Here is a 54,615-nt window from a genome sequence, read left to right on the forward strand (position 1 = left end):
TGCTTCCCGAAGGAAGCACGTCATCGCTCGACTTGCATGTGTTAGGCACGCCGCCAGCGTTCGTCCTGAGCCAGGATCAAACTCTCAATTTAAAAGTTTACACTTTTAGTTTGAAATGATTAATCTGAGACAACTGTTAAGTTGCTTAATCAACAATTAAGTTGATTCCTCAAGCTCATTACATACTATTTAGTCTTACGACTAAAAATTTACTTTTTTCTAAAGTAATTAACTGGTTTAGCAAAATATTATTTTGCTATTCTTTACCTATTTCTCTGTTTAATTTTCAAAGACCAATTCCATTTGTCATCATAAGACGACTTCTACAATTTTATCAGTTTAGTGTACTTTTGTCAACTGATTTTCTAATGTTTTTCAATAGAATCTTATAAAGCTTCACAACTTAATTTTAAATGTATCGGTTCTTGTAAGAAGCGACATGCAATATCTTATCATATAAATTTCCTAGCATAATTTAATTTAACGTAATTAAAATAAAACAGGTCGCGTATTCTTGGATTTTTAAACTTTATCTCTATATACCTTATATTGATACACCAGGATAGTTATCCCTCATATTGTAAATATCACACAATAACTGTATCTTTCTATAATGCAAGTATTTTCCTTAACGGTCTACAAATATACTAATACTAAAACTTTTATTTAGTCAAAAAAATAGAGTAACATACTTCTAACTAGTTAAAAGTCATATTACTCTATTTTTATTTTTACTATTACCAAATATTACTATAATAACATTACATTACCAAATTATAGATTATTAAAAATATTACTCCAGGCACCCCTAGAAATCCAGAAATAAGTGCCGTGACAGCATTGATTTCAATAAATATTTCCTTAAACCCTGTATACTGGCTTATAAAATTAACAAGTAACAAAAGTAAGACACCAAAAACACCGTTCATTATTAGCTTCCCTAGCATTTTTAGTGGCCACGAAAATAGCTTGACCACAATTACCATTGCAACTATTGCAATTAAAAAATATAATGCATACTCCATATCTAAGTCCCCCTAATTAGAATTTAATATATTATGTTTATGTTTTATTACTAATATATATTAATACATTAATAATAAAACCAGAAAATTATTCGTTAATAGCACCAATTTCTTCTATCATATAACTAGCATCAATGGTAACACCTTTTCTTTTAGCTTCTAATAAAAAATATATATATTTAGCTTTGGACTGATCTTCTCTATAAATTGCATAGTCTATTAGTTTAGGATCATCTGCAACTTCAAAATATTTTTTAGAATTTTCCCATTCAAGCTTAGCTGCTTCTAACCCAATAATAATATCCTTCTGATCGTCAGTATATTTTAAAGTTGCAAATAATATTTCAATTATTTTTTTTCTATTCATAATAAAAACCTCCCATTTTATGTCCTTTCTAAATTCTTGACATAAAACAGGAGTAATATTCTATATTTCTTTTCTTCCTTCTAAAGCTTTAGAAAGAGTTACTTCATCTATGTACTCTAAATCTCCACCAACTGGGATACCATGTGCAATCCTTGTAACTTTTGCACCCAGTGGTTTTAATATCTTAGATATATACATAGCTGTAGCTTCACCCTCTATGTTTGGATTAGTTGCTACTATTACTTCACGCACGTCTCCATTAATTCTTCTTATAAGTTCCCTGAGCTTTATGTCTTCAGGACCTCTACCTGCCATAGGGGATATTGTTCCATGAAGAACATGGTAAACCCCATTAAATTCCCTTACTTTTTCCATAGTCATAATATCTTTTGGGTTTTCAACAACGCATATGATACTCTTATCCCTATTTGGATTAGAGCAAATTGCGCAAGGGTCTGCATCTGCAAAACTTCCACATATAGAGCAAAATTTTAAAGTTCCTCTTGCTTTAACCAGTGCACCAGCAAATTCCTCTACTTCTTCCTTAGGAAGATTTAGAACAAATAATGCAAGCCTCTGAGCAGTTTTTTTCCCTATACCAGGGAGTTTAGCAAATTCTTCTATAAGTTTTTCTATTGCTACTGGATAAAACTCCAATTTAGTCACCTCTTAACTGTGCAGCTGTTAAACTACTGTTTACTAGAACATTCCTGGCATATTTAATCCACCTGTTAGTTTACCCATTTCACTACTTGTTTCATCTTCCGCCTTTTTTAACGCCTCATTACAAGCACTCATAATTAAATCCTGAAGCATTTCAACATCATCTGGATCTACTACTTCTGGTTTTATCTTTACATCAATAAGTTGTCTCTTTCCATTAGCTATTGCAGTTACTGCTCCACCACCAACAGATGCTACGTATTCCTTAGTTTCTAAACCCTTTTGCATCTCTTCCATTTGCTTTTGAAATTTTTGAGCTTGCTTCATTAAACTATTCATATTTCCACCCATACCTGGTAATCCACCCTTAGCCATAATTGTTACCTCCTATTTATTATTTATTAAAGTTAATATCATTATATTTATGATTTAATAGATTCATGAATCTATTAAACCCTTTCTATATTATTATATACTAATAAGTATAATTATTTCCATAATTTTTTTTTATAATTTATTTTACTTATTAATCTATAACATGTATTTATTCATCTAATATCTCAACAAGATCTTCTCCAAATGTTTCTCTTAATATATCCTCAGGTGATCTAACCTGTTTTTCTTCATCAGATTCTACAGTATATTTTATTTTTACTTCCTCCTTTAGTACTTCCGAAAATATTTCTTCAATCAAATTTCTATTTTCTTCTTTTTCAAGTCTAATTTTATTAAATGAAAATTGTTTTTCATAACCTAACTCTATTACACCTCCATCACATGCCACAATTTTTCCTGTCATTAAGGAAGCATATATAACCATATGTCTTCTTGCCTTGAACATATCTAATATATCTTTAAACGATTTTTTTACTATATCTACGGTTAAATTAGAATTATCATTATGCTTTTTAACAGTTCTTATTTCTGTTTTTTTATTAGGCTTATTTTCTTTTTTCCCATCATTCCCTTCAGAAATCCTAGGTGCTCCGTTTTCAGAAACTACAGTTATCTTTCCTTGCTTTATTATTTCTTCTATTTTATTTATTCTTGCAAGTAGCACTTCTTTTGACGTGTCATATTCTATTTTACACATTTTAATAACTGCAAGTTCTAAATAAATTCTATTTTGCTTGCTCCACTTAGCTTGTTCCTCTGCATCTTGAAGTATCTTTATATTCCTCATAATTTCTTCTACTCTAATTTTAGACGCTTGCTGCTTTAAAATATCTATATTTTCACTGGACATATCTAAAATATCTTCTACATTGTCACTTACCTTAACCATCATAAGGTTTCTCATATGAATAGTCATGTCTTTTATAAATACATATATATCCTTACCACTGTATACTATTTCATTTACTGACTTTATTGCCCCTTCAATATCTCTATTTATCACATTGTCTGAGATCATTATAAGACTCTCAGACGTAACAAGTCCTAGCATATCTATAACATCATTATACTCTACCGTACCATCATTCATTGATATGGCTTGGTCTAGAATACTTAGTGCATCTCTCATAGCTCCATCAGAAATTCTTGATATTAATCTCAAACTATCATCGCCAATAAGAACGCCTTGCTCAGTAACAATTCTTTTAAGTCTTTCAAATATATCCGAACTCTTTATTCTTTTAAAGTCAAATCTTTGACATCTGGAAAGTATTGTTATTGGAAGTTTTTGGGGATCAGTAGTTGCCAATATAAATATTATGTTACTTGGTGGTTCCTCAAGTGTTTTTAAGAACGCATTAACCGCTCCTATGGATAACATATGAACCTCATCTATAATATAAACTTTATACTTAGCTTCTTGTGGAGGATACTGAACATCTTCAATTATGTCCCTAATATTATCTACCCCATTATGTGATGCCGCATCTATCTCAGTAACATCTATTGCTGTTCCTGAATTTATCTTTTTACACATTTCACATTGGTTGCAAGGCTCTCCATTATCTGAGTTCAAACAATTTACTGCTTTGGCTAATATTTTAGCAGTTGAGGTTTTTCCTGTTCCTCTGGTACCACATAAAAGATATGCATGAGCTATCCGCTGACCTTTAATTTGATTTTTTAATGTTATTGTCACATGGTCCTGACCTACTACATCTTCAAAAGTTCTTGGTCTCCATTCTCTATATAATGCCTTATATGCCAAAAGTTTCACCTCTTTTAAATAATTATATCATTTAAATGCAAAAATTAGTTAGTATTTATAAAGGTTATCCATTTACCTTAAAAATTAATAGTTAGTATAAAAAAAGATGCCTATTAGGCATCTTATAATTCTTTTGTAGACCGTACACCTCACTTCGATAAATAAACTATATGCGTTACCTATACAGTTAACTCAAACCAGGTTGATCCACGGCACACGGAAGATTTCACTTACCGCTGCTTCCTTCCGGATCTGACGGGGTTCATGAATTTCCATTGCGTGGAGCCCAATTATCAACGCCACTTATATAGGTCAGACCACACAGCTTATAACCTAGGTGAGGAATTCACCCCTGCTGTAGCGGGTTGCAAGTTACAGGGCACCGCTAACTCCCCAGCTAGTACGGAAATATAAACTGGCGGAAAGAGAGGGATTCGAACCCTCGGTAGAGTTTCCCCTACACACGCTTTCCAGGCGTGCTCCTTAAGCCACTCGGACATCTCTCCATAAATCATTCTAATGTTTGCGCACACTCAAGTAGTGCAACAAAAACAATTATACTATTAATAAGTAGTAATTTCAACTGTTATTTTATAAATGTTTTTGTAAATTTAAATAATAAATTAGTACCGTAAATCTTTTTTCTTATAATTTATCACAAGAAATATAATCCATAATGCTACTCCTGCTAAACTTATTAATTGCGCTACCCTTAAACCTGCAAACATTAAACTGTCAGTTCTGAGTCCCTCTATAAAGAACCTTCCTATGGAATATAGGCCTATATAAGTAAAAAACACAGTTCCTCTTTTAAATGTTTTTGTTAATAAATAAATCAGCACTAAACATATTATCACATTCCATATCGATTCATAAAGAAATGTTGGATGATAATACACTCCGTCTATTAGCATTCCCTTTTGTATAAAGTCTGGGAATTTACTTATAAACCCCTGCGTAACCATTCCACCATGTGCCTCACTATTAAAGAAATTTCCCCATCTCCCTATAGCCTGACCTATAATTATAGATGGTGCTGCCACATCGGCAAATTTTAAAAGACTCTCTTTTTTATACCTTGTATAAAGTAATGCTGCTATCATACCAAATATAACTCCACCATGTATAGCAAGACCACCTTGACGGATATTGAATACTTGTATTAAATCATCCTTATATTGATTAAATTCAAATGCTACATAATATGCTCTAGCCCCAATAATAGCTATAGGAAAAGATATTAGTGTAATATTTAAAAGTTCATCATAATTAACATTTTTTAATTTAGCAGTAAATTGGGCGAGTAAAATCCCAACCATCATTCCTGTTGCAATAAAAATACCATACCATGCAACGGATAATCCAAATATATTAAAAGCTATTGGATTCATACGTAACCTCTCCTTTTGTATTACATTTTTTATTAAGCTACAAATAAAAGAATCAAGTTTATAAGTTAAACTTGATTCTTTATAATTATTGTGGCTTACTATGGTGAAAAAGTAAAGATAAATATTTAAAATTTATTTCTTTCTTTATACTCAGTATGCAATAACTTATGACTTAAATGACCATTAGGTTCTCCTAAAAACTCTTCATATATTTTGATTATATGTGAATTTTTATGCGATTTTCTAAAAGGTAAAGATTTATCTTCATCATATATAGCTTTTGCTCTTTCCTCTGAAATATCAATTTTTTCTTTTATTTGTGAATTAACTATTGGTTGACCTCCACCATTTACACATCCACCAGGGCATGCCATAGCTTCAATAAAGTCATAATGTTTTTCACCGCTTCTAACTAAATCTAACAATTTTCTAGCATTATAAAGTCCATGAACCACAGCTGCAGTTATATTTCTTCCATCTGGTAATTCTATAGTCGCTTCTTTAATACCCGTAAGGCCTCTAACAGCTAAAAATTCTATTTGATCTAGTGCTTTTCCAGCTAAGAGTTCAAATACTGTTCTTAACGCAGCTTCTGCAACTCCTCCAGTTGCACCAAAGATTACTGAAGCGCCAGTAGATTCTCCAAAAGGATCATCAAACTCTTCATCATTTAGATCAACAAAATCTATATTTGCCTCTTTTATCATTTGAGCCAGTTCCCTAGTAGTTAAAACATAATCTACATCCTGCATACCATCATTAGATAATTCTTCACGTTCACCTTCAAACTTTTTAGCAACACAAGGCATAATTGAAACAACTACAATATCCTTAGGGTCAACACCAATCTTTTCTGCAAAATAACTCTTAATTAAAGCACCTTCCATCTCACTAGGTGATTTGCAAGTTGATAAATTAGGAATTAAATCAGCAAAATTGTGTTCAACGAATTTTACCCATCCAGAACAGCAGGATGTCATTAGTGGAAGATTTTTGCCATTATCTAATCTAGTTAATAGCTCAGTTCCCTCTTCCATAATAGTAAGATCTGCCGCAAAGTCAGTATCAAAGACTTTATCAAAACCCATTCTCCTTAAAGCTGAAGTCATTTTGCCTGTAACGCGACTACCGATCGGCATACCAAATTCTTCGCCTAATGCTACTCTTACCGCTGGCGCTGTTTGAACTACCACATATTTATTGGGATTCTCTATTGCCTTCCAAACAGGCACTATACTTTCTTTTTCATGTAAGGCTCCTACTGGGCACGCTAAAATACATTGACCGCAATTTATGCATAGTGATTCCCCTAAAGGCCTCTCATAACTAGTGGTAACCTTAGTGTCAAATCCTCTTCCCGAAAAGTTTATTGCGTGGACAGTTTGAATGTTGCCACAAGTTGAAATACATCTCCCACAAAGTATACACTTTTCAGTATCCCTTACTACCGAACATGAAGAATCATCCAAAATTCCACCGCTTTTTTCCCCACTATATCTTATATCTCTTATATTTAATTCCTTTGCTACTGTTTGTAAATCACAATTTTCATTTCTTATACAAGTTGTACATTCTCTTTTATGATTTGATAATAATAACTCAACTACCATCTTTCTTGCTTCGCGCACTTCAGCGGTGTTAGTTTTTATATCCATTCCATTCTCAGCTGGAAGTGTGCAAGATGCCAATAATTTTTTTCCTACTTGTACCACACACATTCTACAATCAGCTACCTCATTTACATCTTTTAAAAAACATAATGTAGGTATTTTAGCTCCAACTAATTTTGATGCCTCAAGTACTGTGGTTCCTTTAGTAACTTCTACTTTTATTCCATCTATAATCAAGTTTACCATTTCCATTTTTTTCACCTCCCGAAATTATATTTTAACAATAGCTTTAAATCTGCATATGGTTACGCACATACCACACTTAACACATATATCTTGGTCAATTACATGAAGTTCTTGTAACTTGCCACTAATAGCACCGACATTACAATTACGAGTACATAACCCACAACCTTTGCACTTGTCCTCTAAAATCACATATTGCACTAGAGCTCTACAAACTTTAGCTGGACATTTTTTATCTTGCACATGAGCAATATATTCATCTCTAAAATGATGTATAGTTGAAAGCACCGGATTAGGAGCCGTTTGCCCAAGCCCACATAATGCAACCTTTTTTATTCCAAGGGCTAGTTGTTCAAGTTTATCTATATCCTCCATATCCGCATTTCCCTTTGTAATATTTTCAAGCATTTCAAGTAATCTTTTAGTTCCAATTCTGCAGGGAGTACATTTACCACAAGATTCGTCCTTTGTGAAATCAAGGAAAAATCTAGCTACATCCACCATACAGTTATCCTCATCTAAAACTATCATGCCGCCAGATCCCATCATAGAGCCAAGAGCAACTAAGTTATCATATCCAATTGGAGTATCAAGTTCTGATTCCGGAATACATCCCCCTGAAGGCCCTCCTGTTTGAACTGCTTTAAACTCCTTTGCATTTGGTATACCGCCACCTATTTTAAAAATAGTCTCCCTAAGTGTTGTTCCCATAGGAATTTCTATAAGGCCAGTGTTTGTAATCTTTCCTCCTAATGCAAATACCTTTGTACCCTTGCTTTTCTCTGTACCTATGCTGCTAAACCACTCAGCTCCCTTTAATATAATAGGAACTATATTAGCAAAAGTTTCAACATTATTTATAATTGTAGGCTTGCCCCAAAGTCCACTAACAGCTGGGAATGGCGGTTTAGGCATAGGCATACCTCTTTTACCTTCAATTGACTGCATAAGAGCAGTTTCTTCTCCACAAACAAAAGCACCAGCTCCAAGTCTTATTTCTATATCAAAATTAAAACCTACACCTAAAATATTTTCTCCTAGTAGTCCATATTCTCTAGCCTGATTAATAGCTATTTCCAGTCTTTCAACGGCTAGTGGATATTCTGCTCTAACATATATAAAACCTTTACTTGACCCTATAGCGTACCCGCCTATAGTCATAGCTTCAAGCACTGAATGAGGATCTCCTTCCAGAACAGATCTATCCATAAAAGCACCTGGATCTCCTTCATCTGCATTACAAATTATATATTTTTCATCTCTTTCCTGCTTAGCTGCAAATTGCCATTTAAGCCCAGTAGGAAAACCTCCACCACCGCGTCCTCTGAGTCCCGAATTCTTAACAATTTCAATTACTTCTAATTGAGACATAGATGTAAGTACCTTTTCTAAAGCCTTGTACCCATCAAGGGCTATATATTCATCAATATTTTCCGGGTCTATAATCCCACAATTTCTAAGAGCTATTCTTAATTGTTTTTTAAAAAAATCTAATTTATTAAGATTTCTTACATTTCCTTCTCCCTCTTTGATTTTATACTCAAGACGCTCTAGTACCCTATTTTGAATAAAATGTGATTCTACAAGTTCTGCTATATCCTCAGTTTTTACTTTGGTATATAAAACTCCCTCTGGATAAACTACTACAACAGGGCCCAATTCGCAAAGCCCTAAACAACCTGTTTTTAATACTTCAATTTCATGATTTAATTTATGTTTCCTTACTTCTGACTTTAAACTTCTAAAAAGGTCTGCTGCTTCTGGAGAAACACATCCTTTTCCCCCACAAACAAGTACCTGAGAGTGGTAAACCTCCATTAAAATTCCCCCTTTCTATTCCTTTGGGATAGACAATAATTCTTAATCGTTATCTAATATATAATCATTAAGAATTCTCCCCTGAATTACATGCATTGTATATTCATTTCTAACCGTTCCAACTAATACGTGACTAGCTACAACCCTTCTAGCTTTATAAGGAGACATCTTAACATAAGTTACTTTTTCTTCTCCAGGTCTTATAATTTCTACAATAGGTTCTAATCTACACACACCTATACAACCCGTCTTAGCTACTATTACATTAGCTAATCCAAGTTTATCAATTTCATCTACTATTGCATCATAAACATCATCTGCTCCTGCCGCTATTCCACAAGTAGCCATACCAACAACAATTCTTGTGCTTTTTCTATTTGTTCCTTGGTTAACTCTATTAAAAGTATTTTTTCTTATCTCTTCAAGGTCCTGTACCGTCTTCATTGACATCCCTCCATAAGTAAGTTTACTAATTTACTTTTTTACTTGTATTCTTCAATTATCCTTATTACATCAGCAGGAATTAATCTTCCATACACTTTATCATCTACCATAAGGACTGGAGCGAGTCCACATGCACCAAGACATCTAGCAGCTTCTAAAGTAAACTTACCATCCTTCGTTGTCTTACCTACCTCTACTTCTAAAACACTAGATAATCTTTCTATAATATCCTGTGCTCCCTTTACATAGCAGGCAGTACCAAGACATACCTTAATTATATGCTCTCCTTTTGGTTCTAATGTGAATTGTGAATAAAATGTCGATACTCCATAAATTTCTGACATGGGTATATTAAGCTCTTCTGATACTACTTGTAACGCTTCTTCTGGCAGATAACCGAATAATTTTTGCACTTCATGAAGTGCCGGAATTAAAGCGCCTTTCATTTCTTTGAATTTTTCAGTGATTTCTTTTACCTTTTCTAATCTAATGTCAATTTCTCCACATTTTAAGCAACATTTTTCCTCATCCATTAAAATCATCCCCTTACATTAAATTGAAAAAATATCTTTTATTTTATTATATTATTCAAGTGTTAATATAATATCAATTATATAAGTTATATAATACAACTTTTCACCCCCTATGTAAACGATTTTGTTAGAATATTAACAATATTCTGATTTTTTAAAGTAAAAATTATATTTTATATTATAAAAAATAGGTAACCCTAGTAAACTAGGGTTACCTATTTTTAAAAAGCTTTACTTTTTTATGAGTAAAACTTTTTTAAACCATTAATATTTTGCTACATTATTGTTAATATACTCTTTCTCTTTAACAGTAACATCTTTTTTTAATACTGAAACCATAAGACCAGTTACTATTGTACCAGCTACTATTGCAATTATATATCCAGCTAAATTAGTAACTGCATGAGGAATTAATAATATAAATATACCACCATGTGGAGCTACTATTGCTGATTTAAATACCATAGATAATGCGCCTGCAACTGCAGCACCTGCCATTGTTGAAGGTATTATTTTAAGTGGATCCGCAGCAGCAAATGGTATTGCACCCTCTGTTATAAATGCAAACCCTAATGCCCAAGCGGATTTTCCTGATTCTCTTTCTTCTGGCGAGAATTTCTTTTTTGCTATAACTGTTGCAAGCGCTATTCCTAATGGAGGGGTCATTCCTGCTGCCATTACCGCAGCCATAATCATAGAAGTATGACCCACTACCAAAGTTGAAACTCCAAATGTATATGCAGCTTTATTAAATGGTCCACCCATATCAGATGCCATCATTAAACCAATAATAATTCCGAGTAGTCCTGCGTTTGCTCCGCTTAAATTAGTTAACCACTCTGACATTGCTACATTTATAGCAGTTACAGGTTTTCCTATAATAAATACCATTACAAGACCAACTACTAATGTAGATAAAACTGGTAATATTATAACTGGCATTAAACCTTGTAATGATTTTGGTAGTTTTATTGTTTTCTTTAAGAAAAGTACAGTATAACCAGCTAAAAAACCTGCTGCCATTCCACCTAAAAAGCCAGCACCTACCGTTGCCGCAAGCATACCACCAATCATACCTGGTATAAGACCAGGTCTATCTGCTATAGAGAATGCTATAAACCCTGCCAATATTGGATACATAAGGCCCATAGCAGCGCCCCCAATGCTCTTTAATGCAGCGGCTATAGATCCATCTACTTCAAAAGCATGTATTCCAAAAGCAAAAGAAAGTGCAATTAAAATACCACCAGCTGCTACAAAAGGAATCATATAAGAAACTCCGGTCATAAGGTGTTTATAAATGCCTTTTTTCTCTGGCCTTTTCTCTTCTTCAACGTTACTGCTTTGCTTGGAACTGTTTTTAACTTCAACTTTCATATCAATTGCTCTTTGTATAAGGCCCTTTGCATCTTTAATTGCATCTTTTACTCCAACCTCAATTATTGTCTTTCCTGCAAAACGTTCCTTTGAAACATTGGTATCCGCTGCAATTATTACCACTCTAGCTTCCTTTATATCACTCTCTGTCAATTGATTTTCTGCCCCTACAGAACCTTGCGTCTCTACTTTAATTTCTACACCCATTTCTTTTGCTGCCATTTCAAAAGCCTCAGCTGCCATATAAGTATGAGCTATTCCCGTTGGACATGAAGTTATTGCTACAAATTTCATAAATCTTCCCCCTTTTAATTTTATTTTTAGAAATCTTCTATAGTTAACATGTAATGTCTATTGGTCTAATAAAGTAATTATTTCCTCAGGACTATTAGCATTCATTAAGCTATCTCTTAGCTCTTTATGCATTAGCTTTCTAGATATCTGGCTTAATATTTTTAAATGCTCATTACTTGATTCTTCTGGTACAGCTATTAAAAAGAATATATGAGCTAGCTCATCATCCATAGACTGGTAATCAATTCCTTCTTCGCTTCGTCCAAATACTAATGCTGCTTCTTTAACCCCACTACTTTTTCCATGAGGAATTGCTATTCCCATACCTATACCTGTTGAAAATTCTTTTTCTCTATCTGTTACAGCTTTTATATATTTATTTTTATCTAACAATTTACCATTCTCATCTAACATTGTTGCCATCTCTATAATTACATCTTCTTTTGTTTTACTAGTCAGTTCAAGTTTAATTGTATTCACACTTAATAATTCAGTAATATTCATTAATAATCACCCTTTCTATAAATATTTTATAATTATTTGCTTTTTAAGCCTCTCTATGTCTTCAAACTTCCCTGTTTGAGTTCCTTCAGTCATTACATTGGCTGTGCTTGTTGCACAGGCAAGCCTTATAGCTTCTTCAAAAGGATATCCGGACTCCACTGCTACTGCCAGAGCCGCAACCATAGAGTCGCCTGCCCCTACTGTACTTTTAACTTCCACTTTTATACCCTTTACTTTTGCAACTTTATCTCGACTAATGAATAATGATCCTTCTGATCCTTGTGATATCACTACATATTTCACTCCATATTCCAATACCTTTTTAGCAGTTTCTATAACTTCATTTTCGTTATGGATCGTTATGCCAAAAGCCTTTTGAAGTTCGAAAATATTGGGTTTTACCATATAGGGACCGGCCTTAATGCCCTGCATTAGCATTTCACCATCTGCATCTAATATAACCTTACCACCTTTTATTTTTACCGCCTTAATTATGTCTCCATATATACCGCTACCAATACCCCCTGGCACACTGCCTGAAAGAACTACTAAAGATTTTAACGTGCAATGTTCCATTATTTTTTCTTTTATACTGTTAACATATCGCTCATCTAAAGTAGGTCCACTTTCATTTATATCTGTGTGCGTATTGTTAACCTTATCAATTATTTTTAAATTAGTCCTAGTTTCACCTTCAAAAGGTAAAAAATCATTAGCAATCTCTAAACGGTCCAAGTAATTTTTTATTAGACTTCCACTGCTTCCACCTAGAAAACCTAAAGCTATGCTTTTATGCTTTAACTCCTTAACAACTTTGGATACATTAATACCCTTACCTCCAGCATCAAATCTTGTAGATACAATTCTATTAACGTTACCAATCATAAATTCATCTATCTCAACTGTTTTATCTAGTGCAGGGTTTAACGTCACTGTTATTACCACTTAAATCACCTCCGTTTATTTTGCCATCATAATTACTACATCTTCTTTTTCAAAGTTCTCTAATAATTCATTATCTAATTTATTATCCGTAATAATAATATCAATGCTATCTAAATCAGTAATTTTAGCAAAACAAACCGTATTAAATTTAGTATGGTCACATACTACTATAGTTTGCTTTGCAATTTTTATCATTTCCTTTTTTGTATTAGCTTCTGTAATATTAGGTGTAGTTAATCCATTAATAACACATACAGCATTTGTTCCGATAAACGCTTTATCTACTTTGAAATTTTTAATCATATTATCTGCCACCGGTCCTACCATGGCTCTAGTTTCCCATCGTAGTGCTCCTCCAATAACAATTACCTCTACGTCCTTCTTCTTAGCAAGTTCATAGGCTATATCGATAGAGTTTGTTAAAACTGTTATATTTACAGCTGTCATATGCCTAGCAATACAAAGAGTGGTCGTTCCTGCATCTAATGCAATTGTATCTCCATCTACTATCATTGATGCGCCAAACTTTCCAATTGCTTCTTTTTCATCATAAAACTTATCTATTTTTTCTAAAAAAGTAGGTTCAAATTTAGTATTATCATTTAATACCGCTCCTCCATGTACTCTTTTTATAAGTTCATCCTCTTCCAATTCTTGAAGGTCGCGTCTAATTGTAACTTCCGACACATCATATCGCTTAGATAAATCGCATACTTTTACTTTCCCGTGTTTATTTAAAGATTTTAATATGTTTGATTTTCTTTCCTCAGGAAACATAATTTTTAAGCCCCTTTTATCATATTTCAAATGCTAATGTTCGTTTATATTTTATTTGTTTCGTTTACCTTCATTTGTGTTCATTTTAATACATTATGGTATCGTTGTCAACAGCTATATTTTACTTTTTACACCAATTTGTACTTTTATTTTAGACTAAAAAATTCTCTAAAAACAAAAACGAAGCCCTCAGGCTTCGTTTTTGTTTTTTAACCATGTATTTAAAGTATAATACCCATTACTACTTTTCTAATTCTTGTTTTAGAAGCTCCTCAATCTTAGGAGTACATCTGCGGCCTTTGCATCCTCCCGAACCTGCTCCCGTAGCCTTTTGAACATCTTCTACAGTTTTTGCCCCATTTTGTATAGCTTTTTTTATTGTAGCCTTTGGTATAGCTTTACACAAACATACCTTTGTAATTTTATCCATTATTTCTCTATTTATATTCTGCTCCATAATATTCTTCTCCTTATTATCTTTTATATTTAAAAAAATCAGTAAGTAAATTACCACATTCTTCGTTGTATAACCAATTAATTTCTATCCATTGATTTAGTGCATCATTTTGAATCAAATTTATAACTGAACCACAAGCTCCAACACTAGGATCAAAAGCACCTATATATAATTTTCTTATTCTAGATTGTAATATTGCTCCTGCGCACATGGGACAGGGTTCTAAGGTTACATACATATCACATCCATTTAATCTCCAACCACCTATTACTTCACAAGCTTTTCTTATAGCTAAAACCTCTGCATGAGCGGTAACATCTTGAAGCGTCTCCCTTAGGTTGTGAGCTCTCGCAATTATTTTATTGTCCTTAACTATAACTGCACCTACAGGTACTTCATTTAATAATAACGATCTTTTAGCTTCATTTAATGCTTCATTAATAAAATATTTTTCCATGTAGACCCCTCTGCTCTATAAATTATTATTATCTAATAATAACTATTATACTTCTTTAATCTTATAAATTCAATTTATTTATTCATAAATAAAAAAACTAGTAAAGTTTTACCTTACTAGTTTGTGGTGCACACGAGAGGAGTCGAACCTCCGGCCTTCCCCTTAGGAGGGGGACGCTCTATCCAACTGAGCTACGGGTGCAAATTCAATTCTACTTAAACATTTTATTACACTTTTATAGTAATGTCAACCTATAGCTATTTAAAACAATAACTCACAAGATAAATAAAATTATTTATAAATAAATAAAGTTATAATACATTAACTATTGTATAATACTAATTGAAGGATTTCAAATGATATCTCATCACAGGTGGTGATGATTTAAGCGAGGTATAAAATGCAATTAAATTCTATCAATCGATTTAGAGAAATTATCAAAGTTCTTGGCTCCTATGGTTTTGGATATATTGTAGACTCTAAGTTCAAAAAACAAAATAAACTTCCTGAAAATTTAAGGAAAGCCTTTGAAGATTTGGGGCCAACTTTTATTAAAATCGGCCAAATACTTAGTACAAGGCCAGATTTATTATCCCCCAAATATATAGTTGAACTATCAAAACTTCAAGATAGCGTCGCTCCAGAAAGCATTGAAACTATAAATAAAATGTTTTTTGATGAATTTAACATATCAACCACTGAATGCTTTGAAAAGTTTTATGAGTCTCCACTAGCCTCTGCCTCTATTTCCCAAGTACATAAAGCTATTTTAAAGGATGGTAGAGAAGTTGTAGTTAAAATACAAAGACCAGATATTGCAGAAAAGATGAAACTCGACATTTCTATACTAGTTCGCATAATAAGACTTACAAAGGCAAGATTTTCTGACGCCCTAATTGACCCAGAAGAAGCATTACATGAAATATTACTTACCACTGAACTTGAACTTGATTTTAATAATGAAGTTAAAAATATAAATACATTTAGAAATTTCAACAAAGATGTAGCATTTATATATGTACCTTATGTAGTCGATGAGCTGTGTAGTACTAAAGTTTTAACCATGGAACAAGTTAATGGATTTAAAATAGATGATATGAAAAGACTACACCATGATAAATATGATCTTGATGATTTAGGTAAGAAATTAGCGTTATCTTACTTAAAACAAATGCTAGAAGATGGCTTTTTCCATGGCGATCCACATCCTGGAAATATATTTGTATATGAAGGTAAAATTTGTTTTATAGACTTTGGAATCATGGGAAGTCTTTCAACTTCTTTAAAATCAACACTAAACAATATGATAACAGCTGTTGCTTTTAATGATATAAATAAAATGATTTCAGCTCTTTTATCTATAGGAATAAAAAAGGGATATGTAGATAGAAATAAACTCTATGAAGATTTAGATTATCTTCTTGTAAATTACCTTTCAGTTTCTTTAAATAATATTCAAATTTCAATTTTGATTTCCGACATCTTTGATATAGCTAGGCAAAACAATTTACGTTTACCTCGCGATTTGACGCTTCTAATAAGAGGACTTGTGATTTTAGAGGGCGTAATAGCACGTATTTCCCCTGATATAAAAATAATAGACATCGCTATTCCTTACGTAAAAGCTAATAATAAGTTTTCACTACTGGCTCATTTGGATTTTAACACTCTACTTATGCGTTCGTATTCATTTATAAAAGATTCATCTAGACTACCTTCAAAAATTATAGAATTATCTGATAGTCTAATAAGCGGAAGAGCTAAACTGCAATTAGAACATAAAAATTTAAATACCCCTATAAGTGAGTTAAATAAAGGCATTAATCGCTTAGTCTTTGCCCTTATTATTTCTTCTATGATTATAGGTTCTTCTACAATTTTAAATTCAAATATAGGTCCTAAATTATATAATATATCAATTATTGGTATAACGGGTTTTCTAGCTGCAGCGTTTATGGGTTTTTGGTTAATGATTTCTATAATAAAATCAGGAAAATTATAAAATAAAATGTAAAACGAGGTATTTTGATGATTAAATATTACAACAGAACTGAAAACAAATATGAAATTGAAAAGGTAGCCGGTGAAAAATATTTAAATTGGACTTACTGCTCCCCTGTAGGAAAAGGACTAGTTGAATTGCTGCTGAAGAAAAAGCTTTTCTCAAAATTTTATGGTAAGTATTGCGATACTAAAATAAGTTCTAAAAAAATTAAGTCTTTTATTGAAACTCTAGATATTGATATGTCTATGTATTCTAAGACTCATGATCAGTATTCATCCTTCAATGACTTTTTTACTAGATCCTTAAATACAACTGCTAGAATAATTCCTAAAGATAAAAATATTTTAATATCACCCTGTGACGGTAAAATTTCTGCATACGCTGATATTGACTTAAATAATATAGTTCAAATAAAGGGGTTTACTTATTCACTTAAAGAGCTTCTTAAAGATAATGAAATATATAGTTCATATCATGGAGGTACCTGCTTAATTTTCAGATTATGCCCTACTGATTATCATAGGTTTCATTTTATTGATGATGGAATATGTGGAGATACAACTAAAATTAAAGGCCATTATTATTCTGTAAATCCAGTAGCCTTAAAAAACGTAAAAAAGCTGTTTTGCCAAAATAAACGAGAATGGAGTATATTTCATTCAGATAACTTTTCCGATGTTATTTATATAGAGGTTGGTGCTACTTGTGTAGGCTCAATTATTCAGAGTCATTGTCCAAATACTAAAATAACAAAAGGTGCTGAAAAGGGGTATTTTAAATTTGGTGGTTCCACAGTAATCTTATTTTTTAAAAAAGATGTTGTAAATATTCATAAGGATTTGCTATCCCAAACACAATTAGGTTTTGAAACTTCTGTATTCATGGGCGAAAAAATAGGACTGAAATAACCTTTCAGCCCTATTTTTTATTAAATTTTAAATTTTGATGTTATTTTTTTTAATTTTTCAGCACTAACCTTATTACCACTAGTAGTATTTTTTATTTCTTCCATCTTTGTTACTATATCAATGCTTTTATCCGATATGCTAAATACACCTTCTGCACCTTCACTAACAGTACCGGTTACTTGCTCTATTGCAACTGTTATTCCATTTATTGATATATTTAAATGTTGTGCCGTCTCATCAAATTCCATCATAAACTTATTAAAATTTTCTGCATCATCCATATATTCTTTTCCCGTACCCATAATTATTTCATAATTTAGTGAAACTTCTTCATCCATAAAATCTAACATTTTAGCAGAGCTTTTAGATAGATTTTTTACTGAAGCATTTACATTTTTAACTACATTTTGAATATCAGCTGCTGTAGCTCCCGATTGCTCTGCAAGCTTTCTAACCTCATCTGCTACAACTGCAAACCCTCTTCCTGCTTCTCCTGCCCTAGCAGCTTCTATAGCAGCGTTTAGTGCTAATAAATTCGTTTGGCTAGTTATATGAAGTATTGAAGCTGCTAGACCATGTATTTCATCAACCGCTTTTGATCCCTCTATTGCAACTTCTAACTGATTCTTTATATCATTATAAACTTTGTCAGTATCCTTTTTCGACCCCTCAGTTCCCATAGTAATCCCCATTGCTTTTTTAACAATGCTCTGAGCTATATTAGTGCCCTCTGAGGCTTTATCTACTATATTATTAACCATATTTTTCATTTCACCTGAAGAAGCGGAAATCTCCTGTGCTGTAGCTGCTGTCTCTTCCATTCCAGCAGATAAACTTTCCGTTTCAGAAGAACTTTCCTCTGCCTTTACTTTTAATATATCCGTAAGATTTTCAACGATATCAGCATTATTATTTATGTTTTCCGAAGCTTCAATTAAATCTTTTACAACATCTTTTAATGTTTTTCTCATATTAACTATACTTCTAAATATAGTTCCAATCTCATCATTACTTTTAATTAAATTATCAGTATCCTTGTCATCGCTTAAATCCAATTTAGAAGTCTTGTCCACAAGCAAAGTTACTTTTAACAATGGATTCACTATAATATTTGATACAACAAGACCAATTAATATTGAAAACAAACCTACAAGTGAAGCTATTATTAAGATTATTTGTGTCATTGAATTCACTGGTTGTCTAATCTCATCAATATCTCCATTAACTACCAATGTCCACTTTGTAATTGGAACAAATCCATAAGATGCTAGCTTTTGAGAACCCTCGTAATTATACTCAGTGGAACCTGCTTCAGATTTCTCTCCATTTTTAATATTTTTAACGACAGCTTTTATAGATGCATATTCAACTTCTTTTCCTATTTTATTTTTATCTTTATGATATATCATTATACCTTTATCATCAACTAAATACGCATAGCTTGATTTACTATTTGATACACTTACATCTTTCAAATAAGCTGAAAAACTCTCTGCATATACATGTACCGCTATATACCCTAGTGTTTTATTATTATCATCAATTATAGGACTTGTAAATACCATAACTGCATTTCCTGTTATATCAGATTTTAAAGTTTCACTTATAGCTAGTCCACCATTTGCGCTAGCAGAATGATAACTTTTATTAGCAGTATTTTTTCCTATAGAAGGCTTATCACTGTCCGATATTATTTCCCCATTTATATTAACCAAAGAAATTCTTTCAACATCATTATTTTTAGAAAGATATGCTGCAAAATTTTCATTACTTTCTTTTACTACCTCATTATATTGTTTAACCGAATCTTCATCAGCTTTATCCTTTAATTCAACAATTTCCATTATTCGTTTAGAATTACTTATAGCCTGTAGCTGCGCTTGTTTCTTTTCTATCATAACAGAAATAGTTTCTATTGCTCTTTTATTAACTGACATCATTTCAGATTTACTTTGATTAAATATTATACTTGATGCCTTTATATACGTAAAAATAGAAGTTGTAACCATGCTTACAATTATTAATACTCCAATAAGAAGTGGTATCTTCCTTTTAATAGACAGACCTTTTTTATTGTTGTTTTCGTTTTTTGTGTTATCAGATATCACTTTTAAACGTTTACTTTTAACAACTTTTATTGTCTTTAAATTCTTGTTATCTTTACCTTTACTTTTTTTTCTAAAATCCCAAAATTTAAATACCATGATGCCCCCCTATTTATGTAAGATTAACATTTTGTAAATATATTATGAACTTTTTTACAATTGAATTATTTATGTATTTATATTAACATACAATTCATACTTTGTAATGAATTTATAATAGATTGGGTAGACTATTTTTAATGCACTAGATATATGTAGTGTAATTATCACATTTAAGGAGACGAATAATGGATAAAAAAAAGTTTGGAAAAGCGAAAAATTGTATTAATAATTTAGATGCTAATAAAAGCAATAGTGGCGTTTTAAAAACTGAGATGGCTATTATGTATAACCTGTCCAATATAACTAGTGATATTAATGATACAGCTGCAGAGGAAAAAGCGAACAAATTTGATGCTCAAAAAAAATAAGAATCCCTTACCTTTGAGATAAATAATAACTATAACAAGACTCTTGAATATGTACTCTTTTACAATTAACACTAAACACTTCATTAATAACTTTTTTGTCCAAAATTTCCTTAGGTGTGCCGTAGCTCTTTACCTCACCTTTATTCATGACACAAATTCTATGTGAATAAGTTAAGGCTTGTACGATATCATGAAGAACCATAACAATAGTTTTACCATTTTTATTTAGTTTTTTTATAAGATCAATAACTTGAAATTGTTGATTAATATCTAGATAAGTAGTAGGTTCATCAAGAAAAATAACATCAGTATCTTGAGCTACAATCATAGCTATATATACCTTTTGTCTTTCTCCACCAGAAAGTTCTAGTAAATTTTTATTTCTAAATTTTATAACCCCTGTAAGTTCCATAGCGTATTCTACCTTTTCTCTATCTACTTTTGATTGCTTACGCGCAAATCCAAGGTAAGGAAATCGTCCATGGGCTACAAGGCTATCAACAATAATATTTGGAATACTCCTTGTTTGTGGCAAAATTGATACACTCTTTGCAAACTCTTTTTTCTTTATGCCGTTTATTGGAGTATCATTCAATAATATTTTACCAGAATAAAGATCTATAAGTCCTGAAGTAACCTTTAACAAAGTTGTTTTACCACAACCATTAGGTCCAATTATACTTGTAATTGTACCCTTATTTATTTTCATATTAATATTTTGTAATTTTTTCACTCCATTATATCCACTAGAAACATCTATTAATTCAATCATATACTTAACCTCTTTTTTTGTTTTATTAAAAGATATATAAAAAATGGTCCCCCAATAAAAGACATAATAATTCCAACAGGTATTTCAAAAGGAGCAAATATTACTCTTGATATTAAATCACAGGTTACAACAAATATTCCTCCCATAATACTTGATACCGGAATAACAAGTCTGTTATCAGTGCCCATAATTAGTCTTGCAAAATGAGGTATAATAAGACCTACAAAACCTAATAAGCCTGAAAAACTAATAGCACTACCCGCAAGAATTGAAGCAACTATAATAAGGAAGAATCTATAAAATGATACTTTTAAGCCAAGTGAAGTAGCTAATTCATCTCCAAGAGCCAAAATATTCATATCATAACTTAGAATACAGGCTAAAATTAACCCTATAATTATATAACCTATAGCAAATTTAATTTTATTTATAGTAATTCCTGAGAAACCACCCACCATAAATGAATTATTACCTAAAGAAGCCTCTGGATATAAGGTGATGATTGTCTGAATCCCCGCATTTAAAAAACTACCCACTGCAATACCTGCAAGTACAATAGTCCCCCTGGATACCCCTGTTTTATAAGCTATAAAATAGATAAGGAGCGATGCAAAAAGTGCGCCTAAAAATGCAGCTATTGGAACATAATTAATATACTGTGGAAAGAATACCACAAGCACCATACTAGAAAGGCCCGCTCCCGAATTAACACCTATAATATTAGGTGCCGCTAAAGCATTGTTAAGCACCGCTTGTAATATAACCCCCGATACAGCGAGAGAAGCCCCAGCGAGCACCGCTGCAATAATTCTTGGTATGCGTACATAAAAAATAATAATATACGTTTTAGATATATTATCACCATTTATGAAAACATTAAATATGTCTTTAATATTTAACGCTACAGAACCATAAAAAATACTTAGTAGTGATACTAATATCAAAATAACTACTAAGCTTAAAATAGTAATAGTCTTAAATTTAAATGAATTTTTATCTAAATGTTTCTGGATATAAAATTTTTGCAAGATATTCATAAGCATCTCCCCATAGTGCATTGGGTTTATAATGAAACATTTCTTTTGGTAATATTATATATCTATTATTTTTTACAGCCTTAAGTTTGTTCCAGGCAGGGTTTGACTGAATTGTAGTTTTTAACTGCTCTATAGCCTTTTTAGAATCGCCCATAGTAGTTATAAAAATATATTCAGGGTCCTCTTTAATTATTTCCTCCATACTTAAATCCTCTAAAAGTGATGAGTGACGGATGGCTATATTATCTGCTCCTAAGTCTTTAATCATGGCTCCAGTAATATTATCATCACCTTTTGCTTTAGCACCAGTAGAAAATGCTCTTATAAAAAGTACACTTGGCTTTTTATCTAGGTTAACTTTAGATATTACCTTATCTATTTTACTTTTTATAGCTAATCCGTTTTTTTGGTACAAATCTTTTCTCCCTGTAATCTCGGTACAGATCTTTAAAATATTAAGATAATCACCAAATGCATCTTCCTTAAAGAAAGCATATTTTATACCAGCTTTTTTTAGAATCTCAGCTACTTTAATATCTGCATCTATGTCAGAAGATAATATTACAAAGTCAGGTTCAAGGACTATTATCTCTTCAATATTAGGTTCCTTTACATTCCCAACAACCTTTACATTATTCTTTAATTCCATTTTTCTTTCTTCCAGCACATCATTTGTAACTCCTACAAGTTCTCCACCTGACAGTAGCCAAGTTTCAGCAAAAGACCCATATAGTGAAACTACTCTTTTAGGGCTACTACTAAGGTTTACTTTATTCCCTCTTGCATCTGTAAATGAAATTGTTTGATTTTTACCCTTATCTATAATCACTTCTTTATTAGTACAACCAATCAGTCCCAATATAACCAGTATGCATAAGAAAAAAGATAAGTTTTTCCTTATTATCATACTTGTTCTCCTTTAATCTTTAAGGGTGCCCTTAATATTTCATCATTCCTTCGCAAAATGTCATCACTTAGTATTTCTGCTTCAACATATTCAAATCCCATTCTATCAATAGTACTTCCAAAACGTTCTCCTTTAAAAGCATTTTCTTTAAAAAATAGAATTGTTTTAAAAAGAACACTCATAATCTCTTCTTTTGTAAAAACTTTATTAATAAGAGATCCATGACGAGTTGATTTTCCCCATCTACCACCAATATATATTTTGTAGCCTTGCATACCTTCTTTGATTGCACCAAAATAGCATTTATCAAGACACCTTCCACAATTATTACAAATTTCTTTATCAATGATTAAAGTTCCATCAATAAATTTAGCTGCTCCCATAGGACATGTACTATCAACTAAACATTTTTTACACTTAACACATTTATTAATATTATACTTAGGTATCAATTGCCCTACAATGCCAAAATCATTTAAATCAGGCTTAACACAATTATTAGGGCATCCCCCTACTGCTATTTTAAATTTATGAGGAAGTATTATATCATTGTATTTTTCATAAAAACCCCTATGAATCTCTTTCGCCATAGCTTGGGTATCAAAAAGTCCAAATGTACATACAGTTCCTTTACAAGCAACTATCGGTCTAACATTTGCCCCTGTACCCCCAGTTATCATTCCTTCTTTAGCTATATAATTTCTTAACCCTTCAACGTTTTCATATTTAATTCCAGGTATTTCTATAGTAAGCCTTACAGTAATTGAAACTTTTCCGTTTCCAAATTTTTCTGAAGCTTCACTAAGATTTTTTAGCTGCCTTGAACTTAAAACACCATTTTCAGTTATAATTCTAGCTGAAAAATGTACTCCATCATTATTTTTTAAAACACCCATGGACTTTAATCTTTTTATTTCTAAGTCACTAACTTTATTCACAATTTACACCCCTAACATTATTTGTTATTGCAACCACTAACTCCGCTTATTTTATCACTTGAAAAAACTATTGTAAAATATTATAATGTTATTATAATCATAGGTATTTACCTATACATTGGAGTGATTAATATGACAATTCGTCATCTTACAATTTTTATTGAAGTCGCAGATCGTTGTAACATGAGCTTAGCTGCTAAAAACCTTTATATTTCTCAACCCTCAGTAAGCCAAGCTATTTCACAACTTGAAAATTTTTATGGGATTAAGATTTTTGAACGGCTTTCTAAAAAATTATATATAACAGGTGAAGGGACTCAGCTTTTAAGTTATGCAAGACATATTGTATCTCTATTTAATGAAATGGAAGAAAATTTTAAAAATAGCTCTAATACACTACTTAAAATTGGGGGAACTATTACAGTGGGTGCTTGCGTTATGAGTGATATAATAACTTGCTTTAATACTAAATATCCAGCTATACAAACTCAAATTCTCATTAATAATACCAGTATAATAGAATCAAAAATTTTGACTAACGCATTAGATATTGGTCTTGTTGAAGGTGAAGTAAAAAGTAAAGAAATAATATGCTTACCTGTTATTAAAGATAGACTTGTACTTATATGTAATAGAACTAACCCTTTTGCAAAAAGAACTTCCATAAATTTATCTGAACTTAATAACCAGCCTTTTATTCTAAGAGAAAAAGGCAGCGGCACAAGAGAGCTTTTCGAAAATTATATGAAAAATGCTAAACTTATTATACAGGAAAAATGGGTATGCAATAATTCAGATTCCATAAAACAAGCAGTTATAGCAGGACATGGCCTTTCCGTAATTTCAGAAAGGCTCCTTAAAGATGAACTTTCCCAAGGTACAATAGAAATAGTAAAAATAAACGATGTTACATTCAAAAGAAATTTTAGTGTTGCATATCACAAAAATAAATATCTATCTGAGTACTTAAATAAATTTATTGAAATATTAAAATCTTATCACTAAATAACCTTATTCATTTTAAGAAATAATCAAAAAAAATAAGAAGTACCTCAAAAAAATGAGGTACTTGCATTTGTTATGGTTCGTCGGACAGGAGTCGAACCTACTCTTGTACTCTTGTACTATTGATAATTGAACCACTAACTCGCTACTTCAGTGGTGAGTTAGTGGTTCTTTACGCTAGTAAAGACACCTTTATTGTTCTCCTCTTATCCTTTTAACCATACTATCTCTGTATAATTTCAAAATAAATGGTTATAATTAAATAATATTAGTTATAATGTGTAAAATTATTTATAATTGCATATAGTAATAGTGTAACACCCTTGACGCAACTTCAATAGCATATATGTTAACGCATAGCCATAGTAGTTGTGGTATATCAACTAAATGTACTCCAAACAGCAATAAATCTGTATTGCATTTGGCATTACATTGTGTTACACTTTATTCAAACAATCCTTTACTTATAGTTTGGGATATATAAAGGTTTCGACTACTGAACCCGAATCAGTGGTCATTTTTCTTTTTTGGTCCATTTAGGACTTGTCCTTATTTTTGTAGCGGTATGCCCGCTGTCGGCAACATATGCAGTAACAAACTTTGCCTTAATACCTTTTGTGAATCTTATAATGACAACATAATCATCTTCTGTTATTATAGCTACTCTTCTACTATTATCACAGGTTTTGCTTTTGCTATCATATCCCTCATATAACTCTGCATACTCATCTTGCAATACTGATTTTATCCAATCTATTCTCTCAGCTCTTTTTGTAGAAAACACATCCTTGCTACCACGTCTGTCACTACTTTCAAAGAATGCATGATCAAACATATCTGAATAGAAGTATACTTCTATTCCATTAAAAGTCTGCGTTAGACTACTCGCATCACAATAATTTTCTATAAAGTGCTGCCTATACTCTTCTATGTCTGTATATGAAATTAACTCTGGACGCATTTATTTATGCCCCCTGACACTTAAGTTTATATTGAACACATTGAACTTGCTTTCATTTCTACTAGTGTTGCCTATTTCACAACCCAAGTATTCCTCAATTCGCTTTACAATTCCTAATTTAGATGGTGATTGTCCCTTTTGTCCTAGATTATACTTATACCCTACTGCCCCCATAATTACATCTTCAAGCTGTAACAGAAGCGATTCTTTTGAATCAATAGCTTGTATTAACTTAACTAAATTGGTCCTATTAACCCTATTTAATATATCTCTAAGTTCCAATATACGGTTACTCATTTTGTTTACTTTATAATCCGTATATATGCTATAGCTATTATTAGTACTTGTCCAGTGATATATAAGTTGGTAGTAAAACTTATAAAATCCTAGTTCATGGTCATTGTCATTAAATAATTCCATATCAACCTTCGCAGCATCTACTACTACACACCTAAACCTCACTTCATTGTTGTAGCTAAAAAATAAATCTATAAGTTCTTCATAAAAGCTATATTTATTATTAGAAACATTATTCCATTTTATCTCACCATAGACACTATGCTTCGTCATTAATTCTTTGATCCTGTCCTTTAGCTCTTTCCTTATACTTTTATATATCCATATTCCTCCGATACAAATGTACCTATTAGTATCGTTTATCTGCTCCTTGTTACAGAACAGATCCTGTCTGCTCTCATCACAATATATCTCTATTTCCATGTACTCTAATCATCTACCATTTATGATGCATCAATACTAAGAATTATATCACAGAAATACATATACACACAATAAATCCAAATTGATTCATGGCCATTACTGCTGTTAATTCATCTATTGTCTATTGTTTATATCCCTCTTCAAAGTATCTTCATCTATTTCATGCAAGAAGATGCCGCTGTAAAGCTCAACAATCTAATGTTGAATAGTCCAATGGCTAAAGTCAACGCAACACATATAACTATAATTCCTACATCAATATAAACTAATAAATTTATACTGATGTTATCAAAATATTAGCATATGCAATTTTGTTAACTATTTAAGGTACGACAAAACCCAGTAACCATTACAGTTACTGGGTTTTTAATGGTGCGTCGGACAGGAGTCGAACCTGCGACCAACTGGTTCGTAGACATATTACATCATTTTTTGTGAATTAGCATCAATTTATTTCAACCCTTGAAACCACCTGTTTATGTACATTTAAAAGATTATATATGTTATTCACTCTTAATGAACTTTAAATATATTTTAGTATATTCCCGTCACACTTCCCGTCATTTTCATAATTATCAATTTAAGTGTGGTGTCATTTTTTTATAAGTGAAGAATGCAGACCCACTTGAACGCCATTCAGGAATCAAATGTTTTCTATTTCTTCATACATTCATTGTAACCATTTATTATAAACGTTTTAAGTTACATTTATATATTTTAAATACAATTTATCTCTTTATATTTTTCAAATCTGAACTCCCATTAGGTATTGAAAATCTATATACCATATATTTCTTTTCTTTTATTAAATGCTTTTTCGCTTCCCTCTAAAATACTACATGCCCTTTCTTTAGTTTTTTTACTATCTATTGCTCCTCTTTCCTTAATAATTGACTTTATACCAATGCTTTCTAATGGTATTATTAAATCTGCATCACCTAATACAGCAATATTAGCATTATGCGTAACAATTATAACCTGTCTGTGTTCTTTGATTCGTCTTAGAGCCTTTACTAATGTTTTGTAAATAAATTCGCTATCAAGATTATCCTCAGGTTGATCAATTATTAATGGCTGCTTACTATCAGAAAATAAAAGAATAGATAATAAAATTGATTGTTGTTGACCCAATGAAAGTTTTGAAAATTCTTTATTGAAATACTCATCTCCAACTTTTTTGGTTAATATTATATATGGCAAATCTTCAAATATTAAATCTTCCAAATCTAATTTTGTTTCAACTTTACCTAGTTCATCTATTATATCATTTGCCAATACATATGAAATAATTTGAAATCCTTCACTATCCTTTAAATTAGTTAATCTTGAAGTATCCCTTTTTTCTATAATATCTAACAAATCAAATAGTGATATGTTGTTTGTTATTATTGTTGCCTTCGTTACACTTGTTGTTCTCCATCCCATTGTTTCTTTTAAAAATTCTTGCAGTTTTAATGATAATAATCCTTTTTTGAACTTAACCGTAACAAAAAATTCTTTAATAGTTTCTTTTAAATTTTTAGTTAATATTTTAGAAAATTCACTTCTAATTTTATAAATATCATTTCGTATTTCTTTTCTTTCATCAACCATTTCATTTCTTTCCTCAAGTAATTTATTTAAATGAATTTCTTTTAATGCTATTATTTTTAATGTATTTGAATACTTCACACTATCTATTGTTATCTTATTTATAAAAACTAAATCCAATTTAATATTGCTCTTCAACAACTCGATTCTTTGAATTTCAATTTTATCCTGTATCTCCTTTTCTTTTGCCTGCCATGTTTTTGTGTACGTTAATAATTGACTAATAGTTTGGTCTAACTCACTTTGCAGCTTACTAGATATATTATCAACCTTTGTAGCGAATTCATTTAATACTAATTTTACATTATCAAACTCTTCTTTACCTATTATTAAATTATTTAAATCTGTATCTAATATTGAAGATATACAATTCTTATTAGACAATATAGATCTATATTCTTTTACTAGCTTATTTAAATTTTCGTTAATACTTTTCCTAAAATCTATCGCCACAGCTAAATTAGATTGTAGTTTTACAACTTCTCCTACCTTTTGGTCCTCCAAGGTTTTAATCTTTAAATCATTAATGATTTTTAAATTTTTAATCTCCTCTTTATTTTCAACCTCTTTAATTAGTATTTTTATTTCTTTTTTATTTTCTTTTAAATTTTCTATAATGGCTTTTTCTTCTAATTTAAGCTCATCTAAGTCTAATAAATTATCCATAAATGAAAGCAAAATTTGTGGATTTTTATCACAATGTTGTATTGTTTCCGCTGTTTCACCTTGTCCATAACTTTCAATTGGAATTTGCTTAATTCCCTCTATATTATCATCAACATTAACAACATCATTATTAGTAGCTTTACATAAATTATGAATACTATTTGTTTCATCTTTAAATGCCAAAGCTATATTGTCAGCCCATATTTCCGAATTTACTATATCTGTTTTAACATTATTTCCGGAAACAGCTCTCAATGACTCTAACATTGTAGATTTCCCTGTTCCTCTACCTCCGATAATACAAGTAAAATTTTTACTAAACCTTACTATTTGTTCATCAAGAAGTCCTCCATTAAGCTTCATTCCTAAGAAGTGTGGAAAAGTTTCAGGTATCGATTCCTCAATTCTTACTCTTGCTCCGCAATCCTTCAATGCTATCCTTAAAGAATCAAATGATAATTCATTCATTTTTATTCTTGTTAATTTTTTGTTACCAAGTATATTTTTACCAAGTGATTTAATTGTATGAGAATCTGAAGACATAACCTTAGCAATATTATAATCATTCTCTTCTTGAAGTTTTGTAATCCTATTTTTAAAAAACAACTTTCTATCATTATTCACATCTTCTAATGTATACCAATCATGATTGTCGATAGACGATATTTCTAAACCTAGTAGCGTATCATGCTTTACTATTTGCTCTTTATGTGGGGTATAACCTTCTATAGCAATTTCAAAGCCACCATTCGTATCAATATGTGCTGCTATTCCAAAGCCATTTAAAGTTTTTGCCTTATCTAAACATTCAAAAAATGATGTATTACATATTTTTTTATCTTCTGAAATACTTATTAAACTAATAAATTTATTTAAAGAATTAAAGTCTGGGCAATATATTAATAAATGCCCTTGTGGAGTAGATAACTCAACTCCTGGTATTACTAGAACACCCTTATCTTTGCCATACTTTACTGCACAATCAACATTTCCTATTGAATTATGATCAGTTATGCTAATAATTCTTAGATTTTCTTTTAATGCAATATCAATTATTTTTGAAGGAATCATATCTTCATCTATTACATCATAGGAACCTACTTCCCCATATGAATGAATATGCAAATCACTTCTATAGAATTCAGCACCTTGTAAACATGTATTTAATTCATTAACTATATTCATAAAAATCCACCTACCCTTTACTAAATATTTGTATTTTTATTACTTTTCTTATTACTTCAATATACTTATAAAAAACTTGTACAATTACATAATTCTTCATATATTTCAAATAACCTGCATAATTTTATTAAAATTGGTTTTTATAAAGCATCATAATACGACTTGCAACCGGTCTCTATAGTCATTCTTAAAAATATTTTTTTACAAGTCCCTGTTTGAGCCAAAATAATGACAGGAGTAGAAGGTTTCCAGTTGTAGTAATCCTCACTTGGAGAGATTCTAGGCCTTCCCTATTCATGTGTAAATATGTAGCTGTATATTTCTTTTTTGTACAGCTTTCAAAAAATATAACCCAGTAACCATTGCAATTACTGGGTTTATATGGTGCGTCGTACAGGAGTCGAACCTATGACCAACTGGTTCATAACAACTAGGCTTAATTGATTTTAAAAATCCTCCAATCCCTTACATATAGTCATTTTACTTTTTAATAAAGTTTAAATAATACCTATAAAATACAATCTATAAGGGTCAAAAAAGGGACACAATAAAATTAACTAGTTTGTTTTAGTAGCTCATATTACTGCTCCTTTTAAAAATGTATCTTTTATATGAGTATTATTAGGCTAATATCTCATTAACAATAGTCTTTATTTTTTTATTACTTAGTTGAGTTCTAAACTTCACATCGTAGCCATCTATCTTAAGTTGATTAAAGAAAACCACTGCACATTGAATTTTATCACCTTCAATACCCCTTAAGGAATTTTTATTCTCAACATCTTTTGTTTCAACTACTATATTAATCTCCTTTGTACCATCTTTCTTCTTAACAACATACATAAAGTCAGGGCTATAGGTACCTCCGTTAATGGTTGGTATTCTTATACTATTTCTTGGTATCTTACCAAAAACAACTACCTCGTCTATCTCTGCTTGAATATTATCATGCTCTAATGGTGAATCATAAGCAACAACATCATATAAGTATTTATCAAAAGCTTCACCAGCTACCATTTTTGTTCCAATTCTTCCTTGTTTAATAACCTTTTTTGCTGTACCATCCTTATTCGTAAGTGCTGTTGGATGTATTGGTAATCCTGTTTTTCTATAATTAAATCTACCTTGTAAGTTGTTTGATTTCCATTCATCAAACCCTTTAATTATATTAGTTGCTGAATATTCATTTATGTGTCTGTCTTGTATTTCATGACTCTTTGAATACTCAAGTATTGCTTTATGAATCAATGTTATAGGTATATTTGTTCTGTTACTTATTTTTATTAAAAACTCATTATAAGGCATAGTCTTTTCTATTGTGTAATAAATCCCTGAGCTTTCATCTATTATCATACCTTCATCTGTTCCATACACTTTTTGTCTTTTACTTGTTAGTATTACATCATCTAAAGTTCCTAGTTCCATAATATTTAATATAGCCTTAACAATTAAATCATCACTAAGCTCCTCATACTGGATAAGGTATTTTTGATTTAGTATTTCCCACAGTTCTTTTATCTCCTCGTACCTGTTCTTTCTTATATTCACCGGCCTTGGGTTATTTTTATTTTTATCCTTAACTTTTCCTTTTTGCAATCCACCTGCAAAATCTGGGTAATCATTATAAAATGCTTCTATATTTTCAAAATTAACATTTCTGTTTCTATCTATATATTTTTTTATCAATAATTCTATAAATAATTCATCTAAATCTTTCCCTAGTTTTCTTGCAACCCTTTCAATATCCTCTTCTGAAAGATTTATTATTTGTGGTAATTCATTATTTATCTGACTTACAAGTTTCTCTGCAAATTCTCTTTCCGTAAAGTCGACAATATAATTCAGGAAAAACTCTTCATTGGATATTCTATTACCATTTTCATCTACTGGAAGTCTTAATCCTCTACCTACTTCTTGAAGTTTACTATTTTCGCTACCACTCGAACGTAACTTTGCTATTGTAAATACATTTGGATTATCCCATCCTTCTTTTAAGGTCCATTTTGAGAAAAGAAATCTTCTAGTATTAAAGCTGCCATCTTCATTTTTTATGGTTAATAGTTTTTCTTTTTCAAATAGTATTTCATTAATTTCTTCTGCTATAGCTTCATCTGAATTACTATTATCCTGTGCAAAGTAACCTGCATGAGTTGCATTTATGTCTGCTTTTGATGCTAAAAGATACTCTTTATATTCCTCACTATCATATTCTGTTATCTCATCTAGCTCTTTATCTAATTTTTGTAGTAATAACCTTTCAAATGTATTCTTTAAGTATGTCTCCTTTTTACTCTTATCATCTTTTCTATATGAATGAATATCATCTATAAAAAATAGTGCTAGAGTTTTAATCTTGAATCTTCTATTAAAATTCTCTTTTTCGGTTTCAAAGTGACGATCTATTGACAGCTTTAGCATTTGTTCTTGATATGATGAAGAGTATATATCAGTACTAAACTCTTCTCCTTTATATTTAATTTGACCATTTGATAGTTCTATAAAATCTTTACCTATACCTGTAATTAAAATCCCTTCCAAGTCCGCTGTAACAATAGATAATGGATCATTTTTTTCAAGGGTATATACTACTGTCTTTTCACCTTCCTTAATGTATTGAAAATTAACAGAAGATTTATTAGCTAATGAAGTAATTTTAACTTTATCATTTTTTTTAGATATAGGCTCAAAATGTTCTTTACTTATCCCTTTAATTAAATTCTGATTAAAAGCATCACATGCACATAAATTATATAATAAATTATGGTAATCCTTTATTAATTTTTTCTTCTTACCCTCCTTTATTTCCTTATCTGGGAATGTGGCTCCAAAACGTATTATCATCTGAGGACAAATTTGTTTTTCTATAAAATCAAATGCCTTTTGTGTCTTAGTAAATCTATGTGGTTCATCTATTATCACAATGGGTTTTGTAGCTTTTATAGCATCACTTGGTTTATAAAAACCCTCTACAGCAGAGTCATAATCATCACGAACAAGCATACTATTTTTTTTATCCTGTAATAGGTGCATATTAGTAAGTAATACATGTATCTTATTAGTAACCTGATTAGACGAATTTACAAATTCACGCACTGCTGAAGGAAAATATTTCTTTCCTTTCTTTGTCTTTCTAGCCTCTAATATGTGAAGATCTATTTCACAATTATAACCACAATTGTCCTTAAAATGACTCTTAACATATGGTGATGTTATAAACTTTTCCGTGCCAGCCTTTATAGCTAAAGTGGGTACTACTATTATAAATTTATTAAACCCGTACTTTTTATGAAGTTCAAACATAGCTTCAGTATAAACATATGTTTTGCCTGTTCCTGTTTCCATCTTTATATCTAAATTCAAATAAGAATCTATTTCATCACTTCCTCTAAAACTTGGATGAACTTCTTTTTGAACTTCTTTAATATTGATTTTCAACTTTTTATTATTAATATCAAACGTAGGGTTCATAAATGATAAATTAGACTTATAAACGGTTATATCTTTAAATACACCGTTTAATAAGTCAATGGCTTTTTGTTGATGGGGTAAGTTACTCTTTAATATAATATCCATTATCCATCCCCCCTGTTAATAACGTGTAATTACATTAACTTTTAGGTTTTTTTCGCCATCATTAAGTAATCTCACATTATTTTTTATCATTTCAATTTGTGTCCATCCAAAGAAACTGTATCCAAATAAAACTATATTCTCTGGATTAAATCCTCCATCAACTTGATATTTTTCTAAAAGAGCTTTAATATTATCGTTAGATATTCCAGTTTTGATCATATATAAATGCTTTCCACATAAGTATGCTATATATCCACCTAAATCAACTTCCTTAGTATTTGCATTAAATCCATAACCGTCTTTGACTAGCCATGTTGCTAATACTGTAGCTGTACCAAAAGTATCTAATATACTTTGATCATCTAAGGCTGCATCCCTATCAAATTTTTCTAATTTATCTAAAGTATTTTCATTTGGCTCACACAGTTCATAGTGCTTAAATCCATAATCTATCTTTACCTCTGTGTTATCCTTTATACTCTTAGCAGCTCTAATTATACGCTCTATCCCTATTTGATCTAATGTATATTTTCTTCCTACTGAATCTAGAAAATCAATTGTTGTCTGTATTTTTTTTCTGTAGTTTGCTGTAGCGTTTTCCATCCTTTTATCTAGATTATCCGGTATTTGTATTAAAATATACTTTCGTTTACCATCATCATTAGCGTTTAGTTCCATTATAGAATGAGCTGTTGATGCTGAACCTGAAAAGAAATCTACAATAATAGCATCCTTATCCTGTTGAACAGCTAAATTAATTAATCGTTTTATTAATTTAGTAGGCTTTGGTGTATCAAAATAAGATTTACCGTTAAATAATTTTTGTTGCTCTTTTGTTGCGTTAGTTGCCGTTCCTGAATATTCGCCTGTAAACCAAGTATTATCAACAGAACCAAATTTTTTCTTCTCTTCATAGAAAACTTTTAGTTGAGGTTTTGAATTCCCAGTTTGACCAAAAACTATCCTATTATCCTTATATAACTTGTTGTAATTATTCTCCTCTGTAGACCAATGTCTGCCTTCTGGTGGGTAATATTCCACACCAGTATTAGGGTTTTTTATAGGATATGTTAAATTAACCCTTACCTCTGGTGCATCAAAAGGATCCGCCTTCCATAATCCTCTTAGATCGTTATCTGGATTAGAAAATTTACCTTTATCTAATTGCAATGGCAAGCATGCAAAATTATTCAACTTATACCATATGTTGATATTATTAGGCTTTAGCCTTCTATTTTCTTGTCGTCTTTTTTTTGCATATAACAGAACATATTCATGATTTACACTTATATCTGTATCATTCTGAATAGATGTTCTTGATTGCCATGCCAATGACGTTACAAAATTTTCTTCGCCAAATATGTCATCACACAACACTTTTAAATTTGCTTGTTCATTGTCATCTATAGATATAAAAATAACACCATCATCTTCAAGTAAATTTCTTGCTAAAACTAATCTAGGATACATAAATGTAAGCCACGCTGAATGAGAAGACGCCCCTTTAGTTGCCATATCAATTGTTTTTTCTGCCTGTGTTTCATCTATACTTAATCGTTCAACTAAGTCATTAACTGTAAATTTAAAATTATCATTGTAAACAAATCCATCAGTTCCTGTATTATATGGAGGATCTATATATATACATTTAACTTTTTCTGAATATGACTTTAATAGATGTTTTAACCCATCTAAATTGTCACCACTAATATAAACATTGTTACTATCCCTATTTTCTTCTTTCTCGTTATGCTCTAAATCCGGCTTAATTACTGTAGTTGTATCTACTGAAGCCAATAATTTAGCATAACTTTTCCCTAAGAAATTTAGCTCATATCCTTCTCTTGTAACCTCTACTTTATCTTTTAGCATATTAGCTAAATTTTCTATATCAAAGCTTCCATCTTTTTTAAAACAACCTGGAAAGTGTTCCTTTAAAAAAATTATTTCTTTATCATTAATACCTACTTCTTCATTTGCTTTTATAATATCATCTATCATTATTAATCCTCCTGCAATGTTTTTTCTAGTTCAAAATTTGATGGTTTTATATTTTATTATTTTCCATATGTTTTATAAGTTCTATATTTATTAAATCCATGCTTTTATACTCTTTGTATCCTTCTTGTTCTCTCCTTTTAAGTTATTACTATCAATTTTAAACTCACTTAAATCATATTGATTTTTAGTCAATTTAGTGCTAGTATATCTCTATTACTTTTATATTCAATCACTTTAATAATAGATTTAGTGTACAATTAGTATGTTTTATTGGTTCCAGCACATGTGATTTATTAAATCCTTGTTTATCTATATTTTCACCTCATTACTTTTAATTCTATCAAAAGTGTTAAAAACCTTTAAAATAAAAACACCCTGTACTTAAACAGAGTGTATAAGCATAGTTTTGTGCAATACCTGTCTTGCAGTTTTTACTACGCAGTAACTATTGAAAGTGATAACACGAATAATATTATTTGACAACTGACTAATATGGTATTGAAGTAATATGTATGAAAGGTATGAATTGGTGTTAAAAGTGAAGGAAATGCACATAATTTATATATTATTAAAATTTCAAAGTATTGTAGAATATTATATGATAATATTAACATTAAAACAAGGTTATGTGGAGAGGGATAAAATGACGCAACCAAGAAGATGTATAGAAGAGGTATCTGATGCTCTAATAGCATTAGGATGCACTGGGTCTTTAGATAAAATTTATGATGAAATCTCAAATAGAAATATTATGAATTTTACAGAAAATCCGGATTGGAATGCAACAGTAAGAAGACTCTTGGAACAAAACTCTAGCGATTCTTAGGCAATGATGACCGTTTTCACAATGTAAGTGGCATAGGAAATGGAATTTGGGGATTAAGATAATAAACAATATATAAACATTAATCTCTACATTTATTTAAAATAATATGCAAATCAATATATATTAATTCATAAGGAGAACATATTATGCTTATTAAAAAATGTGTTATTGAACTAGAGAATGTATCACTTGAAGATCTTCAAAATTTGGAAACTTTTCTTAATAATATTAAAGTAAAGAATACCATTTTAAAGGACACCGTTAACAACGATAATACTGGTATGTATCGATTAAAAAAATTTAGAGATAATCTTACGGAAAAGCAAACTGAAGTTTTTGATTTTTTTATGAAGAATCCAGGTCCAATATACGGAAATGATATACGAGAAGCTTTACCTATTCTTCGGCGTCATGGGGCCTTGCCAGGTGTATTCAAAGTTACAAAACGTTGGGTACCTTTAGGTGGCCTAGAAATAGAATCTCCATTTTTTAAAACTGATTGGGATGTGGTAAGACACTGCGGTAAATACAGGGGACTAACTATTGAGGAAATCAAATATCTAAGACAACCAACCTATTAAGTAATTAACTAATAAGACTACATTCCTTTAAAATAATTTGAAGGAATGTAGTCTTATTAGTGCTTTGATGTGTTTTTAATTTAATTCAATTATTAGTGTGCTACATTTACATTGTTTTTAAGTACCTTTTCACTTTTAAATATCATTCTCAAAATCCGCTGCTTTTGTTCTCATATATGATACAGCTTTACATCTAGCTTTCTCATACATTGTCCTTACATCTTTTCTCCGTTCTATTGGAATAAGGTCCATTAAAGCCTGAACGTTTAAAAATGCTGCTGTTGCACTCATATGTCCAGATTTACTAGCAATCCTCGCTAATCGCTCAATGTTTGGCTTTAATACGACCTCCATTTGTTTCCTTACTATTGAAGTCATCATATCTTCACTATCACCAACATATTCTTTTGCTAATCCCTTTTTTATAAGTTCTCTTGAAACCTCAGCTATACTATTACCTGTAGATTCTGAAATTTGTTTTATTGAATTGTAAGTTTTATCATCTAAACATAAGCTATATCTTTTAAATGTAATTGGCATACAAAACACTCCTTTTTTTTAAAATTCACCACCTATAAACGTTGGTATTAAAGTATTCCAAGCATAAATAATGAATAAGTTCACCACTTACCGACTGAAAAAAATGTGTTTTCACCACTAATCAAATCATTGGTATTACAGGCTTTGCCTGTAATTTGTGACTTGGCGTTCACCGCCCTTATCCTGCCTTTTCTCTTCTTACTACGCTTACCTTAGATTACTTTGCTATATTTTTCCTTTAAATCTGTTTTTAAAAGCAACAAACCGGCAGACAGCTCTTAAGCAATATCCTAAACATTTTCCCTAAACACATACCATAAATCCCATAGCAGCTATACACATTATTGTGTATACCTCTTTTTATTTTACTATTACACTAAATTTCTCCTTGAAGATTTCTAACACTTGATCAGCTCCTTTGATTACATCAACCCTTATATAGAATTATATTCTCATAAAAACGCCTTTAATTAACTTGAAATTACATAGTAAACATTTTATGTATAGCCTATTCACTAAAAATCTCTATTGAGATCTCTATTGTATTACTTTTATTTAGCATGAAATTCGCATATATTAAAAGTTATTGAGATTTCTATTGGACCCTTACCTTAAAACCTTGGTACGACTAGCCTAAGTGCTATTGAGTTTTCTATTGCATTACTTATATTTACCAAGATAAAATAATAGGTGTTGATACTACAAATAAATTTGTTAAATAGAGTTAATGAATGACTTTAGTATTTTTGTGACCGTTGGTAAATAAAGATTCCTAACCTGGTTAGGATAAACTTATAGGGGTAGTATCTGCATATTGATCATATATACCATTTAAACAATATTAGTAATTCGATGGTATTCTACACCCTTCAGACACGTGCGCAGCTAAAGTTTAATTTTAGGTATCAATAAACTAACCAGTAGTCTTAAAAGATCTACTGGTTAGTTTATTATTGAATATTGCCCTATTCATAGATTAACTCGCCCATTTACTATTTTTTATTTAATTATATCATTCAATATTATTATTTTTCTTTTCACTTTTACTCACCTACTCTTTGTCTTGCTATCATTCCACTATAAATCTTGGGATTACCTGGACCATAAAAATAATATTCATCACTATACTCTACTCTTCCTGAATACCAACCTTCTTCACGTTCTACATCCGGTCTATCATTTTTTAAATAAATTTCAAGAGAACTTCCACAGCTTAAAGGGTATGAAGTCGTACCATCTTTATATTTTATTTCGAATTTTCCACTTGAGTTTTCTCTTAAGTATCCATCCTTAGTAGGTTTTGAAAAATAAATTATAATCCTTTTTGCATCATTTAATTTTTCAGATGCTTTATAAATTGCATGCCTAATTTCACTTTCTTCCATAGTTTCGCAATCTAAACACATAATTTTGTCTAATACATTATCAAGGTTACCTGCAATTAAACTAATTTCCTTTAAGTGCTCTATATACAAATCATTTCTAATCAAATCCATCCCCCCACTTAGTTATTCCAACCCAGTAATTTTTTCTCTAAGTCATCAAAATCATAGGTTCTTTGTTCATAATCATTAAATGTGTGTTTAGGTTCATTATACTTAGGTTCTTTATATACTCCTTTTTTAACCATTTCTTTTAACCATGCAACCATATTTTTTATCCTCTGTGTTTTTGAAAAACTATAAATATCCATTATGTGCTTCAAATTCCCATTTGCATTAAAATAAATATCCTTTGCTTGTTCATCTGTTAAGTTTATGTCTTTTAATAAGCGTTTAAGTTCTTCTATTTCATTCATTCTAACAACAGTTGTTGTATATGGTTCTTTATCTAGTTCTTTATCTAGTTCTTGTTCTGTTGCGTTATCTAACGTTACTATAACGTTATCAGTAACGTTACCTTGATTTAGTTGAAATACTTTCTTTTTATTTCTAAATCTAGACTGCCTGGCATTATTTTGTTCTCGTATTTTATCTAGTCCTTCAATATTTTGATGCTTGCTCCAATTTACAATATCCAAAACATCAGACTCTATTGTGAGCATTCCAAAACCTTCTAATGTTCTTAATGCTAATCTAATTGAATTAATAGGTCTGTTAAAAATAGTTGATAACATTTCTTCACTGTATGGAATGTTCTGAGTTAAAAAAATCAACCCATTAGCATTTGTTTTACCTGCTTGTACAAGCAACCTTATCCATACGTAATGAATAGTATCTCTTTCAGGCATAGCATCTATAAGCTTAATTTTTTCATCTTCAAACATATTAGTAGTTATCTTTATCCACTTGACTCCTGACATAAACCTACTCCTTCCTTTGCTCAGCAACTGTTCATATGTCAAATTTACCTTCTAAAAAACGATTTAATGCTAATTCAGATACCAAGTATCGTTTTCCTATTTTTATAGCTTTAAGCTTACCTAATGCAATTGCCCTATACAAACTAGTTTTTGTTATGCCTTTTGGTTTTAAAATGCTTTCTATTTCATCAATATTGTAAATAATTGATATTGCCACACTATCACTCTCCATTTTAATAAATTTTTATTTTATATATTCTTCTTAGTCTATTTTATATAGTGCTTATACTATTTGTAGAAATATAATATATTTATAATCATTATTTTACCTCCTCATCTTTAAAAAATAATTCTTGTACAGGAGTCCTTAATATAAGTGACAGTTTTTTCATAGTTTTTACTGACGGCGTCCTTTTGTCATTTTCTATATAGTATAAATAGGTCCTACTAATATCCGCCTTTTCACATATATACTTTTTAGTTACACCTATTTCTAAAATAACTTTTGATATGAAATTCATATTATCCCCTCCTGTTAACTCTTAGTTAACAATATCATTAACTTACAGTTAATGCAATAGCTTTTATAAATTTTTTTATAATTAGACTACTTTAATTTAATATATAGACTTTTATCATTAACTGTTAGATAATAAGTATATATAGTTGGGAGTGGTAAATTTGAATAATGTACTTGGTGAAAAAATTAAAAAGTATAGAATTAAAAATAAAATTGGTGTTAATGAACTGGGACGAAAGATTAATATTTCAGGTGCATATATTAGTTCTCTAGAAAACGGGAAAAAGAAAAATCCTAGCATAAATGTGCTGCTTAGAATATGTGACGCATTAAAAATTAGCATGTTTGATATTTTGGAAGGAGATTCTTTTTCTGAAGATGTTAATATAGAACTATATAAAAGGTTAAGAGAAACAACTTCAGCAAAAGAGCTTCTTGAACTTGCTTTTTTACAAAACTATAGCTTTAGCCATAAACTAGAAATTTGTACTTCATCTAGAGAAGAAGAAACTGAATTTTTTAATATGTTCGGAGAATATATAGATAGCTATTTAAAATCTCAAGAACTGTTAACTATGCCGTGGATTGAACCTAATTCTGATGACTAATCTAGACCTATATCAAAATACAGTTAGAAAGTTCTTTTCCTTTGCAATTTCTGTAGTAATTTGATAAATATAAAAATAAGTATCATGAGGTGAATATATGTCAGTAACTATAAGAGACTACTACTCCAAAAGACTTAAAAAGAAGACCTTTGCTTATGAAATCGAGATTACAACACAACAGAAGCGAATTAGAGAAGCAAAGAGAGGTTTTTTGACCAAAACATCTGCACGTGATGAAGGAGAGAGAAGAGAACTTGAGATTAAGAAAAAAGCCCAACAAGGATATGATATTTCTGATATTGTAAATAAAGATAAAACCAAAATAACCGTTAAAGAACTTTTAGAACTATGGTTAGCTACAAAAAAAATTAATATAACTAACAAAACTTATTTATACTATGAAAACTGCATACGCATGATAAATATAGATTTTAGCTCAATAAAAGCTTTCAAATTGAAAACTGAAAGTATAGAGCTTGCTTTAAACAAACTTGTAGAGCAAGGTATTAGCCCCACTACTGCAAGTCACTATTATACTGTTTTAAATACTGCATATACCTGGGGGGTTACTAGGAATTATATACCTAAAAACCCATGTACATTAATTAAAAAACCTAAGAGATCTAAATTAGAAATGAAAGTTTATAATCAAGTTCAACTTGATAAGCTTTTGGGTGCAATTAAAAGTATGACTGTTTATATACCTGTAATGTTAGCATCTACGACAGGAATGAGACTAGGTGAAATATGTGGTCTTAGATGGAAGGATGTTGACCTGCATAATAAATTTATTGAATTAAAAGACCAGCTTCAAGAGGTAGATAATAAGCTTAGATTGGTATCGCTTAAAACGGCTAGCAGTAAGAGAAAAATCATTTTATTAGATTATACTTTAGATGCTTTAAAAGAACTAAAGCGTAAGCAGGAAGAGAATAACAAATACTTTGGTGACAATTATAATAAGGCAGGTTATGTCGTGTGCCAAAACAATGGTGAGCCTTATAACCCAGCATATGTAAGTAGAAACTATAAAAGAGTTATGAAAGAATATAAGCATAAGGTTAATATTGATAATGAAAACAAAGAATTAAGCTTGTATGAACTCCTGGACATCCCTTTAATAAGATTCCATGATTTGAGGCATACCCACGCTACTATATTATTAAAAGCAAATATTCATCCTAAAATAGTGGCTGAAAGGTTAGGTCATTCAGATATTAAAATGACGCTTCAAACCTATTCACATATACTTCCAGATATGCAGCAGCAATCAATAGATATATTAAACAAAATTATGAAAGAAGACAAAAATAAAGTACCCCTTAAATAGAGATATTTTCATTTTGCATCTCGTTTCCCGTCAAATTGCCCCGTCAAATGAAAAATGCCAAGAGTTTAATTTCTTAAACTCTTGGCATTACTAGGTTTTTGATGGTGCGTAGGAAGGGATTCGAACCCCCGGCCAACTGGTTCGTAGCCAGCTACTCTATCCAACTGAGCTACCAACGCATAAACATCATTATTATACTAACATATTATATAGCAAGAGTAAAGATTTATTTACACAACAAACTTCTCTTTAAAAATCCCCATAATAATTACATCCCTATAACTCCCACTAGAAACGCAATTCTTTCCTTCTTCTAAAAAACCACATTTCTTGTAGCAATAAATTGCTCTTAAATTAAATTTTAGTACTTCGAGTTCTACTTTATGTGCATCTATATCTATAAACAAATATTTTAATAAAGTCTTTATAGAATCTTGTCCGTACCCTCTGTTCCAAAAACTTTTGCCTATAGTTATACCTATAGTATATACATTTTTACATTCATTAACTTCTTTATAAGTTATGTATCCTACAACAATACCTTTTTCATTTAAAATACTAAGATATTTCTTATCAAGGTTAATAAATTCATTAAAATTATTTAATATAATTTCTTTAGATGGAGGCAATATAAATTTTCTATCAAGTCTTCTAAGCTCTTCGTCAGACCAAATATCATAAAATATATTTATATCTCCTCTTTCAACACTTCTAAGTGATACATTATTACTTTTTAGCATGTTACCCCCTGTTTTATTATATTATACAATTTTTATAGACTATAATAAAAAAAAACACCTAACAAATGTTAGATGTTTTTGGCGGAGAAAGAGGGATTTGAACCCTCGTACCGGTTTCCCAGTCTACACCCTTAGCAGGGGCGCCTCTTTAGCCACTTGAGTATTTCTCCATGGCATTATTTATCTGTATCTATAAAAAAAATGGCGGAGGAAGTGGGATTCGAACCCACGGAACGCTTTCACGTTCGTCGGTTTTCAAGACCGGTGCCTTAAACCAACTCGACCATCCCTCCGTATTTTCTAACGACAAGTTTTATTATATCAGCATGTTTATATCATGTCAATATATTTCTTTGTTTTAGTGGTTTTATTCTATACTTAAAAAAAATCATCTAACAAATGTTAGATGATTTCTGGCGGAGAAAGAGGGATTTGAACCCTCGTACCGGTTTCCCAGTCTACACCCTTAGCAGGGGCGCCTCTTTAGCCACTTGAGTATTTCTCCATGGCATTATTTATCTGTATCTATAAAAAAAATGGCGGAGGAAGTGGGATTCGAACCCACGGAACGCTTTCACGTTCGTCGGTTTTCAAGACCGGTGCCTTAAACCAACTCGACCATCCCTCCGTATTTTCTAACAACAAAATTTATTATATCAGCATAAATATTCTCTGTCAACATATTTATATTTTTTTATTTTTTTATTTTTTTATCTTTATATTTTTTTATATTTTTTTATATTTTTAAAAATAAATAAACAACTTAATATTAAATCATTAAGTTATTTATTTATACAATTATCCTTTAACTATAATATTAATCTAATCACTTATTTAGTAATTAGTGTTTTTCCACCCATGTATGGTAATAAAACATCTGGAATAGTTATTGCTCCATCTTCTTTTTGATAATTTTCAAGTACTGCAGCTAAAGCTCTTCCTATAGCTACTCCTGATCCATTTAATGTATGTATGTACTTAGGTTTACCCTTTTTATCATCTTTGTATCTAATGTTTGCACGCCTTGATTGGAAATCCTCAAAATTACTACAACTTGATATTTCAACATATTTATTATAACTTGGCATCCAAACCTCGATATCATATTTTAATGATGCTGTAAATCCTAAATCACCTTTACATATTGCAACTACTCTGTAAGGCAGCTTAAGTCCTTGTAACACTGATTCTGCGTCAGCAATTAATTTTTCAAGTTCTGCATAAGAATCCTCAGGTTTTGTGAATTTAAGAAGTTCTACTTTATTAAATTGATGCTGCCTTATTAGCCCTCTAGTATCCCTTCCAGCTGACCCTGCCTCTGATCTAAAGCAAGCACTATAAGCAACATGCTTTATTGGTAAATCTTCACCATTTAATATCTCATCTCTATAAATGTTAGTCACCGGTACTTCTGCTGTTGGTATTAGAAAATAGTCTGTATTAGCCACTTTAAAGGCATCTTCTTCAAATTTAGGTAGCTGACCAGTACCAATCATACTTTGCCTGTTAACCATATACGGGGGCAATATTTCAGTGTATCCATTTTTATCCACATGGCAATCTAAAAAGTAACTAATTAATGCTCTTTCAAGTCTTGCTCCCTGGCCCTTATACACTGTGAATCTTGATCCCGTAACCTTTCCACCTCTTTCAAAATCTAAAATATCATTGCTTACCCCTAAATCCCAATGAGCTTTAATATCAAACTTAAAATTTTTCGGCTGCCCCCATTTTCTTATTTCAACATTATCTTCCTCCGTGCTTCCTACAGGTACATTTTTATTGGGTATATTGGGAATTCTTAACATTATATATTTGATTTTTTCATCAAATTCAGATAGCTGAATATCAAAATCTTTAATTTCATCTGATAAATTTTTCATCTCGTTCATTATTTCTTCTATATTTTCTCCGTTTTTCTTAAGCTTTGGTATAATAGCAGATTGGGTATTTCGTTTATTCTTTAATTCTTCAACCTCCATTAAAATATCTCTTCTTTTTTTATCAAGAGATACAACCTCATCGATTACCGATAAATCGAAATTTTCCCCTCTATCCGATAATAACTCTTTTATTTCTTCTGGATTATTTCTTATTCTTTTTAAATCTAACATAATTATTCCTCCTTCAATCTATATTTCTTTCTATATTCTTTGTGCAAATAATATCAACTCTAGTATTAAGTATATTCTTGCACACTACATCGCCGATTTTTAAAGGTGGCCCTACATGTATCCTACTTAATGCTTTAGAACATTCAATCCACAACTTCTTGTTAATAGGTTTACTGCTTTTTACTGGAACTACGTTAAATGAATTTGAGCCTTTTATTCTAACCAAAGTTGTTAATATCGCTTCATTTTCAATAAAATCCAAACTAGATTCTTCTATCAAATAGCTCATCTCCTACATACTATCAAATTCTTTTATTCTATATAACACAATATTAGAATTTTTCGAGTCCTTAACTATATCTGGGACCATTTTGTTTGTTTCTCTTGCCAAAATAGAAACAATTTTGTTTAAGCAATGTGAACCCTGGCAATTTCCAAAGGCTGCACCTGTTCTCCTTTTAACTCCTTCTACTGTCCGAGCGCCTAAAGGTCTCCTTATAGCATCAACTATTTCCCCTTCAGTTACTTTTTCACATGCACATATTATTTTACCATATTTTTCGTCTAGTTTAATAATCTTTTTTCTTTCTTCGTCACACATTTCTCTAAATTTATAGTATTCGCGCCTATTATCATTAAAATCTTTCTTGTGCTTACATTTCATTTTACTAACTACACTTTCACACACTATACTTGCTATAGCTGGCGTCATAGTAACTTGACCATAGTGTTTCCCCTTAATTTGAATAAGCCCGTTATCTATGTCACTATCATCTATTACCATATGCTCCTCAAAAAAAGGCCACTCAGAAAACATTTTAACATCCATGCTATCTACACCACTTGTTATTTTAGATACTCTACCTACTACCTCATTATAACTAGCGTTCTCCTTTGTACTAATTGCAGCTACAGTATCTCCCTCCATAGTTGGAAGAGTATAAATTCTTTGACCTTCAGAATCAAACATAAATAGCGCATGAGAAAACCTTGCTTTTTTATTATTATCTAAGAGTAAATATTTTAACATTCCCTCATTATTACTCTCATTTAATTTTTTTTCATTTACTATACTGTAATTCTCTGAAGAAGTTGTATTTATTACTATTTTACAAGTTAATGTGTTTTTATTAGTAATTACTCTAAATCCTTTTGTTATCTTTTGAATATCTATTACTTCTTCTTCTAATTTAAATTTTACATCGTTATCAAAAGCTACTTCGCCATAAGCTAATGCTAAGTCAAATGGGCAAATTACACCAGTATTTTTAGAATATAATGCTTTTTTTATATCTACATTTAAATTTGGTTCCATTTCATATATGTATTCTGGTTGTAAAAGTTGTACATCCTTTGTCTTTCTATTTAGTGCTCTATTATATATGTTTTGAATCATATTAACCTCTTCATCTGTTTGAGCAATTATTAGTGAACCACATCTTTTAAAAGGAACGTTAAATTTAGCGGTTATTGTATCCATCATTTTATTTCCCATTCGTTCAAGTTTCGAAGTTAATGTATCTTCACTTTCAACACCATCATATATCATAGCAGTGTTTATTAGTGCTACATCATCAGCTATATCATAGTCTTTTTCAATAACAGCTATATTAAGATTGTATTTAGATATCTCATAAGCCACAGCGCAGCCTATTATACCTCCACCCAAAATAAGTACATCATAATCCATTGTAACCCTCCACTATAAGGCAAAACTATTTTACCTCACATTATTATTATATCCTTTTTTTTAAGATAAGGCTAAATATCTTTAAAAATTAAAAAACTCACTAAAAAAAGAAGAACAATTTTCTATTCTTCTTTTCACAAGTATTTTAGAAGGATTTAATACCCTTATTTACTTACTTGTAGTATACGCAAAAAATATTTGTTTTAAACTTTCTTTATTTATAGGCTTATTTAAAACAAAGTCAACGTTTATAAGTTCTTTGTCTTCGAAAGATCCTACCCAACCTGTCATTAAACAAAAATATGTGTCTTTATTCAAAACTTTAACTTTTTGTGCAACTTGTAATCCATTAATACACGGCATAGTAAAATCACATACTATTATATCATATTTTCTTCTTTTTAACTCTGAATCTAAATCCTCACATCCACATGTCTTTATTTTACATTTTGTAATTGACTTTATCATACTAGAAACAACATTTCTTATCTGATCCTGGTCATCAATAACAAGAATATTTCCTTCAAAATTTATATCATTACACAATAATAGATTTTTAGACTTAGATATATTCTCACATGTAGGTAATTTTACAATAAAAGAAGTACCTACATTTTCTTCACTTTCTATTTTCATAGTCCCTTTGTGTGATAGAATTATAGTATAAGAAATACTTAATCCAAGTCCTGAACCACTATTACCTTTAGTTGTAAAAAAAGGCTCAATTATTCTCTTTTGAATTTGTTTATTCATTCCTGTGCCATTATCCTTTATTTCTATAATAACACTATTTGATTTATTTTTCGTAATAGCCTGTATTGTTCCGCCCTTAGGCATAGCATCTATGGCATTTGTTATTATGTTTATAAATACCTCTCTTATCTCTGTTATATTTCCTTGTACCCACGCATTAGATTTTAACGATTTAATTATATTTATATTTATACCCTTAAAAATACTTTCCGTAAACCACTTACTCCTAGTTAAATCTATTGCATCTGAAATCACACTATCTATATTAAACGTTTCAAAATCATCTTTATTAGATTTTTTAGTTAGTCTTTTGACCCTCTTTGTTATGTTCATTCCATCAAATGCACAAAGCTCAATTACACTAAGTAATTTTAAACTTTGTTTATCTACCGTTTTATCCTTTAAAAGTTGAACAGATCCTAAAACTGGTGTAAGTATGTTATTAATATCATGAGTTATACCCGCAGCCATTTCACCCATGGCCCTTAATTTTTCATTTTCTATCATCCTATTTTGCATAATAGCAAATCTTTTTTGATCTTGAATTAAATAAAAAGCTGTTTTACATATTGATTTTAACTGTTCTATGCTATTTTTTGATAGTTCTCTGCTGTTTGAATATTTACCTATCCATATTACTCCTTTAGCTGTATCGTAATATTCTACAGCAATAGCCATATAACTTACTATACCTAATAATTTAAATTTTTCTACCAATTGTGAGTCTTGTATTTCACTTAAATTTAATAATATATCCCCACTATTATTCTCTACAATTTCATTTAAGTTATTAATGTACTGAATTATTTCTTTATCATTTAATACATAATATTTTTGTTTTTTTGTGATACCATAATAACTATCCATAGCTATTATATTTTCTTTTTCATTAATGGAATTGTGTAGAACACAAAAATCCACATCACAAACATCCTTAATCTTACTCATTATGATTTTTTTAAATTCATTCTCATCTATACTTTTAGGTATATTAGAAAATGTATCATTAAATAAAACTAAATTTTTATTCTGATGTTTTAATTGTGAATTTGACCTGAGCATCCATATTGCTTTTTCTATTTCTTGTTTACTTAAAAATTCCATTTCTTTACTTCTATCTATAATAATTAACGAATCAAACAAATTACTAAATGTATATAGTGTATTGAAGTTATATACATTATTTTCAATGTATATAAGGTTTGAAACCTTATTATTTGAACATTCTATTATTTTTTGAACACATTTAATAACAGATTTTAATTTACAAGATATTTTAATTATATTTTTAAAATCCCATATTATTCGTAATTTTTCTTTATCTTCATGTATAATACTTATAATATCTAAAAACTCCTTATAATTATAATTAAAGGCATTAATGTCATATGTTATTATTTTAAATCTACCTGTATAAACATTATCTTTTATTAAATCTTCATCACTATTAAAGTTATTTTCAATGTCTTTATAAAATATATCATCTGTAAATAAAATAATTTTTTCCTTATTTAAAAGAGCATCAAAAATATATTCTTTTATTGTTTTAGGTAAATTATTAATGTTTAAAACATCAGTACCTATACATAATGAATTTTTACAGTCTATATTCAAATTATTATTTATACATTTCATAATTTACCCCTCGATTTTATAACATATTCCACATATTCTCACTTATATAAACTTATTCGACATTATATTTTAATTTCCTTTGTTTTATACAAGATTTATTCGATTCTATACATTCTAAATTAATTTTACCATAAAGATAAGGACATATAATTATATATGTCCTAAGATAACATTTTAAGATAATATAGTACAATTTAATCTATCTAAAAAACTTATTGATTTTTAGTATAACTTCATCGTATCTAATATGTTTATTTTAATTATTAATATTATCTAATATATCACCTAATTGTTCTATAAATGTACCATACTCAGCCCAATTACCACTTTTTTGAGCTTCTAAAGCCTTGTTATATAAATTTTTAGCGTTTTTTATATCTTCTAAAATTTTAGCATCTACATTTGAATCAACACTAACCTTTACTGTATTATTTTTATCAGCATAATTAAATAACTGAGTTAAAGCTGACTCTATATTATCAGATAAAAATATTTTATCACCATAAGACACTACAATTTTTTTCATCTCCGGTATGCTTTTTTCACCTTTTGCTCTTAAATACATTGGTTCTACATAAAGTAGTGAATTCTTAATTGGAATAATTAATGTTTCTCCAAATAAAACTTCTGAACCATTTGTATTCCAAAGCGATAGCTCTTTTGATATTACAGTATCTTGATTCATCTTTTGTTTAAATAGTACTGGGCTATAAACTGTCTCCTTTGATGGAAATTTGTACAAAACCATTTTCCCATAATTATCTCCGTCCATTCTTGCTGCAAGTAAAGATACCATGTTATCCCGGTTTTTAGTGTTGAAGTATTCAAGTAAAACCATTTCTTCCTTGTTCTCTTTTGGTAGTTTCATTATAACGTAAGATGCTTCATTTACTTCAGCTTTGCCCTCAACTTTTTCTTGGTTAGTTGCTATAGACCATTCATCATCTCCACTATAAAACACTCCTGGATCTGTAGTATGGTATCTTCCTAGAACATTACATTGTAATTTATATATGTCTTCTGGATATCTAAAATGTTCTTTTAATCCATTTGGAATTGACTCTGACTCTTTAAATAATCCCGGAAATATCTTGGAATAATTGTTTGCTATAGGATCGTTTTTATCAACTATATAAAACTCAGGTTTTCCATCCACGGCATCAATAACGACCTTAATTGAATTTCTAATATAATTCACTCCATTTTGTGGCTGTGAAAATGGGTATCTGTTAGAAGTTGTATATGCATCTATAATCCAATATAATTTCCCCTGGTTTATTACAATGTACGGGTCACTATCATATGTTAAAAATGGAGCTATTTTATTCACTCTTTCTACAATATTTCTATAAATAAGGATATTACTTTCGGAATTTATATCCTTGGATAATAAAAACTTAAAGCTTTGTTTATTTATTGCAAATAAAACTCTATTTATAAAGCTCATCTTTATACCAGCTTTTCCTTCATAGTTATTCATTTGATTTTCTCCGTCATTATGGTAATCAAGCTCTCCTATTTTTGTATTAACTATACTAAAATCATTAGTGCTTTCCCCAAAATATATCCTTGGGTTATCTAACTTTATATCTGTTTTATTCTCAAGAGGTATATTATCAATCACGAAGTCTGGTTGACCTTCACTTGTTACAGAATTTACTTTATTCATAACCACTCCATACCCATGAGTATAAACTAAATGTCTATTTTGCCAAGTATTGGAATTATCTTTTAATGACTCTAAATTAATTTCCCTTGGTGCAATAAATACTTGAGAGTAATTTCCATTTATACTATATCTATCAACATCTAAATCATTAAACCCATAATAAAATCTCATATATTGAAACTGGTTATAAAATTCTAACGCTGGCTTATATGAGTTGATTTTTATATTATCAATAGTATCTTTATTGAATTCAATATCCTCTTTATTTAAATCATTTTTTATATCAAATGGAACTTCTTCTATGCCACTAATATTAAATGCTTTTCTTGTATAATCTATATTATACTGAATATATGGTTTTTCTATAGTTTTTTCATTTGGCTGAACTGAAAATTTTTGAACTCCACTTGATGCTATATTTTCCCCGAGTATTAATGCAACAATCATGATAATAGATATAATAATAGGCTTTGTTTTATATTTTAATATACTTATAAATGTAATTATAGCTGCAATAAAAAATGATACTGCTATTATTTGATAAAACCTTAGTGTTACGTGTATGTCTGTATAACTTGCTCCAAATACCATTCCTTTTGGAGAGTAAACCAATTCCCACGCTTTTAAAAAGTGTCCTAAAGATAATATGAATAATATTAATGAGGAAACAACGGCAAGCTGCTTTCCTGCAAATTTAGTTAGTCCACTCTTGAAATTTTTAAATTCATTAAATCTTTTTTCCTTATTGGGATGTAATACACGATCCTTTGCAGTTAGTATAAAATATGTTACTACTGTAATAATTACTATAAATGTTAATATTATTATAAAAGTTTCATAAAAAGACCTTATTAATGGGAGTTTAAATATAAAAAATGAAATATCCTTTTTAAATAATGGATCTAGGACATTAAAATTCGTAGAATTTATAAACTGAAGTATTGTATACCAATATTTAGATGCAAAGCTAAAAGAAATTACAAAAGAAATTATAATATTTATCAAAGTACCCTTTTTCAACCTTACAATACTACTTTTAAGAGTTCTATAATATGTCCATATCCCAATATAACTCACTATAAATACTGGTACCATTAACTTTAAAATTGATGTTAATTTAGTAAAATATACTGATAAATATCCTACTTCCTTAAACCATTGTATATTTATAGCTAAATTAACTATGCTACCTAATAAAGCTATAATTATTATTACTATTACTATAATAATTGCTATGATCTTGCTTTTTTTCACTAAATCACCTCTTATTTAATTTTAGTAATTTACCCAACGTTGAATACTTAGTCTCAATTGCACCAACTGGGCATAATTCTTGGCAACAAAAACATCTTATACATTCATGCATATTCCATTTAGGATTTAATATTCCTCCTTGTTTTACCATTTCAATTGCTGGTGGATTTTCTGGACATACTTCCGCGCACCTACCACACCCTATACATTTTTCTTTAATAAGAGTTAGATTCGGTGCTATCCATTGGTATTAATTTTCTTAAAAAATCATCACCACCTAATAGTTCAAACCCTTCCCTTAATTTATTCTCTATTAATTCAACATCATAATCCATACATTTTAAAAGTGCCACATTTTCCATAATACAACTCCTTACCTTTAGTTAAAATAATGTTACTCTTAGGTAACTTAATCAGAAACCAAATAATTCTTATCTTTTAATTCTTTTATAATAGCTTCTATGCTCTCTTCATTATCTGCTTTTATAGTATGTAAATGGATACCTCTAGTCAAAGAAGATAGTGGCTTCGCATTATATTCTTTAAACCTATCCACAAAACTTTCAATATCCATAGGAGTTTTTATCATTAGCATTGCTCTTATTTCGCCGTATAAAGAGTGTTCCACTGTTACATCTTCTACTACCCCACCATGTTTTACAATACACTGTAGTTCATCATATATATCCTCACTTGTGTGTGAAACCGCTATTACTCTTCTTACATAATTGCTTTCGTCATTTGGTAATATTAAGTATCCTTCTGAAGTCGCAATTATATTTACTCCCTCTGCTCTTATAATTGCAATATCTTTTACTATCACTTGTCTTGTAACACTTAATTCTTCTGCTAAATATTGACCTTTATATGTAATATTGTTATTTTTTAATAATTTTTTAATGTACTCTCTTCTTTCTTTTGAATTCATTTTATCCTCCTAATATTTTTTTAATTATATCCTATCATATCACTTATAATGTATAAATAAAAAAAAAGAAACTATTTACTAGCTTCTTAATTTCTATCATCACATTCTTTTAATAAGTCTAGTTCTATATCCTTAACTATATTATTATTATGATGATTTTTCACTAAAAATAAAAATCTATCATCGTAACCATATTTTTTTAATAAATTATATCCTATATCTCCATGATTATAATATATGTTAACATTTCTATTCTTCTTATATGCTCTAATCTTTCCATTTGTTATGTTATTCATTATAACCATTATAGATTTATTTATTGGGTTCATACTATTATATATTTTACCTATATCATGCAATAGTGCAACTTTTATCAAGGTTTTTGATTCCAAATGTCTCTGATTAGAAGTTGTCTTTACATCCCTAGCAACATTAATACAGTGTTTTTGCTCATAAGTAGGTAATTGATGAAATAATTGCAATTCATAAGATTCTAAATATATTTTCAAAAAATTTATATCTTCATCATTAATCTTAGAAATCATTGACAGATAAAATTGTTTTACTCTATATAGCGACATCATCAAACCCCTTTCATATTTAAATTATAATGATACTACTATATTGTAATTCTTATCTTTAAAAAATTCTATAAAAAATATTATTAAATATTTTTAAACAGAATAAAAAACAGCCCATATTGGACTGTTTTTATGGTGGAGACAACAGGAATCGAACCTGCGACCCCCTGCGTGCAAGGCAGGTGCTCTCCCAACTGAGCTATATCCCCTTATGGTGGACCTTCAGGGATTCGAACCCCGGACCGACCGGTTATGAGCCGGTAGCTCTAACCAACTGAGCTAAAGATCCATATAAAACAACCTGGCGACAACCTACTCTCCCACAAGGTCACCCTTGCAGTACCATTGGCGCATTGAAGCTTAACCTACCTGTTCGGTATGGGAAGGGGTGTTACCTTCATGCCATAATCACCAGATTTATAAGATATTAATCTTACAATAAAAGTATACCAAGTCATAGTTAACTTGTCAATATACTTTATGAGATATTCTCTCAAAATTACACAGTAAAATAATCTTTTCGCATTAAATATACTTAGGTCAAGCCCTCGACTTATTAGTATTAGTCAGCTGAACATGTTACCATGCTTACACCTCTAACCTATCAACCTGGTGTTCTTCCAGGAGTC

At 30.3% G+C, this 54,615-nt stretch carries 48 protein-coding genes, 9 tRNA genes, 3 rRNA genes, 1 other RNA gene and 1 pseudogene; 8 read left to right on the forward strand and 54 right to left on the reverse strand.

Features of this window, described 5'->3' with window-relative positions; translation table 11 throughout:
* The 20 genes from ACREWB_RS00005 to ACREWB_RS00100 form a co-directional block, all read right to left on the reverse strand.
* Window positions 1–92: ribosomal RNA gene (locus tag ACREWB_RS00005) — 16S ribosomal RNA — on the reverse strand; the annotation flags it as partial.
* Window positions 93–761: 669 nt separating this feature from the next.
* Window positions 762–1,025: a pro-sigmaK processing inhibitor BofA family protein gene (locus tag ACREWB_RS00010; RefSeq protein ID WP_431545440.1), complete on the reverse strand. Its 264-nt coding sequence runs from the start codon at window positions 1,023–1,025 to the stop codon at window positions 762–764.
* An 88-nt stretch (window positions 1,026–1,113) separates the two neighbouring features.
* Window positions 1,114–1,392, reverse strand: coding sequence for a DUF2508 family protein (locus ACREWB_RS00015; protein WP_431545441.1), 279 nt, complete (start codon window positions 1,390–1,392; stop codon window positions 1,114–1,116).
* A gap of 60 nt (window positions 1,393–1,452) precedes the next feature.
* Entirely contained in the window at window positions 1,453–2,049 is a 597-nt protein-coding gene (gene recR, locus ACREWB_RS00020) for a recombination mediator RecR (RefSeq protein ID WP_431545442.1), read from the reverse strand.
* Window positions 2,050–2,091: 42 nt separating this feature from the next.
* Window positions 2,092–2,430: a YbaB/EbfC family nucleoid-associated protein gene (locus ACREWB_RS00025; RefSeq protein ID WP_431545443.1), complete on the reverse strand. Its 339-nt coding sequence runs from the start codon at window positions 2,428–2,430 to the stop codon at window positions 2,092–2,094.
* A gap of 169 nt (window positions 2,431–2,599) precedes the next feature.
* Window positions 2,600–4,219 (reverse strand): DNA polymerase III subunit gamma/tau, encoded by a 1,620-nt coding sequence (gene dnaX / locus ACREWB_RS00030; protein ID WP_431545444.1) that lies wholly within the window; start codon window positions 4,217–4,219, stop codon window positions 2,600–2,602.
* 140 nt (window positions 4,220–4,359) lie between these two features.
* Window positions 4,360–4,625, reverse strand: an RNA gene (ffs, locus tag ACREWB_RS00035) — signal recognition particle sRNA large type.
* Between the two features lie 10 nt (window positions 4,626–4,635).
* A tRNA-Ser gene (locus ACREWB_RS00040) sits at window positions 4,636–4,725 on the reverse strand.
* A 117-nt stretch (window positions 4,726–4,842) separates the two neighbouring features.
* Window positions 4,843–5,610, reverse strand: coding sequence for a prolipoprotein diacylglyceryl transferase (lgt, locus tag ACREWB_RS00045; RefSeq protein ID WP_431545445.1), 768 nt, complete (start codon window positions 5,608–5,610; stop codon window positions 4,843–4,845).
* A 125-nt stretch (window positions 5,611–5,735) separates the two neighbouring features.
* Window positions 5,736–7,472, reverse strand: a complete 1,737-nt coding sequence (locus tag ACREWB_RS00050) for an NADH-dependent [FeFe] hydrogenase, group A6 (protein WP_431545446.1) — start codon at window positions 7,470–7,472, stop codon at window positions 5,736–5,738.
* A gap of 18 nt (window positions 7,473–7,490) precedes the next feature.
* Window positions 7,491–9,284, reverse strand: a complete 1,794-nt coding sequence (nuoF, locus tag ACREWB_RS00055) for an NADH-quinone oxidoreductase subunit NuoF (RefSeq protein WP_431545447.1) — start codon at window positions 9,282–9,284, stop codon at window positions 7,491–7,493.
* Between the two features lie 42 nt (window positions 9,285–9,326).
* The gene (locus ACREWB_RS00060; RefSeq protein ID WP_431545448.1) at window positions 9,327–9,728 is read right to left on the reverse strand and encodes a (2Fe-2S) ferredoxin domain-containing protein; all 402 of its coding nucleotides are present in this window, start codon (window positions 9,726–9,728) and stop codon (window positions 9,327–9,329) included.
* A 38-nt stretch (window positions 9,729–9,766) separates the two neighbouring features.
* Complete coding sequence (nuoE, locus tag ACREWB_RS00065; protein ID WP_431545449.1) at window positions 9,767–10,261, reverse strand: NADH-quinone oxidoreductase subunit NuoE; 495 nt, start codon at window positions 10,259–10,261, stop codon at window positions 9,767–9,769.
* A gap of 264 nt (window positions 10,262–10,525) precedes the next feature.
* Window positions 10,526–11,932: a PTS fructose transporter subunit IIC gene (locus ACREWB_RS00070; RefSeq protein WP_431545450.1), complete on the reverse strand. Its 1,407-nt coding sequence runs from the start codon at window positions 11,930–11,932 to the stop codon at window positions 10,526–10,528.
* A 57-nt stretch (window positions 11,933–11,989) separates the two neighbouring features.
* Window positions 11,990–12,436, reverse strand: a complete 447-nt coding sequence (locus ACREWB_RS00075) for a PTS sugar transporter subunit IIA (RefSeq protein ID WP_431545451.1) — start codon at window positions 12,434–12,436, stop codon at window positions 11,990–11,992.
* A gap of 15 nt (window positions 12,437–12,451) precedes the next feature.
* On the reverse strand, window positions 12,452–13,381 hold the full coding sequence (gene pfkB / locus ACREWB_RS00080; RefSeq protein WP_431545452.1) for a 1-phosphofructokinase: 930 nt from the start codon (window positions 13,379–13,381) through the stop codon (window positions 12,452–12,454).
* A gap of 15 nt (window positions 13,382–13,396) precedes the next feature.
* Window positions 13,397–14,158: a DeoR/GlpR family DNA-binding transcription regulator gene (locus tag ACREWB_RS00085; RefSeq protein WP_431545453.1), complete on the reverse strand. Its 762-nt coding sequence runs from the start codon at window positions 14,156–14,158 to the stop codon at window positions 13,397–13,399.
* Window positions 14,159–14,399: 241 nt separating this feature from the next.
* Window positions 14,400–14,615 carry a (2Fe-2S)-binding protein gene (locus tag ACREWB_RS00090; RefSeq protein WP_431545454.1) on the reverse strand — a complete coding sequence of 72 codons (216 nt, stop codon included), beginning with the start codon at window positions 14,613–14,615 and terminating at the stop codon, window positions 14,400–14,402.
* Window positions 14,616–14,631: 16 nt separating this feature from the next.
* Window positions 14,632–15,072 (reverse strand): nucleoside deaminase, encoded by a 441-nt coding sequence (locus ACREWB_RS00095; RefSeq protein ID WP_431545455.1) that lies wholly within the window; start codon window positions 15,070–15,072, stop codon window positions 14,632–14,634.
* 124 nt (window positions 15,073–15,196) lie between these two features.
* A tRNA-Arg gene (locus tag ACREWB_RS00100) sits at window positions 15,197–15,273 on the reverse strand.
* 199 nt (window positions 15,274–15,472) lie between these two features.
* Here ACREWB_RS00100 and ACREWB_RS00105 point away from each other — a divergent pair.
* Complete coding sequence (locus tag ACREWB_RS00105; protein WP_431545456.1) at window positions 15,473–17,074, forward strand: ABC1 kinase family protein; 1,602 nt, start codon at window positions 15,473–15,475, stop codon at window positions 17,072–17,074.
* A 26-nt stretch (window positions 17,075–17,100) separates the two neighbouring features.
* Window positions 17,101–17,985, forward strand: coding sequence for a phosphatidylserine decarboxylase (locus tag ACREWB_RS00110; RefSeq protein ID WP_431545457.1), 885 nt, complete (start codon window positions 17,101–17,103; stop codon window positions 17,983–17,985).
* Between the two features lie 20 nt (window positions 17,986–18,005).
* On the opposite strand, the gene ACREWB_RS00115 is transcribed toward ACREWB_RS00110, so the two are convergent.
* Complete coding sequence (locus ACREWB_RS00115) at window positions 18,006–20,189, reverse strand: methyl-accepting chemotaxis protein (protein ID WP_431545458.1); 2,184 nt, start codon at window positions 20,187–20,189, stop codon at window positions 18,006–18,008.
* A 188-nt stretch (window positions 20,190–20,377) separates the two neighbouring features.
* On the opposite strand from ACREWB_RS00115, the gene ACREWB_RS00120 reads away from it, so the two are divergent.
* The gene (locus ACREWB_RS00120) at window positions 20,378–20,560 is read left to right on the forward strand and encodes a hypothetical protein (RefSeq protein ID WP_431545459.1); all 183 of its coding nucleotides are present in this window, start codon (window positions 20,378–20,380) and stop codon (window positions 20,558–20,560) included.
* Window positions 20,561–20,567: 7 nt separating this feature from the next.
* On the opposite strand, the gene ACREWB_RS00125 is transcribed toward ACREWB_RS00120, so the two are convergent.
* From ACREWB_RS00125 to ACREWB_RS00140, 4 genes are read right to left on the reverse strand one after another with little or no spacing between them, the layout of a single operon-like run.
* Window positions 20,568–21,332, reverse strand: a complete 765-nt coding sequence (locus ACREWB_RS00125; protein ID WP_431545460.1) for an ABC transporter ATP-binding protein — start codon at window positions 21,330–21,332, stop codon at window positions 20,568–20,570.
* Window positions 21,329–22,369: a FecCD family ABC transporter permease gene (locus tag ACREWB_RS00130; RefSeq protein WP_431545461.1), complete on the reverse strand. Its 1,041-nt coding sequence runs from the start codon at window positions 22,367–22,369 to the stop codon at window positions 21,329–21,331. The genes ACREWB_RS00125 and ACREWB_RS00130 overlap by 4 nt, the downstream gene beginning before the upstream one ends.
* On the reverse strand, window positions 22,326–23,276 hold the full coding sequence (locus tag ACREWB_RS00135; protein ID WP_431545462.1) for an ABC transporter substrate-binding protein: 951 nt from the start codon (window positions 23,274–23,276) through the stop codon (window positions 22,326–22,328). The genes ACREWB_RS00130 and ACREWB_RS00135 overlap by 44 nt, the downstream gene beginning before the upstream one ends.
* On the reverse strand, window positions 23,273–24,214 hold the full coding sequence (locus ACREWB_RS00140) for a ferredoxin-like domain-containing protein (protein ID WP_431545463.1): 942 nt from the start codon (window positions 24,212–24,214) through the stop codon (window positions 23,273–23,275). The genes ACREWB_RS00135 and ACREWB_RS00140 overlap by 4 nt, the downstream gene beginning before the upstream one ends.
* A gap of 132 nt (window positions 24,215–24,346) precedes the next feature.
* Between ACREWB_RS00140 and ACREWB_RS00145 the strand changes: the two genes are divergently transcribed.
* Window positions 24,347–25,219 carry a LysR family transcriptional regulator gene (locus ACREWB_RS00145; RefSeq protein ID WP_431545464.1) on the forward strand — a complete coding sequence of 291 codons (873 nt, stop codon included), beginning with the start codon at window positions 24,347–24,349 and terminating at the stop codon, window positions 25,217–25,219.
* A 514-nt stretch (window positions 25,220–25,733) separates the two neighbouring features.
* On the opposite strand, the gene ACREWB_RS00150 is transcribed toward ACREWB_RS00145, so the two are convergent.
* The 5 genes from ACREWB_RS00150 to ACREWB_RS00170 form a co-directional block, all read right to left on the reverse strand.
* Window positions 25,734–26,180 (reverse strand): hypothetical protein, encoded by a 447-nt coding sequence (locus tag ACREWB_RS00150; RefSeq protein WP_431545465.1) that lies wholly within the window; start codon window positions 26,178–26,180, stop codon window positions 25,734–25,736.
* Window positions 26,181–26,900 (reverse strand): DUF3800 domain-containing protein, encoded by a 720-nt coding sequence (locus ACREWB_RS00155; protein ID WP_431545466.1) that lies wholly within the window; start codon window positions 26,898–26,900, stop codon window positions 26,181–26,183.
* Window positions 26,901–27,677: 777 nt separating this feature from the next.
* Window positions 27,678–30,341: a TrlF family AAA-like ATPase gene (locus ACREWB_RS00160; RefSeq protein WP_431545467.1), complete on the reverse strand. Its 2,664-nt coding sequence runs from the start codon at window positions 30,339–30,341 to the stop codon at window positions 27,678–27,680.
* Between the two features lie 621 nt (window positions 30,342–30,962).
* Window positions 30,963–33,914, reverse strand: coding sequence for a type III restriction-modification system endonuclease (locus tag ACREWB_RS00165; RefSeq protein WP_431545468.1), 2,952 nt, complete (start codon window positions 33,912–33,914; stop codon window positions 30,963–30,965).
* Between the two features lie 15 nt (window positions 33,915–33,929).
* Window positions 33,930–35,915 carry a site-specific DNA-methyltransferase gene (locus tag ACREWB_RS00170; protein ID WP_431545469.1) on the reverse strand — a complete coding sequence of 662 codons (1,986 nt, stop codon included), beginning with the start codon at window positions 35,913–35,915 and terminating at the stop codon, window positions 33,930–33,932.
* 508 nt (window positions 35,916–36,423) lie between these two features.
* On the opposite strand from ACREWB_RS00170, the gene ACREWB_RS00175 reads away from it, so the two are divergent.
* Both ACREWB_RS00175 and ACREWB_RS00180 read left to right on the forward strand, forming a co-directional pair.
* Window positions 36,424–36,741, forward strand: coding sequence for a hypothetical protein (locus ACREWB_RS00175; RefSeq protein WP_431545470.1), 318 nt, complete (start codon window positions 36,424–36,426; stop codon window positions 36,739–36,741).
* Between the two features lie 146 nt (window positions 36,742–36,887).
* Window positions 36,888–37,322 carry a hypothetical protein gene (locus ACREWB_RS00180; RefSeq protein ID WP_431545471.1) on the forward strand — a complete coding sequence of 145 codons (435 nt, stop codon included), beginning with the start codon at window positions 36,888–36,890 and terminating at the stop codon, window positions 37,320–37,322.
* 135 nt (window positions 37,323–37,457) lie between these two features.
* On the opposite strand, the gene ACREWB_RS00185 is transcribed toward ACREWB_RS00180, so the two are convergent.
* The 5 genes from ACREWB_RS00185 to ACREWB_RS00205 all read right to left on the reverse strand — a co-directional run bounded on the left by ACREWB_RS00185 (window position 37,458) and on the right by ACREWB_RS00205 (window position 40,685).
* A complete protein-coding gene (locus ACREWB_RS00185) occupies window positions 37,458–37,862 on the reverse strand; it encodes a hypothetical protein (RefSeq protein WP_431545472.1) in 405 nt (134 codons plus the stop codon).
* Between the two features lie 1,043 nt (window positions 37,863–38,905).
* The gene (locus ACREWB_RS00190; RefSeq protein WP_431545473.1) at window positions 38,906–39,352 is read right to left on the reverse strand and encodes a DUF5348 domain-containing protein; all 447 of its coding nucleotides are present in this window, start codon (window positions 39,350–39,352) and stop codon (window positions 38,906–38,908) included.
* A gap of 14 nt (window positions 39,353–39,366) precedes the next feature.
* Window positions 39,367–40,164: a phage replisome organizer N-terminal domain-containing protein gene (locus ACREWB_RS00195; protein ID WP_431545474.1), complete on the reverse strand. Its 798-nt coding sequence runs from the start codon at window positions 40,162–40,164 to the stop codon at window positions 39,367–39,369.
* A gap of 31 nt (window positions 40,165–40,195) precedes the next feature.
* A complete protein-coding gene (locus ACREWB_RS00200; RefSeq protein WP_431545475.1) occupies window positions 40,196–40,396 on the reverse strand; it encodes a helix-turn-helix domain-containing protein in 201 nt (66 codons plus the stop codon).
* Window positions 40,397–40,484: 88 nt separating this feature from the next.
* Window positions 40,485–40,685 (reverse strand): helix-turn-helix transcriptional regulator, encoded by a 201-nt coding sequence (locus ACREWB_RS00205; RefSeq protein ID WP_431545476.1) that lies wholly within the window; start codon window positions 40,683–40,685, stop codon window positions 40,485–40,487.
* Window positions 40,686–40,845: 160 nt separating this feature from the next.
* On the opposite strand from ACREWB_RS00205, the gene ACREWB_RS00210 reads away from it, so the two are divergent.
* Both ACREWB_RS00210 and ACREWB_RS00215 read left to right on the forward strand, forming a co-directional pair.
* Window positions 40,846–41,292 carry a helix-turn-helix transcriptional regulator gene (locus tag ACREWB_RS00210; protein ID WP_431545477.1) on the forward strand — a complete coding sequence of 149 codons (447 nt, stop codon included), beginning with the start codon at window positions 40,846–40,848 and terminating at the stop codon, window positions 41,290–41,292.
* A 97-nt stretch (window positions 41,293–41,389) separates the two neighbouring features.
* Window positions 41,390–42,622: a tyrosine-type recombinase/integrase gene (locus tag ACREWB_RS00215; RefSeq protein ID WP_431545478.1), complete on the forward strand. Its 1,233-nt coding sequence runs from the start codon at window positions 41,390–41,392 to the stop codon at window positions 42,620–42,622.
* Window positions 42,623–42,724: 102 nt separating this feature from the next.
* Here the strand turns inward: ACREWB_RS00215 and ACREWB_RS00220 are convergent.
* From ACREWB_RS00220 to ACREWB_RS00310, 19 genes and pseudogenes are all read right to left on the reverse strand, one after another.
* Window positions 42,725–42,801 (reverse strand) — tRNA-Arg (locus ACREWB_RS00220).
* A gap of 51 nt (window positions 42,802–42,852) precedes the next feature.
* Window positions 42,853–43,362, reverse strand: a complete 510-nt coding sequence (locus ACREWB_RS00225) for a GNAT family N-acetyltransferase (protein WP_431545479.1) — start codon at window positions 43,360–43,362, stop codon at window positions 42,853–42,855.
* A gap of 79 nt (window positions 43,363–43,441) precedes the next feature.
* Window positions 43,442–43,532 (reverse strand) — tRNA-Ser (locus tag ACREWB_RS00230).
* Window positions 43,533–43,564: 32 nt separating this feature from the next.
* Window positions 43,565–43,655: transfer RNA gene (locus ACREWB_RS00235), tRNA-Ser, on the reverse strand.
* 121 nt (window positions 43,656–43,776) lie between these two features.
* Window positions 43,777–43,867: transfer RNA gene (locus ACREWB_RS00240), tRNA-Ser, on the reverse strand.
* Window positions 43,868–43,899: 32 nt separating this feature from the next.
* Window positions 43,900–43,990: transfer RNA gene (locus ACREWB_RS00245), tRNA-Ser, on the reverse strand.
* Between the two features lie 202 nt (window positions 43,991–44,192).
* Window positions 44,193–45,476, reverse strand: coding sequence for a serine--tRNA ligase (gene serS, locus ACREWB_RS00250; RefSeq protein WP_431545480.1), 1,284 nt, complete (start codon window positions 45,474–45,476; stop codon window positions 44,193–44,195).
* Window positions 45,477–45,489: 13 nt separating this feature from the next.
* Complete coding sequence (locus tag ACREWB_RS00255) at window positions 45,490–45,765, reverse strand: DUF1667 domain-containing protein (RefSeq protein ID WP_431545481.1); 276 nt, start codon at window positions 45,763–45,765, stop codon at window positions 45,490–45,492.
* Window positions 45,766–45,768: 3 nt separating this feature from the next.
* Complete coding sequence (locus ACREWB_RS00260) at window positions 45,769–47,166, reverse strand: NAD(P)/FAD-dependent oxidoreductase (RefSeq protein ID WP_431545482.1); 1,398 nt, start codon at window positions 47,164–47,166, stop codon at window positions 45,769–45,771.
* Window positions 47,167–47,334: 168 nt separating this feature from the next.
* Window positions 47,335–49,554 (reverse strand): hybrid sensor histidine kinase/response regulator, encoded by a 2,220-nt coding sequence (locus tag ACREWB_RS00265; RefSeq protein WP_431545483.1) that lies wholly within the window; start codon window positions 49,552–49,554, stop codon window positions 47,335–47,337.
* 256 nt (window positions 49,555–49,810) lie between these two features.
* Window positions 49,811–52,477: a UPF0182 family protein gene (locus tag ACREWB_RS00270; protein ID WP_431545484.1), complete on the reverse strand. Its 2,667-nt coding sequence runs from the start codon at window positions 52,475–52,477 to the stop codon at window positions 49,811–49,813.
* 4 nt (window positions 52,478–52,481) lie between these two features.
* Window positions 52,482–52,718: pseudogene (locus ACREWB_RS00275) on the reverse strand (4Fe-4S binding protein); the annotation flags it as partial.
* Window positions 52,693–52,839, reverse strand: coding sequence for a hypothetical protein (locus tag ACREWB_RS00280; RefSeq protein WP_431545485.1), 147 nt, complete (start codon window positions 52,837–52,839; stop codon window positions 52,693–52,695). The pseudogene ACREWB_RS00275 and the gene ACREWB_RS00280, both read right to left, overlap by 26 nt.
* Before the next feature lie 47 nt (window positions 52,840–52,886).
* The gene (locus tag ACREWB_RS00285) at window positions 52,887–53,405 is read right to left on the reverse strand and encodes a transcription repressor NadR (protein ID WP_431545486.1); all 519 of its coding nucleotides are present in this window, start codon (window positions 53,403–53,405) and stop codon (window positions 52,887–52,889) included.
* Between the two features lie 86 nt (window positions 53,406–53,491).
* Window positions 53,492–53,986, reverse strand: coding sequence for an HDIG domain-containing metalloprotein (locus ACREWB_RS00290; RefSeq protein ID WP_431545487.1), 495 nt, complete (start codon window positions 53,984–53,986; stop codon window positions 53,492–53,494).
* Between the two features lie 133 nt (window positions 53,987–54,119).
* Window positions 54,120–54,195 (reverse strand) — tRNA-Ala (locus tag ACREWB_RS00295).
* Window positions 54,196–54,198: 3 nt separating this feature from the next.
* Window positions 54,199–54,275: transfer RNA gene (locus tag ACREWB_RS00300), tRNA-Ile, on the reverse strand.
* Between the two features lie 10 nt (window positions 54,276–54,285).
* Window positions 54,286–54,402 (reverse strand): 5S ribosomal RNA (gene rrf / locus ACREWB_RS00305).
* Window positions 54,403–54,522: 120 nt separating this feature from the next.
* Window positions 54,523–54,615, reverse strand: a 23S ribosomal RNA gene (locus ACREWB_RS00310); the annotation flags it as partial.

Source organism: Clostridium sp. (genome assembly GCF_050717635.1).
GTDB lineage: Bacteria > Bacillota > Clostridia > Clostridiales > Clostridiaceae > Clostridium_AD.

What these genes read in the sequence shown, in the direction of transcription:
- ACREWB_RS00075 (WP_431545451.1), bottom strand. Translation starts at nt 12,436, where the DNA reads ATGAATATTACTGAATTATTAAGTGTGAATACAATTAAACTTGAACTG.
- ACREWB_RS00025 (WP_431545443.1), bottom strand. Translation starts at nt 2,430, where the DNA reads ATGGCTAAGGGTGGATTACCAGGTATGGGTGGAAATATGAATAGTTTA.
- ACREWB_RS00215 (WP_431545478.1), top strand. Translation starts at nt 41,390, where the DNA reads ATGTCAGTAACTATAAGAGACTACTACTCCAAAAGACTTAAAAAGAAG.
- ACREWB_RS00285 (WP_431545486.1), bottom strand. Translation starts at nt 53,405, where the DNA reads ATGAATTCAAAAGAAAGAAGAGAGTACATTAAAAAATTATTAAAAAAT.
- ACREWB_RS00195 (WP_431545474.1), bottom strand. Translation starts at nt 40,164, where the DNA reads ATGTCAGGAGTCAAGTGGATAAAGATAACTACTAATATGTTTGAAGAT.
- ACREWB_RS00155 (WP_431545466.1), bottom strand. Translation starts at nt 26,900, where the DNA reads ATGGAAATAGAGATATATTGTGATGAGAGCAGACAGGATCTGTTCTGT.
- ACREWB_RS00280 (WP_431545485.1), bottom strand. Translation starts at nt 52,839, where the DNA reads ATGGAAAATGTGGCACTTTTAAAATGTATGGATTATGATGTTGAATTA.
- ACREWB_RS00060 (WP_431545448.1), bottom strand. Translation starts at nt 9,728, where the DNA reads ATGAAGACGGTACAGGACCTTGAAGAGATAAGAAAAAATACTTTTAAT.
- ACREWB_RS00120 (WP_431545459.1), top strand. Translation starts at nt 20,378, where the DNA reads ATGGATAAAAAAAAGTTTGGAAAAGCGAAAAATTGTATTAATAATTTA.
- ACREWB_RS00180 (WP_431545471.1), top strand. Translation starts at nt 36,888, where the DNA reads ATGCTTATTAAAAAATGTGTTATTGAACTAGAGAATGTATCACTTGAA.
- ACREWB_RS00135 (WP_431545462.1), bottom strand. Translation starts at nt 23,276, where the DNA reads ATGATAATAAGGAAAAACTTATCTTTTTTCTTATGCATACTGGTTATA.
- ACREWB_RS00265 (WP_431545483.1), bottom strand. Translation starts at nt 49,554, where the DNA reads ATGAAATGTATAAATAATAATTTGAATATAGACTGTAAAAATTCATTA.
- ACREWB_RS00225 (WP_431545479.1), bottom strand. Translation starts at nt 43,362, where the DNA reads ATGCTAAAAAGTAATAATGTATCACTTAGAAGTGTTGAAAGAGGAGAT.
- ACREWB_RS00010 (WP_431545440.1), bottom strand. Translation starts at nt 1,025, where the DNA reads ATGGAGTATGCATTATATTTTTTAATTGCAATAGTTGCAATGGTAATT.
- ACREWB_RS00050 (WP_431545446.1), bottom strand. Translation starts at nt 7,472, where the DNA reads ATGGAAATGGTAAACTTGATTATAGATGGAATAAAAGTAGAAGTTACT.
- nuoF (WP_431545447.1), bottom strand. Translation starts at nt 9,284, where the DNA reads ATGGAGGTTTACCACTCTCAGGTACTTGTTTGTGGGGGAAAAGGATGT.
- ACREWB_RS00095 (WP_431545455.1), bottom strand. Translation starts at nt 15,072, where the DNA reads ATGGAAAAATATTTTATTAATGAAGCATTAAATGAAGCTAAAAGATCG.
- ACREWB_RS00145 (WP_431545464.1), top strand. Translation starts at nt 24,347, where the DNA reads ATGACAATTCGTCATCTTACAATTTTTATTGAAGTCGCAGATCGTTGT.
- ACREWB_RS00150 (WP_431545465.1), bottom strand. Translation starts at nt 26,180, where the DNA reads ATGCGTCCAGAGTTAATTTCATATACAGACATAGAAGAGTATAGGCAG.
- ACREWB_RS00115 (WP_431545458.1), bottom strand. Translation starts at nt 20,189, where the DNA reads ATGGTATTTAAATTTTGGGATTTTAGAAAAAAAAGTAAAGGTAAAGAT.
- ACREWB_RS00110 (WP_431545457.1), top strand. Translation starts at nt 17,101, where the DNA reads ATGATTAAATATTACAACAGAACTGAAAACAAATATGAAATTGAAAAG.
- serS (WP_431545480.1), bottom strand. Translation starts at nt 45,476, where the DNA reads ATGTTAGATTTAAAAAGAATAAGAAATAATCCAGAAGAAATAAAAGAG.
- ACREWB_RS00165 (WP_431545468.1), bottom strand. Translation starts at nt 33,914, where the DNA reads ATGGATATTATATTAAAGAGTAACTTACCCCATCAACAAAAAGCCATT.
- ACREWB_RS00200 (WP_431545475.1), bottom strand. Translation starts at nt 40,396, where the DNA reads ATGGAGAGTGATAGTGTGGCAATATCAATTATTTACAATATTGATGAA.
- ACREWB_RS00290 (WP_431545487.1), bottom strand. Translation starts at nt 53,986, where the DNA reads ATGTCGCTATATAGAGTAAAACAATTTTATCTGTCAATGATTTCTAAG.
- ACREWB_RS00105 (WP_431545456.1), top strand. Translation starts at nt 15,473, where the DNA reads ATGCAATTAAATTCTATCAATCGATTTAGAGAAATTATCAAAGTTCTT.
- ACREWB_RS00255 (WP_431545481.1), bottom strand. Translation starts at nt 45,765, where the DNA reads ATGAGCTATTTGATAGAAGAATCTAGTTTGGATTTTATTGAAAATGAA.
- ACREWB_RS00090 (WP_431545454.1), bottom strand. Translation starts at nt 14,615, where the DNA reads ATGGAGCAGAATATAAATAGAGAAATAATGGATAAAATTACAAAGGTA.
- ACREWB_RS00070 (WP_431545450.1), bottom strand. Translation starts at nt 11,932, where the DNA reads ATGAAATTTGTAGCAATAACTTCATGTCCAACGGGAATAGCTCATACT.
- ACREWB_RS00175 (WP_431545470.1), top strand. Translation starts at nt 36,424, where the DNA reads ATGTATGAAAGGTATGAATTGGTGTTAAAAGTGAAGGAAATGCACATA.
- nuoE (WP_431545449.1), bottom strand. Translation starts at nt 10,261, where the DNA reads ATGGATGAGGAAAAATGTTGCTTAAAATGTGGAGAAATTGACATTAGA.
- ACREWB_RS00085 (WP_431545453.1), bottom strand. Translation starts at nt 14,158, where the DNA reads ATGTTTCCTGAGGAAAGAAAATCAAACATATTAAAATCTTTAAATAAA.
- ACREWB_RS00185 (WP_431545472.1), bottom strand. Translation starts at nt 37,862, where the DNA reads ATGCCAATTACATTTAAAAGATATAGCTTATGTTTAGATGATAAAACT.
- ACREWB_RS00015 (WP_431545441.1), bottom strand. Translation starts at nt 1,392, where the DNA reads ATGAATAGAAAAAAAATAATTGAAATATTATTTGCAACTTTAAAATAT.
- ACREWB_RS00160 (WP_431545467.1), bottom strand. Translation starts at nt 30,341, where the DNA reads ATGAATATAGTTAATGAATTAAATACATGTTTACAAGGTGCTGAATTC.
- ACREWB_RS00130 (WP_431545461.1), bottom strand. Translation starts at nt 22,369, where the DNA reads ATGAATATCTTGCAAAAATTTTATATCCAGAAACATTTAGATAAAAAT.
- lgt (WP_431545445.1), bottom strand. Translation starts at nt 5,610, where the DNA reads ATGAATCCAATAGCTTTTAATATATTTGGATTATCCGTTGCATGGTAT.
- ACREWB_RS00260 (WP_431545482.1), bottom strand. Translation starts at nt 47,166, where the DNA reads ATGGATTATGATGTACTTATTTTGGGTGGAGGTATAATAGGCTGCGCT.
- ACREWB_RS00205 (WP_431545476.1), bottom strand. Translation starts at nt 40,685, where the DNA reads ATGAATTTCATATCAAAAGTTATTTTAGAAATAGGTGTAACTAAAAAG.
- ACREWB_RS00170 (WP_431545469.1), bottom strand. Translation starts at nt 35,915, where the DNA reads ATGATAGATGATATTATAAAAGCAAATGAAGAAGTAGGTATTAATGAT.
- ACREWB_RS00125 (WP_431545460.1), bottom strand. Translation starts at nt 21,332, where the DNA reads ATGATTGAATTAATAGATGTTTCTAGTGGATATAATGGAGTGAAAAAA.